The sequence below is a fragment of the Stenotrophomonas sp. Steno-Z4 genome (assembly GCF_056393145.1).
The window spans coordinates 395,729-453,399 of sequence record NZ_JBWJPC010000001.1 but is presented as its reverse complement, the minus strand read 5'-3'; the positions used below and the strand labels follow the sequence as shown (position 1 = coordinate 453,399).

Below are 57,671 nucleotides of genomic sequence, written 5' to 3'. Positions count from 1 at the left end.
CGCCTGGACGGGGGCCGTTACGGCAACCTGGTCAAGCAGATGGCCCGTGTGTCGGCGTTGCCGGTGGTGCTGGCCGAATCCGACCAGCCGGTGCTGGCCGGCAATGCCTACATCCTGCCCGATGACGTGGGCGTGGCCGTGCACAACCGCGGCCTGCATTTCACCGCTGACGCCAAGGGCATCCAGGTGGCCGCGTTGCCGCCGGCGCACAGCGCCGTGGTGATGCTCAGCGGCAGTGACGTGGCGCTGCTGGACGACGTGCTGTCGCTGGCCGTGGCCGGCGGCTGGGTCGCGGGCCAGACCGGTGAAGGCTGTTACGACCCGATCGCCGCCAACGCGGTGGTTGCCGCCGGCATGGCCGCCGGTGATCCGCCGCAGCTGGCCGCCGCCATCGCCGAACGCTGGGGCGTGAGCGAGTAATCGCCACGCCGTATCACTTTCAGGAAGCAGACGCATGAGCTACGCCAGCAACGACGAAATCCGTGGGGTACTGATCCAGGCCGGGAGCGAGCGCGTGCTGCTGCCCAATGCGACGGTGGCCGAAATGATGTCCAAGGTGCCGGTCACCCCGGTGGACAACGCGCCCGCGTGGCTGATCGGCGAAATCCGCTGGCAGGGCTGGGACGTGCCGCTGATGTCGTTCGCGCGCCTGTCCGGCCAGGGCGAGGACGCGGTGGTGAGCAACAACAAGGTAGTGGTGCTCAAAGCGCTGGGTGGCAACCCCAATCGCCCCTACCTTGCGCTGCTGACCCATACCTTCCCGCAGCTGATCGCGGTGCCGCGCGACGGCCTGCTGGCCGACGCCTCCGAAGAAACCCTGCCGCAGGGCGTGCACATGCGCGTGCTGCTGGGCGAACAGAGCGCGTTGTTGCCTGATCTTGACGCGCTGGAAGCGGCCCTGGATGAGGCCCTTCCGGTGAATTGACCGGGGATTCGACACCCCGGAGATGCGGTAGGTCACGACCGTTGGTCGTGACGACGCGTCAGCCCAGATCCCCCAACCGCGCCTGCAAGGCCGCGATCGCGGCCAACCCGGCGGTTTCGGTGCGCAGGATCCGCGGCCCCAGCTGCAATCCCTGGAACCCGGCCGCCGCCAGCGCCTGCCGATCGCGCGGCGACCAGCCGCCCTCCGGCCCGATCGCAATCACCACGCCACCGGGCGCGGCCTCCAGCGTGGACAAGCGGTGCTCGCCCAGCGGGTCCAGCGTCAGCTTGAGCGCTTCGGCAGGCATTCCCTTGGCCGCCTCCTGCACGCCCAGCGGCGCGGCTACCTCCGGCACCCGGGCGCGCCCGGACTGCCCGCAGGCCGACACCACCACGCTGCGCCAGTGCGCCAGGCGCTTTTCCGCCCGCGCCGCGTCCAGCTTGACTTCGGTGCGCTCGGCATTGACCGGCACGATCGCCTGCACCCCCAGTTCGGTGGCCTTCTGCAGGATCAGGTCCATCTTCTCGCCGCGCGCGATGCCCTGCAGCAGGGTGATCGACAGCGTGGACTCGTTGTCCAGCGCCTGCGCGGCCTCGATCCGCACGCGGGCGTCGCGCTTGCCCGATTCCACCAGCGTGGCGCTGTAGTCGTGGCCATCGCCATTGAACAGCACGCAGCCTTCGCCCTCGCGCAGACGCATCACGCGGACAAGATGATTGGCCACCTCTTCGGGCAGCGACAGGGTCTGGCCCACGGCCAGCGGAGCATCCACATAAGAACGGGTCACACGCATGCAACAGCTTCCTCGATCGCGGCCAGGGTGGTCTGGGCCAGCAGGTCCAGGTGTTCGTCCTCCACGCAGTAGGGAGGCATCCAGTACAGCACGTTGCCCAGCGGGCGCAGCACCACGCCGCGCCGCAACGCGGCGTTGTAGGCATGCAGTCCCACCCGCGCCCCGGCGGGGAAGGGCGTGCGCTTGTCGCCGTTGCGGGTCAGCTCGAACGCGACCACCATGCCGGCCTGGCGCACATCGGCCACATGGGCGTGGTCGGTGAAGGGCGCGGCCAGGGTGCGCATGACCTCGGCGGTGCTGCGGTTGCGCGCGATCACATCCTCGCTGGCGAAGATGTCCAGCGTGGCCAGCGCGGCGGCGCAGGCCAGCGGGTTGCCCGTGTAGCTGTGCGAATGCAGGAAGGCACGCTCGCGGCTGTCGTCCAGGAACGCGTCGTACAGTGCCTGGGTAGCCAGCACCGCCGCCAGCGGCAGGAAGCCGCCGGTCAGGCCCTTGGACAGGCACAGCAGGTCGGGCATCACCCCGGCCTGTTCGCAGGCGAACAGGGTGCCGGTACGGCCAAAGCCGGTGGCGATCTCATCGGCGATCAGGAACGCGCCATTGGCATCGCACAGTTCGCGCGCCCGCTTCAGATAGACCGGGTCGTGCATGCGCATGCCGCCAGCACACTGCAGGCGCGGCTCCAGGATCACCGCGCAGATCTCGCCCGGGTGCTGGTCGAACAGGTCGGCGAGGCGATCAGCCGCCTCATGGGCGCGCTCAGCGGCGCTCTGCCCCGGTTCGGCCAGGTAGGCGTCCGGCGAGGGCGCGAACAGTGCCTCGGTCAGCAGTGGCGCGTACACGCGGCGGTACAGCGGAATATCCCCGACCGACAGCGCGCCCAGGGTTTCACCGTGGTAGCCGTTCTCCAGCGCCACGAAGCGGGTGCGGTGCTCCTCGCCGCGGTTGCGGAAGTAATGGAACGCCATCTTCAATGCGACCTCGACCCCGGCCGAGCCGTTGTCGGCGTAGAACACCTTGGACAACGGCGCGCGCCCGGCCTGGCGCGGTGCGATCGCCAGCAACCGTTCGGCCAGTTCCACCGCCGGTTCGTGGCTGAAGCCGGCCAGCATCACCTGCTCCAGCTGGGTGGCCTGGCGGGCGATGGCCGCGCCGATGCGCGGCTCGGCATGGCCGAACAGGTTGGTCCACCAGCTGCTCACCGCATCCAGGTAGCGGTGGCCGTCGTGATCGACCAGCCACGGGCCTTCACCGCGCGCAATCGGCACCAGCGGCAAGGTGTCCGGGTGCTCACGCATCTGCGTGCACGGGTGCCACAGCACGGCCAGGTCGCGTTGCCGCCACCGGTCGGCCAACGTAAGGGGGGCTGGGTCTGCTAGCATTTCGAGCTCATGGCCACGTTTTCACCTGCCTGCATTCTATCGATCTCAAAGAGCCAGTTCGCATGACCCGTCCGCTGCCCACCATCCACCAGATCACGGACGAGGAAAGCGGCCCGTTCCAGCGGCAGCACCTGGACCTGGAGTTCTCCAACGGCGAACGCCGCCGCTTCGAGCGCCTGGTCAGCCGTGGCCACGGCGCGGTGGTGGTGGTGCCGATGCTGGATGACCAGACCGTGCTGCTGGTGCGTGAATACGCGGCCGGCGTGCACCGCTACGAACTGGGGCTGGTGAAGGGCCGCATCGATGCCGGCGAAACCCCCGAACAGGCCGCCGACCGCGAGCTGAAGGAAGAAGCCGGTTACGGCGCGCGCCGCCTGGACGTGCTGCGCGCCATGACCCTGGCCCCGACCTACATGAGCCACCTGTCGCACCTGGTGGTGGCCCGTGACCTCTACCCCGAACGGCTGGTTGGCGATGAGCCCGAAGAGCTGGAAGTGGTGCCGTGGAAAATCGCCGAGCTCGACCGGCTGATGCTGCGCGAGGACTTTTCAGAAGGGCGTTCGCTGGCGGCGTTGTTCATTGCCCGCCAGTGGCTGGAACGCGGGGAATGATCAAACTCACCACCGATCTGCGCGAAACGGTCATTGCCATTGCCCAGGACGCCGCCGCCGCCATCATGGCGGTGTATGCCACGCCGTTCGACGTGGAGATCAAGTCCGACCGCAGCCCGGTCACCGCCGCCGACCTGGCCGCCAACCAGGTGATCCTGCGCGGGCTGGGCCAGCTGACCCCGGACCTGCCGATCCTGTCCGAGGAATCGGCGCAGGTGCCGTGGGAGGTGCGCCGGCATTGGGGCGCCTACTGGCTGGTGGACCCGCTCGATGGCACCCGTGAGTTCGTCAAGCGCAACGACGAATTCAGCGTCAACATTGCCCTGATCTACCAGGGCGCGCCGGCGTTCGGCGTGGTGCTGGCGCCGGTCAGCGGGGTGGCCTGGCACGCCATGCGCGGCGAGTTGGCCTATCGCCGTGACGGCATGCATGACTCGGTGCTGCGCACCCGCACCCCGGCGCTGCCGCCGCTGCAGGTGGCCGCCAGCCGATCGCACCGCAGCCCGGAAACCCAGGCACTGCTGGATCGCATGGGGGAGATCGAGGTCGTCGCACAGGGCTCGTCGCTGAAATTCTGCCGGCTGGCGGAAGGCACACTGGACGTGTACCCGCGTCTGGGGCCAACCGCCGAATGGGATACCGCCGCCGGCCAGTGCGTGCTGCATGCCGCAGGCGGCGCGGTGCTGTCGGCCGCCACCGGCAAACCATTCCGCTACAACCGCCGCGAAACGCTGTTGAACGGCGATTTCATCGCGCTGGGCGACACCCGCCTGCCGTGGCGTACCTGGATTCCCGCCTGACCGGAGCACCGATGTCCGCACCCGCCGAACTGGAACGCCTGCTGGGCATCATGGCGCGCCTTCGCGATCCGCTGCAGGGTTGCCCGTGGGACCTGCAGCAGGATTTCGCGAGTATTGCCCCGTACACCATCGAAGAAGCCTACGAGGTCGCCGACGCGATCGACCGTGGCGACCTGGACGACCTCTGCGACGAACTGGGCGACCTGCTGCTGCAGGTGGTGTTCCATGCGCAGATGGCCAGCGAGCAGGGCGCGTTCGGCTTTGCCGATGTCGCCCGCGCGATCAGCGACAAGATGCAGCGCCGCCACCCGCACGTGTTCGCGCAGGTGCAGGTCGATGGGGCTGAAGACGTCAACAGCAACTGGGAAGCGATCAAGCGCGCCGAGCGCGCCGCCAAGGGCGACGCCGACACGTCCGCGCTGGCCGGCATCTCGCGCGGGCTGCCCGAGTGGCAGCGGGCGGTGAAGCTGCAGTCGCGTGCGGCGCGGGTGGGCTTCGATTGGCCCGGCCCGGCGCCGGTGCTGGACAAGGTGCGTGAGGAACTGGACGAGGTAGCGGCGGAATTCGCGCGCGGTCCGGTACAGGACAACCAGGCGCGGCTGGAGGAGGAGCTGGGCGACCTGCTGTTCGTCTGCGCCAACCTGGCGCGGCACGCCAAGGTCGACGTCGGTGCCGCGCTGCGCCACGCCAACCACAAGTTCGAACGGCGCTTCCGCGCCATGGAAGCGCAGGCGGCGGCCGCAGGCGCATCGATGACCGGGTTGGACCTGGAGGCGCAGGAGCGCCTGTGGGAACAGGCCAAGGCCGCCGAAGCCAAGCCGTGAAAACGTTGCTGCTGTTCGTGCTGACCGCCGTTGCCGAGATTGTCGGCTGCTACCTGCCGTGGTTGTGGCTGCGCCGCGATGGCAGCGCCTGGCTGCTGTTGCCGGCCGCCGCCAGCCTGGCCCTGTTCGCCTGGCTGCTGACCCTGCACCCGGCTGCCAGCGGGCGTGTCTACGCTGCGTACGGCGGGGTATACATCGGCACCGCGCTGGCGTGGCTGTGGGTGGTGGATGGCATCCGTCCCGGCCGCTGGGACCTGCTGGGCGTGGCCCTGTGCCTGGCCGGCATGGCGGTGATCATGTTCGCACCGCGCGCGGGCTAGGCGGGACCGACCGTGGCGCACCGCCGCAGGCGTTGACGGAGCGGTTCTGGGATAATGACGACCTGCATTTTCATCCCCCGGATTGTGGTCATGACCCAGAAGACGCTACTCAACGATACCCACCGCGCGCTCGGCGCCAAGATGGTCGATTTCGGCGGTTGGGACATGCCCATCCACTATGGTTCGCAGCTGGACGAGCACCACCTGGTCCGCGCCGATGCGGGCATGTTCGATGTGAGCCACATGACCGTGGTCGACCTGCGCGGCGCGCAGGTGCGCCCGTTCCTGCGCCGCCTGCTGGCCAACTCGGTGGACAAGCTGAAGGTGCCGGGCAAGGCGCTGTACTCGTGCATGCTCAATGCGCAGGGCGGGGTGATCGACGACCTGATCGTCTATTACCTGGCCGACGACTTCTTCCGCATGGTGGTCAACGCCTCCACCCGTGAGAAGGACCTGGCCTGGATCCGCGAGCAGGCCGCCGCCTTCGATGTGCAGGTGACCGAGCGCGAAGACCTGGCGATCATCGCCGTGCAGGGTCCGACCGCACGCGAGCGCGTCACCGGCCTGGTGGCCGAGGCCGACCGCGCCGCGCTGCAGAAGCTGGGTCGCTTCGCCGCCGTGGACGTCACCGCTGCCAGCGGCGCACCGCTGTTCGTTGCCCGCACCGGTTACACCGGTGAGGATGGCTTCGAAATCCTGGTGGCCCAGGACCAGGTCATCGCCTTCTGGAATGCACTGGCGGCCGCCGGCGTGCGCCCGGCCGGCCTCGGCGCGCGTGACACGCTGCGCCTGGAAGCGGGCATGAACCTGTATGGCCAGGACATGGACGAAGCGATCAGCCCGCTGGAAGCGGCGCTGGCCTGGACGGTGGCGCTGGACGAAGGCCGCGACTTCATCGGCCGCGACGTGCTGGAGGCGCAGAAGGCTGCCGGCGACGCGCGCCAGATGATCGGCCTGGTGATGGACGAGAAGGGCGTGCTGCGCCATGGCCAGGCGGTGACCACCGCCGGCGGCACCGGCGAGATCCTGTCGGGCACGTTCTCGCCGACGCTGGGCAAGGGCATCGCCTTCGCCCGCGTGCCGGGTGGCGAGCTCGGCCAGGTGCACGTGGACATCCGCGGCCGGCAGGTGCCGGTGCGCGTGGTGAAGTTCCCGTTCGTGCGCGAAGGCCAGGCGCAGCCCGGCGTGCTGGGCGAAAGCTGAGCACCGGTTGTTTTACACTACCCCCGTTTTTTGACCCCCCTGAAATTCTTCGGAGCAGTCCCATGAGCGAGATCCCCGGCGACCTCAAATTCCTCAAGTCCCACGAATGGGCGCGCGTTGAAGGCAACGGCCGCGTCACCATCGGCATTTCCGACCACGCCCAAGGCCTGCTTGGCGACCTGGTCTACGTCGAGCTGCCCGAAGTTGGCGCCGAAGCAAAATCGGGCGAGGCGATCGCGGTGGTCGAGTCGGTCAAGGCGGCTTCCGACGTGTACAGCCCGGTCTCCGGCACGGTGGTCGAGGTCAATTCGGCGCTGGCCGACAAGCCGGAAACCATCAACGAAGACGCCTACGGCGACGGCTGGCTCTGCGTGATCGAGCTGTCCAACAAGGAGGAGGTCAACGACCTGCTGGACCCGGACGACTACGCCGAACTGCTCGAGGAAGAGGACAACTGATCCTCGCCTGCCTGGAAAGACGGCCGCCCTGTGCGGCCGTTTTTTTTTGCCTGCGCGCGGCATCGTCCGGTTGCCGACGTCCAACGCGTTATCCGTGCGTGATGGATGGCGACGCCGTCGATGGTCGCATCGACGTGCATCCACCCCCATCGCGCGGGTCATGGATGCACGCAACCGGCACGAACCTGGCGTCCACCACCGCCCAAAAGTTTGCGCAGTTCTGCAAATCCGGACGCAAAAAGCGTTCGCGGATGTGAAAAGTTTTTGCCCCTGTTTTGTTCCCGTGCGGGAAGCCGTTGCGATGCCGTCAGCGCAATCGCCGGTTGCGGGCTGCAGCGCGGGTGCATCTGCAGTGCAGTTTGCGAAAGTGCTTCTTTTAAGTGTTTTTCTTTCTACGCATCGCCGTTCGGATGGATGCGTGCACGCAAACAACGACCGTCGAAGGGGTGTCGCCGAGCGCTTGCGGAGGGTCCAGGCGAGGTGCGCCGGAGGGCATCCATGTGAAATTTTTTCGCGGGGGTTGTTGACAGTGAAAAAAAGCGTGATTAGGTTTCGCCCAGCAGACCTTGCCTGCCAAACGAGTGAGCCGAATCGACATCCAGTCGCGAAGCACAACCAGAACATCCGCCGCGCGTCCCAAGACGGTGGAGTCGGCTTCGCTACCTCCGGTGAAATGCAAGGGCACCCCGCATTCGATACCTGCCTGGCATCCTGTGGCAGGTATCTCCGTATCCGTCACGACGCGCTGGACGCGACGGCGGTCCCCGCACGGCAGTAACGGCGGGTTTGCTTTACCTGGGCGTTTCAACTCCATAGATCACTGACGAGGAGCCAATCCCATGGCAACCAAGAAAGCTGCGAAGAAAAAGCCGGCCGCCAAGAAGGCCGTGAAGAAGGTCGCCAAGAAGGCGGCTGCCAAGAAGGCCGTGAAGAAGGTAGCCAAGAAGGCGGCTGCCAAGAAGACGGTAAAGAAGGCAGCCAAGAAGGCGACTGCCCGCAAGGCAGTGAAGAAGACGGCAAAGAAGGCGGTCCGCAAGGTCGCCAAGAAGGCCGCCGCCAAGAAGACCGCAAAGAAGGCAGTGAAGAAGACTGCCAAGAAGGCCGTCCGCAAGGTAGCCAAGAAAGCGGCCGCCAAGAAGACCGCCAAGAAGGCCGTCCGCAAGGTAGCCAAGAAGGCGGCTGCCAAGAAGACTGCCAAGAAGGCCGTCCGCAAGGTCGCCAAGAAAGCCACTGCCAAGAAGGCCACCGGGCGCAAGCCGGCCGCCAAGAAGGCATCGGCCAAGAAGGCAGTGAAGAAGGTCGCCAAGCGCAAGCCGGCGGTCCGCAAGAAGAAGGCTGCACCGGTCGCCCTGCCGGCAACCCCGGCACCGCTGATCTGATCCATTCCCGATAGCCGTACCTGAAACCCCCTTCCCGGCAGCCCAGCGGGAGGGGGTTTTTTTTGCTGCGCAAAAAAAATCCCCTCCCGCGAGGGATCGACGAACGTTGATCCCGACGGTAGCGCCGACTGTCAGTCGGCCCAGGCGGTATCGGGAGCCGGCCAGCGGCCGGCCCTACAAAAAAAGAGGCGACCCAAAGGCCGCCTCTCTTCGCCACGATGAACCTGCCGGGCAGTTACCTCGGCGACGCCACCGCCCGATCCGACGACACGCCCTTGCGCTTGGCCGGCGTGCTGTCTTCGGTCATCAGGTTGTCGCTGCCGAAGTCGGTGTCCACGTCCAGCCAGCGCTGCGCGGGCAGGCCCATGGCCGCGTCGAGCACGGTCGGCAGCAGGCCGCTGGGCAGGCTGCTTTCGCCGTTCCACATGATGGCGATGCCCAGGTCGCGTTCGGGTACCAGCGCCACCAGGCCGCGATACCCCTGCACGGCACCGGCATGGAAGATCACTTCATGCCCGGCGTAATCGAAGTTGCGCCAGCCCAGCGCGTAGCCGGCCGAGTGCAGGCGCTCGCGACGCCAGCCCGAGCGCATCTCGCCCGGGGTGTTGATCAGGGTCGAGTGCAGCGTGGCCAGCAGCGGCGCCGGCAGCACGTCGGGGCGGTGCCCGGTGTGGGCCAGCAGCCACTGCGCCATGTCGCTGGCACTGGCGTTGACGCCTGCAGCGGGAGCGAGGCGGTAGTAGGTCGGCTTCGGGCTCAGCGACACCCAGCCGTTGCGGCTGCGCACGTGCGGGCGCGCCCAGCGCGAGCTGGCCTGGATGCCGGCCAGGCCCAGGCTGGCATCGTCCATGCCCAGCGGCTTGAACAGGCGGCGTTCCACCGATTGCTCGTAGAAGCTGCCCGAGGCGGCGTACACCACGTCGCCGATCAGGCTGAAGGCCACGTTCTGGTACGCGTAGCAGTCGCCCGGCTGGCACTTGAGCGAGGTCGAGGCCAGCTTGTGGGTGAGCGTGTAGTACTCGGCGTTTGCTTCCACGTCGCGGTCGTAGGCGTTGTACGGCAGGCCGACACGGTGGCTGAGCAGATCGGCCACGGTCAGGCGCTCGGTCGCCTCGGGCGTGCTGAGCTGGAAGCCGGGCACGTAGTCGGTGACCTTGCTGTCCCAGCGCAGCGTGCCGTCGTTGACCAGCAGGCCGGCCATGGTGCCGGCGAACGCCTTGGACAGCGATGCAAGCCGGAACACGGTGTGCGCATCGACCATCTGCGGGTTGTTGACGTCGGTGACGCCATAGCCGCGCGCGCTGAGCACGCGGCCGCCCTGCACGATGGCCACGGCCATGCCCGGTACGCGCTCGCCATAGGTGAGCTGCTGGGCCATCGATTCAATGTTGGCCACGTTGAACCCGGCGGCCGGCGGCAGCACCTTCGGATTGGTCGTGGTGGCCCGGTACGCCGCAGGCTGGGTGTGCGGAATGGCGGAGGCGGCGCTGTTCTCGATGTTGACGGGGAACGCGGCCGGTGTCGCACTGGGTGTCTGTGCGGTGGACGACATGGCGATGGGCATGAGCATGCCCAGCAACCCGGTTGCCGCCGAACGGATCGGTCGGCGCCTGCTGTTCTCTTTCATCGTTTGGGGCCCGTGCGCAACTGCTGGCACCGATTCTAGCGCTGCTTTTCGTGATTGCACAAACGAAGCGAAGATGAATGCGTATCGCATTGAAAAGGCCCGGTTTTTGCATCGAATGGGAGGGTCGTCGTCGACGCCCTGTTCAGGTGGCCGGGACCGGGGCCCCCAGCCAGCGCGCGGCGCGTTCGGCGATCATCATCGTGGGGGCGTTGGTGTTGCCGCTGACCAGGCTGGGCATGACCGAGGCGTCCACCACGCGCAGGCCCTGCACGCCCCGCACGCGTAGCTGCGGGTCGACCACGGCGTCGGCATGCTGGCCCATCGCGCAGGTACCCACCGGGTGATAGATGGTCTCGGCCTTGGCGCGGATGAAGGCTTCCAGGGCGGCATCGTCCAGGTCGTCGCGGGCCGGGAATATCGGCGCACCGCGCCAGCGGTCAAACGCCGGCTGGGCCAGGATCTGCTGCGACATGCGCACGCAGGCCTTCATCATGGCCAGGTCGTGCCCCTCCGGATCACCCAGGTAGTTGGCCTCGATCCGCGGCGCGGAGGCGGGGTCGGCATCGCGCAGCAGGATCCGCCCCCGGCTGCGCGGGTGCAGCGCGCAGGCATGCAGGGTGTAACCGTCGCCCGGCAGGCGGTGGCGCCCATGGTCGTCCAGCATGGCCGGCACGAAGTGGAACTGCACGTCTGCACCGTCGCCCGGCGCCAGCGGCGAGCGGGCGAAGCCGCCGGCCTCGGCGATGTTGCTGGTGCCGGCGCCACGACGTCCGCGCAGGAAGTAGTCGAAGGCGATGCGCGCCTGGTTGCTGCGGTCGTAGCTGACGCCCGGCCGGGTGTGCACCAGCGTGCAGATGTCCAGGTGGTCCTGCAGGTTGCCGCCCACCCCGGGCAGGTCGACCCGGGTACTGATGCCGTGCGCGCGCAGCTGCCGGTGCGGGCCGATGCCGGAGAGCATCAGCAGGTGCGGGGAGTGGATCGCGCCGGCGCTGAGGACCACCTCGGCGGCCGCATGCGCATGACGGTGCGCACCCCGGTGGCGGAAGTACACGCCGTTGGCGGTGTCGCCCTGGAAGCTCAGGGCGCGGGCACGGGCACCGGTGAGCACGGTGAGGTTGCGCCGGCCGCGCGCGGGGCGCAGGTAGGCGGTGGCGCTGGAGCAGCGCACGCCGTCGCGCTGGGTGACCTGGTACAGGCCAACGCCGAGCTGGTGCGCACCGTTGAAGTCGTCGTTGCGTGCGTGCCCGGCCTGCACGGCGGCCTCCAGGAACGCATCGGAGAGCGGGTTGTGGTGGCGCAGGTCGGACACCGACAGTAGGCCGGCATCGCCGTGCCAAGGCCCGGCGCCGCGGCTGTTGGCCTCGCCGTGCAGGAACCAGGGCAGCACGTGCGACCAGTCCCAACCGGTGGCGCCGGCGGCGGCCCAGCCGTCGTAGTCGGCCGCCACGCCACGCACGTAGCACATGGCGTTGATGGCGCTGGAGCCACCCAGCACCTTGCCGCGCGGCCACCACAGCCGCCGGCCATCGAGTGCCGGCTCCGGTTCGGTGTAGAGGCTCCAGTTGATGCGGCGGTTGTTGACCAGCCGCGCCAATCCGGCCGGCATGTGGATGAACGGGTTGCGGTCGCGTGGGCCGGCTTCAAGCAGCAGCACGCGACAGTGCGGGTCGGCGCTGAGCCGGTTGGCCAGCACGCAGCCGGCCGAGCCGGCGCCGACGATGATGTAGTCGTACATATCCGTTCCCCAACGGTGATGGTACGAGCATAAGCCAGTCGCCCCCTAGCGATGTTGCGGTGCATCGTTTACCGTGCGCGCTTTGCTGCCCGGAATCGCCACGATGCTGCCGCTGCCACGCCGCCTGTGCGGGACCTGCGCGCCATGAATGCCCCGGACCCGAGCGCGCCCGCGCAGCCCGGCCTGCGCGCGGCGCTGCGCCAGTCGCCGCCGCTGTTCTGGGCCTGCGTCTATTTCTTCTGCCTGCTCAGCGGCTATTACGTGCTGCGCCCGGTGCGCGAGGCGATGGCGGCATCGGCCGACCTGCAGACGGTGTTCCCGCCGGCGCTGATCGCGTGGTTCGATGGCCATGGCATCGCGCTGCAGGACTTCGTGCTGCAGGTACTGTTCACCTGCGTGTTCGTGATCATGGTGGTGCTGCAGCCGCTGTACGGGGCGCTGGTGAGCCGCTACCCGCGCCGGGTGTTCCTGCCGGCGGTGTACGGCTTCTTCATCGTGACGCTGCTGGGCTTCTACCTGCTGTTCGACAGCGGGGTGCCGGGGCGGGGCATGTTGTTCTTCTTCTGGACGACGGTGTTCAACCTGTTCGCGGTGGCGGTGTTCTGGAGCTTCATGGCCGATGTGTTCTCGAACGTGCAGGCGCGGGCGTTCTACGGCTACATCGGGGCGGCCGGCACGATCGGCGCGTTCCTGGGCCCGACGCTGACCTCGACGCTGGTGCAGCGGGTGGGTATCGCGAACCTGATGCTGGTCTCGGCCGGCTTCCTCAGCGTGTGCCTGTTCTGCATCTGGCGGCTGCGCTTGTGGGCGGTGGCACGCGAGCAGGAGCTGCAGCTGGCCTCGGGCGAGGCGCCGATGGGCGGCGGGGTGCTGGACGGCCTGAAACTGATCGCGCGCGAGCCGCTGCTGCGCTGGCTGGCAGTGATGGTGGTCTTCGGGGTGGGCATCGGCACGCTGCTGTACAACGAGCAGGCCTCGATCGTGCGCCGGCTGTACACGGACCCGGCGGCGAGCACGGCGTTCTATTCGCGGGTGGACCTGGCGATCAACGCGCTGACGCTGATCCTGCAGCTGGGGCTGACGCGCTGGCTGCTGTCGCGCTTCGGCATCGCGCCGGCGCTGCTGATCCCGGGGTTTGCGATCATCATCGGCTTCTCGGTTCTGGCCGCCTCGCCGCTGCCGATACTGGTGGCGGTGGTGCAGGTGATGACGCGGGCCAGCGAGTTCTCGCTGGCCAAGCCGGCCCGCGAGACGATCTTCACCCGGGTGGACCGGCAGTGGCGCTACAAGGCGGGCGCGGCCATCGACACGGTGGTGTACCGCGGTGGCGACCTGACCTTCGCATGGGTGCACAAGGGGCTGTCGCTGTTCGGCTCGCATGCGGTGTTCGCCGGCGGGCTGGTGGTGGCGGGCATCATGACGGCGGCGGCGTTCGGGCTGCTGCGCGAAGAAAAGAAGCTGCCGGTCGAGCGGCCGGAGTAAGCTGTTTCCAATTCGTTCGAGGTTTGCGCATGTACTGGACCGCACTGATCCTGACCCTGGTGGTCGCGCTGTTGCACGTGTACTTCCTGGTCCTGGAAATGTTCCTTTGGACGCGCCCGCTGGGCCTGAAGACGTTCCGCAACACGCCGGAGAAGGCGGAGCTCACCCGCGTCTTGGCGGCCAACCAGGGCCTCTACAACGGCTTCCTGGCCGCAGGCCTGTTCTGGGGCCTGTTCGACCACCTGCCGATGCTGGTGAACTTCATGCTGGGCTGCGTGATCGTAGCCGGGTGCTATGGCGCCTACAGCGTCAACAAGCGGATCTTTTTCATCCAGGCCCTGCCTGCGATTCTGGCGGTGATTGCCTGGCAGTTTGTGCCGGCCTGACTCGCCCTGCGGTAGGTACCGACCGTTGGTCGGTGCGATGTTCGCGGAGAGCCAACAGCCGAGGCCTGCGAACGTGCTCGCGCTGGGCCGGCGGGTGTGGGTTTGCGGGACACGCCGCAAGTACGTCCACGTAGGCTCGTTCGCGCCATCCATGGCGCTCTACGGTCCCGCAAACCCACCCCCGCCGACCCTCGACAGTGGATTGGTGGCCAAGGAAGATCAACGGCCGCGCAGATCATTCTTCATGCGTTACCGGGCGTTGGTGCGTTCCGTGCATTTGTTCGGGAACCTGACCTGCCAGCGGCACCATGTAGAGCCACGCCCTGCGTGGCTGATTTTTGCTTCCGCACGCGACCCACTGTCGGGGGCGGCCGGCGGGTTGCCCCCGGAGGGACGCTAGAAAACATGGATGTTTTCTAGCAGCCTACAAGGACGTACTTGCGGCGTGTCCCGGAGCGGGGCTGCCCGACGGCCGCCCCAGCTCGTAAGAACTGAAACGCTGCTCTTCGCGAGATACAGAATCAACTGCGCTTGACCGGCGACACCCACATATCGATCCGCGCTTCGAACACCATCGTTCCGGCGGTATCACGCACCTGCACGTTCACCGGCAGCGCACAGCCCGCTTCGGCACTGACAATCGCCTGCGCAGGCGTGGCGACTGCATGCTGCGTACCGGTCGCCTTGGCCAGGTACTTCACCTCCATGCCCTTGGGGATCCAGCGCATGCCCTTGGGCAGCGAGGCATCCACCATCAGCCCGGCGGTGAGCTCGGCCAGGTTACACAGCGCGATGGCGTGGACGGTGCCGATGTGGTTGGTCACCCGGCGCCGATGCGCGATGTGGCCTTCGCAGCGGCCCGGTTCGAGCACGGTGATGCGCGGGGCGATGCTGGCGAAGTAGGGGGCCTTGAAGCAGATCGCGCGCGAGAACAGCCATTGGCCCGCCGGCCAGCGCTGCATGCGGCGGTAGAGGGTCAAGAGGGGGGCGGACATCAGCGGGTCTCCCGGAAAGCGGCTGCGAGGAAGGCAATGAAAAACGGCGGACCGAAGTCCGCCGTTCTGGGGTGTGTCGAGGCTGGCGTTATGCCGCTTCCTGCGACTGCGCGTCCTTGCGTTCGCGGTCGTAGTAGCTGGCCGAACGCAGTTCGTGCGGCTCGAAGTCGTCCACCGTGATGGTGTCCATGGTCAGCGTGCGCAGCTCTTCCAGCAGCGTGCGCTCGTCCTGGGTGATCACCCCTTCGGACACCGCTTCGTCGAGCTGTGCGTTGAAGTCCAGTGCTTCGATGCCCTTGGTCTTGAGCGCCTTGATGAACTTGCGCTCCACCGGCTCGGCCATGATCGCCTTGGACAGGTAGCTGTTGATGCGGCCGCCCGGGTTGTTCTCGCACGGGGTCAGGAACACGCCACTGGCGAGGCGGTCGCGCGCTTCGTTCGGCGCCATCAGCAGCGCCGCCACGCGGTGGCCCAGACGGTCGCCCGGGGCTTCGGCACGGCGGCCGAACGGGAAGATCAGCAGCCACATCAGCCAGCCGATCGGGCGGATCGGGAAGTTGCGCAGCGCGGCGGAGAGCGATTCCTCGATCTTGTGCACGCTGTCATGGAACGCCCAGGCGAGCAGCGGCTGGTCAGCCACCGGCGCGCCTTCGTCGTGGTAGCGTTTGAGCATGGCGCTGGTCATGTACACGTGGCTCAGCACGTCGCCCAGGCGACCCGACAGCGATTCCTTGAACTTCAGCTTGCCGCCGAGGGTCATCATCGAGATGTCGGCCATCAGCGCCAGGTTGGCCGAATAGCGGTCCAGCTTGCGGAAGTAGCGGCGGGTGTAGGCATCGCCCGGGGCGGCGCCGAAACGCGCGCCGGTCAGGCCCAGCCAGAACGAACGCACCGCGTTGGAGATGCCGAAGCGGATGTGCCCGAACAGGCTGCGGTCGAAGGACTGCAGGCCGGCCTTGGTGTCCGGATCCTGCGCCGCCTTCATTTCCTGCAGCACCCACGGGTGGCAGAGGATCGCACCCTGGCCGAAGATCAGCAGGCTGCGGGTCATGATGTTGGCGCCTTCCACCGTGATCGCGATCGGCGCGGCCTGCCAGCTGCGGCCGGCGAAGTTGCGCGGGCCCAGGATGATGCCCTTGCCGCCGATCACGTCCATCACGTCCGAGATCACTTCACGGCTCATGGTGGTGCAGTGGTACTTGGCGATGGCCGACGGCACCGACGGCACGTCGCCGCGATCCACCGCCGCAGCGGTGGCCTGGCACAGCGCGCTGATCGCATAGGCCTTGCCACCGATCCGGGCCAGCGCCTCTTCCACGCCTTCGAAGCGGCCGACCGACAGGCCGAACTGCTTGCGGATGCGCGCATAGGCACCGGTGACCACCGCACCGGCCTTGGCACCGCCACTGGCGGTGGAGGGCAGGGTGATCGAGCGGCCCACGGCCAGGCACTCGTTGAGCATGTTCCAGCCCTTGCCGGCCTTCTCGGCACCGCCGATCAGCTGGGTGAGCGGAATAAAGACGTCCTTGCCGCGGATCGGACCGTTCTGGAAGGTCGAGTTCAACGGGAAGTGGCGACGGCCGATCTCGACGCCGGCGGTGTCGCGCGGCAGCAGGCCCAGGGTGATGCCGATGTCGCGGGTCGGGCCGATCAGGCCGTCCGGGTCGTACATGCGGAACGCCATGCCGATCAGCGTCGCGACCGGGGCCAGGGTGATGTAGCGCTTGTCGAAGGTGAGCTTGACGCCGAGCACCTGCTCGCCGTTCCACTCGCCCTTGCAGACGATGCCGTAATCGGGAATCGAGGTTGCATCCGAACCGGCGAACGGACCGGTCAGGCCGAAGCACGGTACTTCGCGGCCATCGGCCAGGCGCGGCAGGTACTGGTCCTTCTGTTCCTGGGTGCCGTAGTGCACCAGCAGTTCGCCCGGGCCCAGTGAGTTGGGCACGCCGACGGTGGAGCTGACCACGCTCGACACCGACGCCAGCTTCTGGATCACCTTGTGGTGGGCCAGCGCGCTGAAGCCCAGGCCGCCGTACTCCTTCGGGATGATCATGCCGAAGAACTTGTTCTTCTTGATGAACGCCCACAGCTCCGGCGGCAGGTCGGCGTAGACGTGGGTGATCTCCCAGTCGTTGACCATCGCGCACAGTTCTTCCACCGGGCCGTCCAGGAAGGCCTGTTCTTCAGCGGTGAGCTGCGGCTTGGGGTAGTTGAGCAGCTTGTTCCAGTCCGGGTCGCCGGTGAACAGCTCACCTTCGAAACCGACCGAACCGGTTTCCAGCGCGATGCGCTCGGTCTGCGACAGCGGCGGCAGCACCTTGCGGAACACCTTCATCATCGGCGCGGTCAGCAGCGGCTTGCGGATGAACGGCAGCAGCAGCGGCACGGCGATGACGGCGACGATCGCCGCAGCCACGATCGTGGCGGTCTGGTTGACATAGGGGACGAACCAGCAGGCCGCCAGCAGCACCAGGCTGACGAGCGTCCAGGTGATCAGCCGCATCCGGTGGTAGGCGACGATGGCGCCTGCCAGCAGGATGGCAAGGAAGGGAACGACAATGCTCATGAGCGTGCTCCGGTGACGTGCTCGGTTGTGGCGGACTGTGCCACGGCGGAGGCCGAGGGCAACACGTCCAGATAGTCCAACACAGTAGCGGTAAAGGCGTTGTTGTCGTCGCCGGCGACCATATGCGTGGCCTCCGGCAGCTGCACGTGGCGCGCGTGCGGCACCAACGCCAGGAATTCGGCCACCGTTTGCGGGGTGACCAACGTGCTGCGCCCGCCGCTGACCAGCAGCACCGGACACTTCACCTGGCGCGCTGCGTCTGCAAGCGCGTCCTGATGCTGTTCGCTGTCGCGCGCCAGTTCGGCGACCAGCCGCGGGTCCCAATGCCAGCGCCAGCGCCCGTGGCCATCCTCGCGCAGCAGGGCGCGCAGCGACTCTTCCGACTTGCGCGGGCGGTGCGGCAGGTAGGCCGAGATCACATCGGCCGCCTGTTCCAGTGAAGCGAATCCTTCCGGATGCGCGGTCATGAACATCAGGATTTTCTCGACCCCGGCGGTGTCCCAGCGCGGGGTGATGTCCACCAGCACCATCGCCGAGAACAGGCCCGGCCAGCGCGCTTCGGCGAGCAGGCCGAACAGCCCGCCCATCGACGCGGCGACCAGAATCGGCGGCTGCGGTTGTTCGCCGGCCAGCACGATCAGGTCGTCGGCAAACTGTTCGCCGTGATAGGCGAGGGTGGCCGGGTTCCAGTCCGAGTCGCCATGGCCGCGTGCATCGTAGGCGAGCGTCTGATAGCCGGCGGCGGCCAGCGACTGCGCGGTGGCAGTCCAGGCGTGCCGGGTCTGGCCGAAACCATGGGCGAACAGCACGGTGCCGCGGCGCCCTGGGGCCGAGCGGGTTGCCGCCAGCACGGCGTCGTGTGCGGCGGTGAGGCGCTCGTCGGTGGGGACGGATGGGCGGGAGGCGGGAGTTACCATACTTGCTAGTATGGACCTGGCTTCTGGCATGTCAATACTCTCTAGTATGGTTGGTATTCCCAAGCAGCCACGCAGGGCGTGGCACTACCCGGTGCGGCCCGACAGCGCAGGGGTTTCCGGCCGCGGTTTCGGGCAATTCCACACAAACCGACCCCGGCGTATGGTTAAATCAGCGCATGAATGAACCTGAAGCTTCCGCCGGCGAGCCCCGAGCCGGCCGCAACAGCCGCCTGAGCGCGGAAGACTGGGCGCAGGCCGCCTTGGATCTCATCGCTGAACAGGGTGTCGGCGCGGTCGCGGTGGAGCCGCTGGCCAGGCGCCTGGGAGTGACCAAGGGCAGCTTCTATTGGCATTTCCCTTCGCGCGATGCGCTGCTGCAGGCCGCCTTGGAGCGCTGGGAGCTGTTCGAACAGGAGCAGGTGTTCGGCAGCCTGGAAGATGTGCCGGATCCGCGTGCGCGCCTGCGCCAGCTGTTCCAGGTGGTGGCGCACGAAGTGCAGCCGCACATCATCTACAGCGAACTGCTCAAGGCACTGGACCATCCGATGGTGCGGCCGGTGATCGACCGCGTGTCGCACCGTCGCCTGGAGTACCTGGTGGCTTCGTTCCGCCAGGCCGGATTGAGCCGTACCGATGCGCAGCATCGTGCGCGTCTGGCGTACGCGGCGTACGTGGGCTTCCTGCAGTTGTCGCTGCAGCTGCAGCAGCCCAAGCCCGCGCGCGAGGATTTCGAAGCGTATGTGGAGCATGTGATCGAGACGCTGATCCCGATCGGTTGAGCGCACTGCGCAGGTAAGGAAAAGGCCGCGGTATGCGGCCTTCTTCATGCCTGGAAAATGACGCCGGAGGCAACGCCGGCACAAAAAACAACGGCCCCTTTCGGGGCCGTTGCTGCATCAGGTACCGATCAGTGGATCGATCAGAACTTCTGCTTGTACTGCATGTAGTAGTAGCGGCCCGGCAGGTCGTACTGCGGGTCGAACATGTTGTACGACACCGAGTAGGACACCGGCGGCTGCTTGTCCCACACGTTGTTCAGACCCAGCATGACGGTGCCGTTCCACGGGGTGTTGTAGCGGAACTGGACGTCGTGGTAGGTGGTCGCACCGATGTGGTTCTTCTGGCCGTCCGGATCCGAGCAGTAACCGCGGGTAGCGGCGCCCAGCAGGCAGTCTTCGGTCATGCCGGACTTGTAGCGCAGGCCGTAGTTGACGCCGAAGTCGCTGAAGGACCAGTCGACGTACAGGTTGGAACGGATGCGCCAGTACGGATCCTGGTTCAGGTAGTCACCCTGGCGGCCGTCGACTGCGGAGTCGGCGGTGGCCTTGGTTTCCCACTTGCTCAGGTAGGTGCTGTCCCAGCTGACCGTGAACTGGCCGAACGAGGTTTCCGGCAGACGGTACGCCACGCCCAGGTCCCAGCCTTCCACGTTGTACGAGGACAGGTTGAGCAGCGGCATGTCGACGTTGACGATCGCGTAGTTCTCGTCGGCTGCGCCGTAGTTCGGGTCACGCGTGATCAGCGGGCAGTACTGGGCCTGCTCCTGCGGCGTACCGCCGTAGCAGCGGCTCATGATGTCGTCGATCGACGGACGGGTGATCGAGTCTTCGATTTCGATCTGCCACCAGTCCAGCGTGACGTTCAGGCCGGTCACGAAGCTCGGGCTCCACACCAGGCCCAGCGTCTTGCTGGTCGAGGTTTCCGGCTTCAGGTTCGGGTTGGACTGCCAGGTGAACGGTTCGACAGTCTGCAGCGGACCCGGCTCGCCGTCGGTGTTCGGCTGGACCAGGCCAGCCGGCACGCCCTGGGCCTGGCACTGGGCCAGCACGCCACCGGTCGGGTTGTTGGCCGCGGCGCAGGGATCAGCGTAGGTTTCGAACGAATCGGTGTCGCCGCGGTACAGATCGTTGATGCTCGGCGCGCGGAAGCCTTCCGAGTAGTTACCGCGGATCATCAGGTCGTCGATCGGCTTCCAGCGGAACCCGAACTTGTTGTTGGTGGTGTTGCCGAAGTTGCTGTACTTCGAGTAGCGGGTCGCCACGCTGAAGTCGAGCAGCTGGGCACCTGGCAGGTCAGCCAGCACCGGGATCGACAGTTCGAGGTAGAACTCGTCCAGGTCGTAGCCACCCTTGGTCGGGCTGGCGCCGTTACCGGTGCTCAGGCCGGCCGCAATGAAGGCATCCGGATCGAACTGGCCGGTTTCCTTGCGGTACTCGTAACCGGCTGCGAAGGCCAGGTCACCGGCCGGCAGCGGAACGATCGTGCCGGAGATGTTGGCGTAGTAGCCCTTGGAAACCTGCGACGCCGAGTCATGCGCGGTGAACGAGGTGTAGTCCAGCGCAGCCTGCGAGATCGAGCCTTCCGGACCCAGCGGGTTGATCGGCGAGCAGCCCGGGATGATCGCGCCACCAGCGCCGAAGCAGACGGCCTGGCCGGTCACCGGGTCGATACCCGACGGGCCGTAGGCCGCGTCCAGGTTCTGCACGTTGAACAGGCCGTAGGTCAGGTCGTTCTGGTCGGTCTTGTCGTAACGGTAGCCGACATCCCAGTCGAAGGTGCGGTCAGCCACTTCGAAGAAGCCTTCGAAGCCACCGTAGAAGTGCCAGTTCTTGACGTTCTGGTTGAACGAACGGCCGCCGGTTTCATTGAAACGACGGTTCACGCCGGTCAGGTCAACGCCGTACGGGTTGTACATGCTGGCGGCGTCGAGGGTCAGGCCAGTCACTGGCATTGCGGCCAGCAGCTGCTCGGACTTACGCTCGTTGTACATCGCTTCCGTACGGAAGGTGATGTTGTCGGTCACGTTGTACGAGCCCGAGGCGAACAGCGAGGTGCGCTCGTTCGGGGTCAGCAGGTAGTTGTCCGGGGCGGTGTTGTAGCCGTGCACGTTGGACACGAACGGGGTCTGCACGCCGTTGATGTCGACGTAGCGACGGCCGTTGAACAGGTACGAACCCGGGATGCCGGTGCCGCTCTGGCCGCTGAAGAACGGGGGGCCACCGGCGGAGATCTTGCGATCACCGGCCATGACTTCGCGTTCGTTGACGTAGGCGGCGCCGATCATCACCGACGCGCGGTCGGTGGTGGTGCCCAGCACGAAGTCGGCGGCTTCACGCTCGCCGTCGCCCGCGCTGTACTGGCCCTTGTAGAAGTTCGCTTCTGCGCCGTCGAAGTCCCTCTTGGTGACGATGTTCACCACGCCGGCGATGGCGTCGGAACCGTAGATCGTCGAGGCGCCGTCCTTCAGCACGTCGATGCGCTCGACCATGGCCACCGGAATGGTGTTCAGGTCGACGCTGCCGTCCAGGCCGGTGGTCCAGCGGCGGCCGTTGACCAGCACCAGGGTACGCTGGCTGCCCAGGTTGCGCAGGCTGATGCCCGACGAACCATCGCCACCGTTGTTGAAGGTGCGGTTCAGTGCGGCGCCGTTGGCGGCGACGCGCTGCAGGATGTCGGCGACCGAGGTCACGCCCTGCTTGTCGATGTCCGCGCGGGTCAGGCTCAGCACCGGCTGCGAGGTCTCGATGTCGGTGCTCTTGATGCGCGAACCGGTGACCGAGATGCGGTCCAGGTTGGTCGTATTGGCAGCTTCCTGCGCCTGCGCGGTGGCGGTGCCGGCCGCGACGACCAGTGCAACGACCACTGCATCACGCAGCTTGTTGGACTTAAAGTTCATTGCTCTCTCTCTCCAAGGGAATCTTGGGTATTCACTGGGGTGTTTGCCTCAGGCGGTGCCAATAGAGAGCACCAAAGACCACAAGGCTGACTCGATAGTAACTGCCGCTTCGAAAGAATTAAAGTAGCGTTAATGAAGTCTGTGATCTGTGTGAAATTCGGCAAAGTGCTTGTGGATCAAGGCCCTTGAGAGGGTTGTAAGCGTCAAATGACTCATTTGTTAACAAATTGTTAGCAAAATAGTTGCAGTTGTTTTGTCACGCTCTGTATCAGGTTGGCGTGTTCAGTGACCTCAACCGGGGCGCTGGAACGACAAAGGCGCGCCAATGGCGCGCCTTTTCTGGTCTTCCCGGGTTATCGAAACCTGGACTCAGAGGTCCTGCTCGTACCGCACGTAGGGCACGGTGCCCTCATCGGTGCTCTCGTTGCGTGGGGCGAACGGGTTCTTGCCGCGGGTGATCACGTTTTCGGCACCCACGGTGAGCTGGCCGCTCCACGGGGTACGCCAGGTCAGGCCCACGCCCAGGCCTTCCCACTTGCCGGGCTGGCCGGGCACGTCGACCACGCGGCCGATGATGTTGCCGCTGAAGTTGCCGTAGCCGGCACCCAGGGTAAGGCTCTTGCTGTCCCAGCGGTCCACCAAAGCCGGGGACACGTCGGACAACGGCACCAGGCGTGCCTTGGCGTAGGTGCCGCCAATGGAGACGAAGCCTTCGCGGCCGATGTTCTTCTGGCCGAACACGGTCAGGTCGTTCTGCTCGGCGCGCAGCGCCGGCGATTTGTTCGGGCCGGCCAGCCAGGCGGGCAGGGTGTCCTTGCCAGTGCCGGCGGTGATGCCGACGCGACCGCCCGGGCGGTTGAACGCGGCGGTGCCGGTGACGCGGCGGCTCAGCGCGTTGTCGTCCTCGTCACCCAGGCTGGCCAGCATGCAGTGGCTGGCCAGCCCGCTGATGCTGGTGCCGCGGCTGCTGTTGCAGAGCAGGCCAAGCGAATCGCCCGAGGACAGCCCGAAAGCGGCATCCAGCGAACTGCGCCCGAAGTGCCAGCGGGCGCCGGCAGCCTGTTCCCCGGTGGGTTCCAGGTAAAGCAGGGCTTCGACCTTGCCGCTGCCCTTGTTCCAGACCGGAATCACCGTGCTGTCCTGGCGGGCCTTGGACTGCGCATAGGCGCCCGGGATCGCGGCGAGGGCGATCATCAGGGCCAGCGGTAGACGCAGAAGGGCGCGCATGGGAATTCTCAGACAGCGGTAATGAGCACAAGTTCCCGCCGAAGCGGGACACTGATCCTAGGGCGTTTATGAATTCTTAACAAGTCTTGGTTCTCCCCAGAACAAAACTCGCGCGGCGATTACTGAAGCCGTTCAGGTGCCGGTGAGGAAACAACGGCGTCGCGGAACAGTATGTCGAATTCCGTCAACGGAAAGTGATACTCCCGTCCGCAGAATTCGCAACGGATGTCCACGGACCCCGTGGGTTCGGCGGCCGCCCGGGCTTCCACTTCGCCCAGCGACTGCAGCATGCCCTCCACCCGTTCGCGCGAGCAGGAGCACGCAAAGCGGAGCGGGCGCTCGCCCAGCAGCTCGGGGGCCTGTTCATGGAACAACCGGTGCAGCAGCTCATTGCCGGCCACGTCCAGCAGTTCCTGCTTGCCCAGCGTCTCGAACAGCGCACTGGCCCGGGACCAGCCGTCGGTATCGCCCTCGTCGCCGGGCAGCTTCTGCAGCAGCAGGCCGGCGGCCCGGTCGCCATCGGCGGCCAGCAGCAGGCGCGTGGGAAGCTGTTCGGACTGGCGGAAGTAGTCTTCGAAGGCCTCGTCCAGTCCGGATGCGCCCAGGCCGACCAGGCTCTGGTAGCGCTGTGGCTCGCGCGGGTCCAGCCCGGGGTTTTCAATGGTGATGGCCAGCAGCGCGTCCTCGCCCAGTGCGGTCAGGTCGCGCGGGGCATCGCCTTCGCCGGACAGCTGGACGATGCCGCGCAGGGTGCCGGCGGCGGTGCATTCGGCAAACAGCGTGCGCATGGCGGTGTTGCTGCGCAGCTGGATCGACAGCCGGCCGTCCACCTTGGTGTGGCCGGTGAACAGCGCCGAGGCCACGGTGGCTTCACCCAGCAGCTCGGCCGCGGCCGGCGGGTAGGTGCCGTGGGAGAGGATCTGCTGCCAGCTGGCGTCAAGGTGCACGTGCACGCCGCGCACGCCGGCATCGGGAAGCAGGAAACGGGTGAGGGAATCGGTCTGGGCGGTCATCGGGTCGGTGGCTGCGCTTAAGTAATGAGGGCGTGTTGCCGGATAATGCGCCGACAACCGTGCAAGCAGAGGATGCACCACTAATGGGGGCAGAGCGCAGCAACCACAAGGCCGAACCGGGCCTGGAACCGACCCGCCGGCGCCGCTGGCGCTGGAAACACCTGCTGTGGCTTCCGGTGCTGTTCGTGGCCGGCAGCGTGCTGCAGGTGGCCGTGCTGCGCTTCATCGACCCGCCGCTGTCGACGGTGATGCTGTGGCGCTATGGCGAGGCGCTGGGCCAGGGCGACTGGAGCTACCGGCTGCATTACCAGTGGCGCGACCTGGACCAGATGGCCCCGAGCCTGCCCATTTCGCTGGTAGCGGCAGAAGACCAGCGCTTTCCCGAACACAATGGCTTCGACCTGCAGGCCATTGAAAAGGCGCGCGACCACAATGCCCGCGGCGGGCGCCTGCGCGGCGCCAGCACCATCAGCCAGCAGGTCGCCAAGAACCTGTTCCTGTGGCAGGGCCGCAGCTGGATCCGCAAGGGGCTGGAGGCCTGGTACACGCTGCTGATCGAAACACTGTGGCCGAAGTCGCGGATCCTGGAGATGTACGCCAACATCGCCGAGTTCGGTGATGGCATCTACGGTGCGCAGGCGGCATCCAGGCAGTTCTGGAACAAGGATGCGGCGCGGCTGTCGCCGGCCGAAAGCGCAAAGCTGGCGGCCGTGTTGCCGGCTCCGCGCCGGTACAACGCCGCACGCCCCGGCCCGTACGTGCAGCGACGCGCCGCCTGGATCCAACGACAGGCGCGGCAGCTCGGCGGCGGCGCCTACCTGAAGGATGAGTGAGCCATGACAACTGAACGCCTTACCCTGGTCATCGCGGCCCACAACGAAGCGCTGGCGCTGCCCCTGCTGCAGCCGCGCCTGCGCGCGGTCCTGGATGGACTGGAGGGCGTCGAGGGGCGGATCGTGTACGTCGACGATGGCAGCACCGATGCCACCTGGCAGGTGATGCAGGAACTGGCCTCAGCCGACAGCTGTGTGGGCGTGCTGCGCCTGTCGCGCAACTTCGGCAAGGAGGCGGCATTGACGGCCGGACTGGATTTCGTGGACACCGGCGCGGTGATGATCCTCGATGCCGATGGCCAGGACCCGCCCGAGCTCATTCCGGAGTTCGTGGCGCTGTGGCGGCAGGGCTATGACAACGTGTACGGCACCCGCCAGGTGCGCGACGGCGAAAGCTGGCTCAAGCGCAGTACGGCGGCGGCGTTCTACCGGGTGATCGGGCGGCTGTCGAGGATCCCGATTCCAGCCGATACCGGCGATTTCCGCCTGCTGTCACCGCGCGCGCTGCAGGCGCTGGGTCAGCTGCGTGAACGCCACCGGTTCATGAAAGGATTGTTCGGCTGGGTCGGCTTCCGCCGCGTTGCGTTGCCGTATCACCGGCATGCGCGGATGGTGGGCGACAGCAAGTTCGGGTTGTGGAAGCTGTGGAACTTCGCACTGGAAGGCATCACCAGCTTTTCCACGGTACCGCTGCGGGCGGCGACCTACCTGGGAATGGCCACGGCAGGCGTGGCATTCCTGTTCGGCGGATGGGTGGTGCTGAAGGCAGCGCTGTACGGCGACCGGGTAGCCGGCTACCCCACGATGATGGCGGTGATCCTGTTCCTGGGCGGGGTGCAGCTGATCGCGCTGGGCCTGATCGGGGAGTACCTGGGCCGGCTGTACGAGGAATCCAAGCAGCGGCCGTTGTACGTGGTTGACACCTGGCATGCGCCGTTCGTGGCAGACTCGGGCGTGCATCCCATCGGTGGAGAGCAGCGAGATGACCACGGTACGACAGCTGTTGGAAGGCAAGTCCCCTGAGGTGTTCGCGGTAGGCCCGGAATCGGCGGTGATCGACGCGATCCGGTTGATGGCCGACAAGGGCATCGGCGCGGTTCTGGTGATGGACGGCCGCAGCCTGGTCGGCATCCTGTCCGAACGCGATTACGCACGCAAGATCGTGCTGCATGACCGCTCTTCGAGGTCGACGAAGGTCAGCGACATCATGACCGCCAAGGTGGTGACGGTGGCGCCGTCCGAGCAGGTGGAGCACTGCCTGCAACTGGTCACCGACTACCGCATCCGCCACCTGCCGGTGGTGGACAGCGGCGGCGTGATCGGCGTGATCTCCATCGGCGACCTGGTGAAATCGGTGATCGACGAACAGGCCCAGAAGCTGGACCAGCTGCAGCAGTACATCGTCGCGGGCTGAGCTGGCTGCGGGTATTTTCAATCGAAGAGCAGCGCTTTTATTTTCCCGAGCAGGGCGGCCGACGGGCAGCCCTCTACGGGACACGCCGTGAACCCCTCCATGGGGGCTTGGCAAAAACATCCATGTTTTTGACAGTCCCTACGAGGGCTGCCCGCCGGCCGCCCCCGATGGTTGGTCGTGCGCGGAAACGAGGAGCAGCCACGCAGGGCGTGGCTCTTTACTTCGCGTACCGGCCGCCGCAATTCGAATCCTCACCTGGCCCGGTTTCAATCGTGGCCAGCAGCGCGGCAGGCGGGGCAATGCTGCCGAGCGTAAGCGCGATGGCACCACGCAGCCCGAGCGCCTTGAAGTCCGGCCGGAACGACGGATCCTTGAACGTGCCGCCGATGCGCAGCGGCGAACGCAGTGCCAGGATGCTGATGTCCTTCGGACGGGGGCGCAGCAGCAGGTCGAGCTTTTCCTGCTTCAGGTCTACCGTGCCTTCTCCAAGGATCAGCGTATCGGTGGTATCAAACGCCAGCTGCTGCGAGGTCATCAGGCCCTGCTTCACGCCGAAATCGCCCCACGCGCAGCGCAGCGGAATCTGCTTGTCGCCGGTGAACAGGAACTTCAGCGATTCGGCCACGTCCAGGCCGGCCAGTTCCATGATCAGGTTGCCGACATGGCCGCGGCCGATGCCCACCGCAACAGCGCCATCGGAGCTTCCCAGCATGGATGCGATCGAGTTGCCGTTGCCGCTGAGGTTGATCTCACCACTGATGCCACCGGAGGCCTGCTCGGCCAGTTTCGCGTCGGGGAACAGCCCGCCCAGCTGCACCTTGCGGATGCTGGCCTTGAGCTGGGTGGCAATGGTCGGCTTGCGTGCATCCATGCGGATGGTGCTGCGGATGTCGCCGCCGGCGACGCCGAAGTTGAGCGGCTCCAGGCGCAGCAGGCCGTCGTCCAGCTTCAGGTGCGCATCCATGTCGTCCAGCGGCAGCGCGGGGGAGTTGATGCGCTGCGCCTTCCAGTGCACATCGGCATCCATCGCGCGGAGCTTGCTGAGGTCGTAGGGCGTATCCGGAAGCACGCGCGCCTTCACTGCGAGTGCGGCCGCCTTGGCCTTCTGTTCGGCATTGGCCGATTCGCCGGCGCCGGTCTTGGGCGGGGCGCCGACGAAGCCGGCAAGGTCATCGAAGTCCAGGCGCTTGGAAACAAGCTCGGCCTTGAGGAAGGGGCGGTCGCCACTGACGTCGATCTGCGCGGTACCGCCCAGGTCGCTGTCGCCGGCGACACCGGTAAAGTTCTCGTACCGCCAGACATCGTTGTTGCGCTTGAGGCGGCCTTTCAGGCGATACGGCGGGGTGGAGGGGATGGCCAGGCCGATCAGTGGATACAGGTCTTCCATGTCCTGGCCGCTGAGCGCGAAATCAAGATCGAAGGTGCGCAGGGCGAACGGGTTGGTCAGGGTGCCGCTGGCAATGGCGTGGGTACTGCCGGCACGCCCATCCAGATGGATGCGGAACGGATGCTCGCTGTTGGTCAGTTCCAACGGCGATTCGGTGTTGCCCGCCAGGGTGAACGGATTGCCCTGCCAGCGGCCTTTGCCGCTGACCAGCAGCGGCGGTGCGCTGTCGGCATTGCGTGGTTTGCCGCTGGTGATGGCGACCAGGATGTCGGTCTTTCCAGCGGCATCAAGGAACTTCAAGCGGCCATCGTCGACCAGCAGGCGTTGCAGCACGGGCGGCTCGCCATCGCTGGGGCCAAGAAAATCCCAGTTGCCGGGCTGGTCCTTGCCGGGCGCGGTTTCCAGCAGCAGGTCGGGGCGGGTGATGCGGATTTCCGGAATGCGGATATCGCCACGCAGCAGGGGCCAGGCGCGCAGGTCGATCTCGGCGCGGTCGGCGCTGGCCATCCGTGGGGTCTTGGACCATTCGGCATTGGCGAAGGTCAGGCCATCGGCGCGCACGGTAAGGGTGCGCCCGAGATCGACATCCAGATTGCCGCCAATATGGAATTCCCGGCCGGTCTTGGCCTGCACGGCGCGCTCGACGGGGCCTTTGAACCAGTTCCAGTCCCACAGCGCGATCACCAGCAGGATCAGCGCGAAAAGGAAAACCAGCACCGCCAGCCAGCGCTGCCCGCGCTTGCCCGGTCGGCGAAAACGCCAGCGTGAGCGGGAGGATGGCGCAACAGGCGTAGGAGCGGGAACGGTATTCACCCGCCCATCCTTGCCCGTTCATCGTGCAGGCAACGCGAAGCATTGGTAAGGATCGCGTCAGTGTGGCGCCAAAAGCAAAGCCAGAGCCACAGCCAAGGCCAAAGCGCGTGCTGTTCACTTTTCCGAGCTGGGGCGGGCGGAGGTATGCCATTGCGGGACACGCCGTAAACCCATCCATGGGGGCTCGTTCGCGCCATCCATGGCGCTCTACGGTCCCGCAATGGCATACCCCCGCCCGCCCCCTCAGCATTGCGTCGGCGGACAATGGAGCGGATTTCTGCTCTTGATCTTCGTTGGTGGCCGACCAACTGTCGAAGGGGCGGTGTGGGTGGGTTGACGGGACCGTAGAGCGCCATGGATGGCGCGAACGAGCCTACAAGGACGTACTTGCGGCGTGTCCCGGCGACCCACCCACACCGACCCTAAACAGCAAGCAAACGGCAACCTGCTGTTGTTGTTGCTGTTGCGGTTGCCGTTGCTTCAAAGAATCTGCGCAGTAACCGCAACGAAGTGACAGACACTTCCGCCGATCACGAACAGGTGCCAGATCGCGTGGGAGTAGGGGATGGATTCGCGGTGGTAGAAGTAGGTGCCCAGCGTGTAGGACAGGCCACCGGCAAACAGCCAGCCCAGGGTCCAGCCGTCGATGTGGGACCACATCGGCTTGATCGCCACCAGCACCATCCAGCCCATCGCGATGTAGATGATCGTGGAGAGCAGCTTGAAGCGGCCGGTGAAGAACAGCTTGAAGATCACCCCCGCCAGTGCCAGCGCCCAGATCGCGGTGAACATGCCCCAGCCCCACGGGCCGCGAAGGCCGATCAGGGTGAATGGGGTGTAGGTGCCGGCGATCAGCAGGTAGATCGCGCAGTGGTCGAATACTTTCAGTCGGCCCTTGGCGATCGGGTGCTGGATGGCGTGGTAGAGCGTGGAGGCCGTGTAAAGCAGCAGCAGTGCCACGCCGAACACGATGGCGCTGGCCAGCTGCCAGGCGTCGCCGTAGATGGCGGCCAGGGTGATCAATACCGCGCTGCCGGCAAGCGCGGCGACCGCGCCCAGCCCGTGGGTCAGGGCGCTGGCGATTTCTTCACGTACGGAAGCAACAGAGGTCATGGCGATGATCGTCGCGCGGGGAGGGGGAGCCCGCTCCCCCCTATCATCGCCGGTTTCGCCAGGTCAGGCGACCGACATGCTGTGCGCCGCTTCGCGGGTTGCCGCGAAGCGCACGTCCGGCGCGCGTTCCTGCGCCAGCTGCAGGTTGACCCGGGTCGGCGCCAGGTAGACCAGCTGGCCCGCCGCGTCGATGCTGAGGTTGCCCGCATTCTTCTCGCGGAACTCTTCCAGCTTCTTCGCATCGTTGCAGGTCACCCAGCGTGCCGTGGTCACGCTCACCGGCTCGAAGGTCGCTTCCACGCCGTACTCGTCCTTCAGCCGGTAGGCGGCCACGTCGAACTGCAGCACGCCCACCGCGCCCAGGATCAGGTCGTTGCTCATCAGCGGGCGGAAGAACTGGGTGGCCCCTTCTTCGGACAGCTGCGCAAGGCCCTTCTGCAGCTGCTTGAGCTTGAGCGGATCGCGCAGGCGCGCGCGACGGAACAGTTCCGGCGCGAAGTTCGGGATGCCGGTGAAGCTCACCGCTTCGCCTTCGGTGAACGTGTCGCCGATGGAAATGGTGCCGTGGTTGTGGATGCCGATGACATCGCCCGGCCATGCTTCAGCGGCGATTTCGCGGTCGCTGGCCATGAAGGTCAGCGCGTTGGCCAGCTTCATTTCCTTGCCGGTGCGCACGTGGAAGGTCTTCATTCCCGCTACGAAGCGCCCCGAACAGACCCGCATGAACGCCACGCGGTCACGGTGCTGCGGGTCCATGTTGGCCTGGATCTTGAACACGAAGCCGGTCAGCTTGTTTTCCTGTGGGGCGATCACCCGACCAGTGGTGGCGCGTGCCTGCGGCGACGGCGCGTGCTCGACGAAGAAGTCCAGCAGCGGCTGCACGCCGAAGTTGTTCACGCCCGAACCGAAGAACACCGGCGTCTGCCTGCCGGCCAGGTAGGCGTCAAGATCGAACGCGTGGCTGGCGCCCTGCACCAGTTCCAGCTCGTCGCGCAGCTCGGCCAGCATGCCCGCGCCGATCTTTTCGGCCAGGCCCGGTGAATCGATCGACGGGAAAATGGTCGAATCCTGCCGGGTGAAGTTGCGGCCCTGTTCGTACAGGTGCACTTCGCCGCTGATCAGGTGGACCACGCCCTTCAGGCGCTGGCCCATGCCGATCGGCCAGGTCACCGGCGCGCACTGGATACCCAGCACGCTTTCCACCTCGTCCAGCAGGTCGATCGGCTCCTTGCCCTCGCGGTCGAGCTTGTTGATGAAGGTCATGATCGGGGTGTCGCGCAGGCGGCACACCTCCATCAGCTTGATCGTGCGCTCTTCCACGCCCTTGGCCACGTCGATCACCATCAGCGCCGAGTCCACCGCGGTAAGCACGCGATAGGTATCCTCGCCGAAGTCGGCGTGGCCGGGGGTGTCGAGCAGGTTGACGATCTTGCCTTCGTACGGGAACTGCATCACCGATGAAGTGACCGAGATGCCGCGCTCCTTTTCCAGCGCCATCCAGTCCGAGGTGGCATGGCGCGCGGCCTTGCGGCCCTTGACCGAGCCGGCCATCTGGATCGCACCGCCGAACAGCAGCAGCTTCTCGGTCAGCGTGGTCTTGCCGGCGTCAGGGTGGGAAATGATGGCGAAGGTGCGGCGGCGCGCAGCTTCGGTAGCGACTTCGGACATGGCGTGACGCGCCCGCCCGGGGCGCTTCTCATTGAGATAAGCCCGCCAGTATACCGGGCCGCCCCGCCCGGCGGGTCAGTGGCTGGCCGCGTCGCCGCCGTCACCCTCTTCACGCGCGAAGTGCAGCTCGCCCTGGGGGGCCACGATGCGTACCGGAATCGAGCGCAGCTGCATGCCGGCATTGGCCTGGACCACGAAATGCAGGTGTGGGGCGGTGCTGTAGCCGGTGTTGCCGGAAACACCGATGCGCTGGCCGGCCTCGACCCGCTGGCCGCTGCGCACCAGTACCCCGTTTTCGCGCAGGTGGGCGTACACGGCCATGCTGCCGTCTTCATGCAGGACCCGGATGAAGTTGGCGCGGTCGCGGTCGCGCGCGGGATCCTGCCCGTTGCCGCTGAAGTTGCCCTGCACCTGCATCACCTTGCCCGCGCGGGCAGCAAGCACGGGGGTGCCTTCGGGCAGCGCGAAGTCCACCGCGTCGCGGTTTTCAGCATCGTTGTGGCTGAAACGCCCCTGCGGCGCCTGGCTGACCTGGAACCGGCGCGCATCGAAGGGCAGCTGGTAGGCCACGTCCTGCGGCCGCGCCGCCGGGTCGCCGGGAACCGCGTCCAGCAGCAGGTTCAGGCGTTCGGTATCCGGTGGCAGCTGCAGCCGCGCCACCACCACGCTGGCCGAGCCGGGCAGCACGGTTTGCAGGGGCAGCCCCGGCAGCAGCGCGGCACCCGCGTCCTGGCGCAGGGCGATCTGCACCGGACCGGTGAGGTGGTTGTCGACCCGCGCCTGCCAGTACGCGGCACCCCCTTCGAGCTTCACCGAGGCCAGCGTGCCGCTCCGCGCCCCCTGCGGCGCCTGGTCGGCCGGGCGCACCAATCCCCAGCCGCCGCGCCAGTCCGCTCCACCGTTGGATTCAGCGGCCGGTGCCAGCAACGGGCACGCCAGCAGGGTGAGCAGCAGGATCCGGCGCATCAGCGAGCTTCCAGTGAGGGTGCGCGGACTCTACGCAACCGCGTTCGTTCAGGAAAGAGGGGCGGCTGCGGGCTGATGAGAAAAAACTATATCGCTTCATCCAGATGGAAGGATTGACATGCCCGGAATGTGCTGGCATCGTGGCTCCACCATCGAGACCGGCAGAGGGACAGGCCCTTTGAAGCCGGGGCAGCCCGCAGGCGCGAAAGCGACCTGCGTAGGTGCCAAATCCTGCGGGGACCGTGGTGTCTTCCGAAAGATGGTTCGAACCGTGCACCGTGCGTGCGCTTCGAACGCGAGCTCCGCGAAAGCTCGATGGCCGTTTTCCTCTTCGGGATATCGCCATGAGCTTCGCCACCGCCGCCGTTGCTTCCGACTCCTTCGCCCCCTTGAGCGTTCCGGTTGATGCCGGGCGCAGCGCCGTTCGTGGCGAGATCGCCGCGATTCTGTCGATGCGCCACGGGGGAGCACGCCCGGTGCGGCTGCGCTACGAACTGGTGGGCCGTGAAAAGGCGCCCGTGGTGGTGCTGGCCGGTGGCATTTCCGCACATCGGCATGTGGCCGCCAATGCCGAGTTCCCCGAGAAGGGCTGGGCGGAGGGCCTGGTAGCACCCGGTCGCGCACTGGATCCGGCCTCGCGCCGCATCCTGGCCTTCGATTTCATCGGTGCCGACGGCGCACTGGACCTGCCGATCGACACCGCCGACCAGGCCGATGCGCTCGCCCTGCTGCTCGATCACCTCGGCATTACCCAGCTGCAGTGCTTCGTGGGCTACTCCTACGGTGCGCTGGTGGGCCAGCAGTTCGCAGTGCGCCACCCGCAGCGGTTGGCCAAGCTGGTCGCGGTCAGCGGCGCGCATCGCCCGCATCCCTATGCCGCCGCCTGGCGCGCGCTGCAGCGCCGCGCGGTTGCGCTGGGCCAGCTGCAGTGCGGCGAAAGCCACGGCCTGGCGCTGGCCCGGCAGTTCGCCATGCTCAGCTACCGCACCCCGGAAGAATTTGGCGAGCGCTTCGATGCACCGCCGGAAGTGGTCAACGGGCGTGTCCGCGTGGCGGCCGAAGATTACCTGGATGCCGCCGGCGCGCAGTACGTCGCGCGCACCCCGGTGGAGGCCTACCTGCGCCTGTCCGAATCGATCGACCTGCACCGCATCGATCCCGCCGAGATCAGCGTACCCACCGTGGTGGTGGCCGTAGAAGGCGACCGCCTGGTGCCGCTGGCCGACCTGGTCGGCCTGGTTGAAGGGCTGGGCCCGCGCGGCAGCCTGCGCGTGCTGCGCTCGCCCTATGGCCATGACGCCTTCCTCAAAGAAACCGATCGCATCGACGCGATCCTCGCCACCGCATTCCGTACCCCGGGAGAAAACGCATGAGCCAGTCCGCCGGTTCCGAGCCGACCTGTAGCCGAGTCACCGCCGCCGTGCGCGCCGGTATCGATCGCGATACCGCGCACGGGGCGGTGACCCCGCCGATCGTGCTGTCGTCGAACTTCAGCTTCGATGGCTTCGGCAACAAGCGCCAGTACGACTACACCCGCAGCGGCAACCCCACCCGTGACCTGCTCGGCGAGGCGCTGGCCGAACTCGAAGGCGGTGCTGGCGGGGTGATCACTTCCACCGGCATGGGCGCGATCAACCTGGTGCTCAATGCGCTGCTGGAACCGGGCGATATCCTGGTGGTGCCACACGACGCATACGGCGGCAGCTGGCGCCTGTTCAACGCGCTGGCCAAGAAGGGCCACTTCCAGCTGGTCACCGCGGACCTGACCGACCCGCGTTCGCTGGCCGACGCGCTGGCGCAGTCGCCCACGCTGGTGTTGATCGAGACCCCGTCCAACCCGCTGCTGCGCATCACCGACCTGCGCTTCGTCATCGATGCCGCGCACCGCGCCGGTGCGAAGGTGGTGGTCGACAACACCTTCCTGTCACCGGCGCTGCAGCAGCCGATCGCCTTCGGCGCCGATGTGGTGCTGCATTCGACCACCAAGTACATCAACGGCCACAGCGATGTGGTCGGTGGCGCCGTGGTGGCGCGCGATCCGGCGTTGCACGAGCAGCTGGTGTGGTGGGCCAACGCGCTGGGCCTGACCGGTTCGCCGTTCGATGCCTTCCTGACCCTGCGCGGCCTGCGGACGCTCGGTGCGCGGCTGCGCGTGCACCAGGAAAACACCGCCGACATCGTGAAGCTGCTGGCCGCCAGCGACGCGGTGGCCAACGTCTACTATCCCGGCCTGGAATCTCATCCCGGCCACGCGATTGCCGCGCGCCAGCAGAGCGGGTTCGGCGCGATGCTGTCGTTTGAACTGGCCTCGTGCCCGGGCGATGACCCGCACGCGGCGGTGCGCGCCTTCGTCGATGGCCTGCGCTGCTTCACCCTGGCCGAATCGCTGGGTGGGGTGGAGAGCCTGGTCGCGCACCCGGCCACCATGACCCACGCGGCGATGACCGCAGAGGCCCGCGCCCATGCGGGAATCAGTGAAGGCCTGCTGCGCCTGTCGGTGGGTATCGAAGCGGCTGAAGATCTGGTCGCGGACCTGCAGGCCGGCCTGGAGCGGGCCCAGGCGGTGATCGACCGCCAGGCGCAGCTGGCTCAGCGCAGGCTGGTGGACGCATGAGCGCGGTACTGCCTTTTGCGCGACCGGCGCCACGTCGCTTGGCGTTGCTGGGTACGGGCACCGTTGGAACCGCGTTCGTGCAGCGCTATCAGGCGCTCGAAGCACGAGGCGTCGAGTTGCCCCAGTTCTCGTGGCTGGCCAACTCGCGCACGGCACGCGCCTGCGAACAGCAGCCGGCGCAGGCCCTGGAGCGCGCCAACGATGCCGCGCGCACGGCGCCCGCGCTGCAACCCTGGGCCGAAGCCGAAGGTCTGCAACGCGGCGACGTGGTGGTGGACGCCACCGCCAGCGACGATGTGGCCAACTGGCATGAGCAGTGGCTGGCGCGCGGCGTGCACGTGGTGACCGCCAACAAGCTGGGGCAGGGTGCACAGCTGGCGCGTGCACAGGCCATCGTCGGCAGCGGGCTGGACGGTGGTGCGCGTTACGGCGACAGCGCCACGGTTGGCGCAGGGCTGCCGCTGTTGAGCAGCCTGCGCGGGCTGGTGGCCGGCGGCGACCGCATCCACCGGGTGGAAGGCGTGCTGTCGGGGTCGTTGGCGTGGCTGTTCCACCACTACGACGGTCAGCGCCCCTTCTCGGCGTGGGTGCGCGAGGCGGCGGGCGCCGGATACACCGAGCCGGACCCGCGCGTGGACCTGTCCGGTGAGGACGTGCGCCGCAAACTCCTGATCCTTGCCCGCGCCAGCGGCATCGCGCTGCGCGCCGAACAGGTGGCCGTGAACTCGCTGGTGCCCGATGCACTGGCGGCGCTGCCGACCACCGCGGCGATCGAACAGCTGGCCTTGCTGGACGCGCCGCTGCAGCGGCACTGGGAGCAGGCACGCGCGCAGGGCGGCTGCCTGCGCTTCATCGGCGGCTTCGACCACGACGGCGCCTCGGTCGGGCTGCGGATCGTGCCGCTGGACCATCCGCTGGCCGGCGGTGCGCAGACCGACAACCGCGTGGCGATCCACAGCGACCGCTACAACGTGCAGCCGTTGTTGATCCAGGGGCCGGGCGCGGGGGCCGGGATCACCGCCGCCGCCTTGTTGGACGACGTGTTGTCGATCACTCGCCCTTCAACGCCTTCAACAACGCCGCGTTGAACCGCGACGGGTCCTGCACCTGCGGCGAATGTCCCAGGTCGTCGAAGCTCACCAGCGTCGCGCCGGGGATCGCGGCGGCGGCAGCCTTGCCCAGGGCAGGGTAGTCGCCCAGCGCAGCTTTCAATGCCGGCGGGGCCAGGTCACGCCCGATCGCGGTGCGGTCCTTCTGGCCGATGAACAGCGTGGTCGGCACGCGGATGTTGGCCAGCTCATGCACGACCGGCTGGTTGAACACCATGTCCGAGGTCAGCGCCTGGCTCCAGGCCACGGCCTGCTTGCCGGGGCCGGCATACATCCCGGCCTGCATGCGTGCCCAGTGTTCGAACTCCGGCGTCCACTGGCCGCTGTAGTAGACCTCAAGCTGGTACTTCTTGATGCTGTCGAAACTGGTGTTCAGTTCGTTGGCATACCACGCATCCACGCTGCGCCAGGGCACGCCCTTGGCCTTCCAGTCTTCCAGCCCGATCGGATTGACCAGCGCCAGCTGGCGCAGCTGCTGCGGATACATCAGCGCGAACCGCGCGGCCAGCATGCCGCCCATCGAATGGCCGACCAGGTCGACTTTGGTGGTGTCCAGTTTGAGATGCGCCAACAGCGCCTGCGTGTTGGCGGCCAGCTGGCCGAAGGAGTACTGGTAGCGCAGTGGCTTGCTCGATTTGCAGAAGCCGATCTGGTCCGGCGCAATCACCCGGTAGCCGGCGCTGCTCAACGCGGTGATGGCATCACGCCAGGTGCCCGCGCAGAAATTCTTGCCGTGCAACAGCACCACCGTGCCTACCTGGCGGCCGGCAGGCGCCACGTCCAGGTAGGCCATTTCCAGCGGCTGGCGCTGCGAATCGAAGCTGAAGGTCTTGACCGGCCAACCGTAGTCGAAGGCCTGCAGGCGCGCGTCGTAGGTGTCGGCGGCGAACGAGGTCAGGGGCAGGCAGGCAAGCAGGGCGGCGGCCAGGATGCGCATGGCGGTCTCCAGTGGGGGAACCCCGAGGATAACCGCCCGCGCGTCTCCGATCAGCACTCGATGACGTTGACCGCGAGCCCGCCGCGGCTGGTTTCCTTGTATTTGTCCTGCATGTCGCGGCCGGTATCGCGCATGGTCTTGATCACCTTGTCCAGCGACACCTTGTGCTTGCCGTCGCCGCGCATGGCCATGCGCGAGGCGTTGATCGCCTTCACCGCGCCCATCGCATTGCGCTCGATGCAGGGAATCTGCACCAGCCCGCCGATCGGGTCGCAGGTCAGGCCCAGGTTGTGTTCCATGCCGATTTCGGCGGCGTTCTCGATCTGGCTGGGATTGCCGCCCAGCGCGGCGACCAGGCCGCCGGCGGCCATCGAGCAGGCCACGCCCACTTCGCCCTGGCAGCCGACTTCGGCACCGGAAATCGAGGCGTTTTCCTTGTACAGGATGCCGATCGCGGCCGAGGTGAGCAGGAAATCGAACACGCGCTGTTCGTTGGCGCCGGGGCAGAAGCGGTCGAAGTAATGCAGCACCGCTGGCAGCACGCCGGCCGCACCATTGGTCGGCGCGGTGACAACGCGGCCACCGGCCGCGTTCTCTTCGTTGACCGCCAGTGCGTACAGGTTGACCCAGTCCAGCGTGGTGAGCGGGTCGCGCATGGCCGCTTCCGGCTTGGATGAAAGCTCGCGGTACAGCGCCGGGGCGCGGCGCGACACATGCAGGCCACCGGGAAGCGTGCCTTCCTGGCGGATGCCCCGGGCGCAGCATTGCTGCATCGCGTCCCAGATCTCGCGCAGCTGGTCGCGGATCTCGTCTTCGCTGCGCCAGCACTTCTCGTTCTCGAACATCAGCTGGGCAATGCTCAGCCCACTACGTGCGGTCTGCGCCAGCAGCTCGTCGCCGCTCTTGAACGGGAAGGGCAGCGGGGTTTCATCGGGCACGATGCGGTCATCGGCCGCGTCGTCCTGGTTGACCACGAAGCCACCGCCCACCGAGTAGTAATCGCGCGTGGCGATCACCTGGTCCTGCGCGTCGTACGCGGTGAAGCGCATGCCATTGGTGTGGTAGGGCAGCTTCTGGCGCTTGTTCAGGCCCAGGTCGCGCTTCTCGTCGAAGGCGATCTCATGGGTGCCCATCAACCGGATGCGCCTGCTGCTGCGGATCCGCTCGAGCGTGCCGGGAATGATGTCCGGATCGATCTGGTTCGGTCGCTGGCCTTCCAGGCCCAGCAGCACGGCCTTGTCAGTGCCATGGCCGCGGCCGGTCAACGCCAGCGAGCCATACACGTCGGCGCGGATGCGCACCACGTCCTGCAGGCAGCCCGGGTCCAGCAGCCAGCGGTGCACGAAGCGTTCGGCGGCCTTCATCGGTCCTACGGTGTGCGAGGAGCTCGGGCCAATGCCGATCTTGAAAACGTCGAACGTGCTGACAGCCATGATTGCCAAACTGCGGGTATCGGATGGAGCACTATTCTATGCTGTCCGGGCCCGCCACCCTGGCTGCAACGCAACATATCGACCTTATGTTCATCCTGTACCAGCGCGACGACTGCCACCTCTGCGACCTGGCCCTCGCGGTCCTGGCCCAGGCCCGGGTCCCCGGGCTGGACAGTGTCTTCATCGATGATGACGCGGCCCTGGAGGCCCGCTATGGCAGCCGGGTGCCGGTGCTGTGCGATGGGCAGGGGCGTGAACTGGAATGGCCCTTCGATGCGTCCACCCTGTCGGCGTGGATGAGCGGGCACCGGTAGCGGCGGCCGTTGGCCGGCGCCATGGGAGGGGTTACTTCGCCTGCAGCTTGACCACGGTGCTGATCGCGGTGTCGTCCGGGATGTTCCTGGTGTCTTTCCAGTCGTCACCGCCGCCCACGCCGAAGTCCAGGCGCTTGACCGTGGCCTTGCCGGTCAGCACCGGGTTGGGACCGGGCTTCCATTCGAAAGTGAAGGTAACCGGCTTGCTCACCCCGCGCAGTTCCAGCGTGCCATTGGCCACGTACTTGTCACCGCTCCTGGTGAAGCCTTTGGCGGTGTATCGGGCTGTGGCGAACTTGGCCACATTGAAGAATTCCGCACCCTGCAGCGTCGAATCGCGGTCGCTGTTGCCCGACGTTGCGCCGGCCAGTGGAATGGTCACGTCCAGCGTGCCGGCGGCGGGGTCGACCGGATCGAAGCTGACCTTGGTCGAGAAGCCGGGGAAGCTTCCAGTGAACACTTCACCGTCATATTTGGTGGCAAAAACCAACGTGGAGCCGTTGTTGGCGGCCTGCACGTAGTCGGCGGCCAGCACCGGGGCGGTGGCCATCAGGCCGGCCAGCGCGGCAGCCACGGCGGCGGGGGAGGTGAGCTTGATGTTCATCGTCAGTCCTTCTGGGGGGAGGCGAGCCAGCCCTGCGGCAGCATGCGCGCAAGCGTGGCATCGCGTTGGAAAAGGTGGTGGTACAAGGCAGCGCCGGCATGGGCGACCACCACGGCGATCAGCACCCAGAAGCCCCACTCATGGATGGCATGGGAAATATCGCGCGCGCCCGGGTTGGGCGCGACCAGCTTCGGCACGTCGACCAGCCCGAACCAGCGGAACGGCCGCAGGCCACTGGCCGAATCGTAGACCCAGCCCGACAACGGCAGCGCGAACATCAGCACGTACAGCAACCAGTGGGTGGCCGAGGCGATGCGTTCCTGCCAGGTCGGGGTGCCGGGTACCGGTTCGGGCGCGCCGGCATACAGGCGCCAGCCCAGGCGCAGCGCCACCAGGGCCAGCACGGTGATGCCCAGCGATTTGTGCGCGGTGTAGACCCAGAAATACTTCGGGGTGCGTGGCAGTTCGCCCATGGTCAGGCCGACGATGCCGAGCAGGAGGATGAGCAGGGCGATCAGCCAGTGCAGTCCCTGGCTGACACTGCCCCAGCGGTCACGGGTGTTTCGGGTCGTCATGGCGAGCGCTTCCGGGCTGGCGAAGTAGAGGGAGTGTCGGAGTCGTCGATCGGTTCCGGAGTTGCCGGCGGGTCGACGGACGGTATGTCCTGCGGATCGGTGGCACTGCGGTCGCGAATGGCTTCGGCTTCGATGCGCAGCTGGACCTGGTCGCCGATCATCGACGGCCACGCATCCACCCCGAACGCGCTTCGGCTCAGGGTGGCGGTGGCTGAAAACCCGGCAGTACGGCGGAATGGCGGCATCGGGTGGCGCTTGACGGCGTTGAGCGTGACATCAAGCGCGACCTCGTGGCTGACCCCGCGCAGGGTCAGCTCACCGATCACCCGCGCATGGGTGGCATCGACCGGTTCGATGCGGGTGGATACGAACCGGGCCTCGGGATGGCGCTCGGCATTGAGCAGGTTGCGCGCCAGCGCGGCCTTGTTCCATTTGTCATCGCCAAGATCCAGGCGTTGCAGCGGCACGCTGACCGTGAGCGTGGCGCTGCTCCAGTCGTCGGGATCGAAGGCAAGCACGCCTTCGCTGCCCGAGACGGTGCCCAGTGCCTGCGAGAAACCGGCGTGCTCCACCGCGAACAGCACCCGTGTATGCACCGGGTCGAGGCGGTAGGTATCGGGCGCGGCGCTCGCCGCCCAGGGGGCGGTACACAACAGCAGGGCAAGGGTCAGGCGCTTGGTCACGGCCGGCTCCGTTCAGGGCTGGGCCGATCATACGCGCTGCTCCGTGATGCCTGGCAGCACCATGGCTGCAACAGATCGTGGTGCGCCCCGCAGCGCGCGACCGGGGCGTTGTGCAGCGCACTGTGTGACAATCCCGGGCAACAGGGAGAACTCGATGGCGTTGAGCGCGCGCGGTTGGCGGGCAGGCATCGTGCTGCTGGCACTGGCGTTGTATGCGGTGCCGTCGGCGTTGTGGGCCGCAGGGACATCGGCAGAGACACCGCGCATGCGCCGCCTCGGCGCCGCCGAAGGCATGCCCTCGCGCATGGTGCTTGCCCTGGCGCAGGACCGTCAGGGCTACATCTGGGCCGCCACCGATGATGGTCTGGCCCGCATCGACGGCGTTGGCCTGCGGGTCTGGCGCAATGAACCCGACGATCCCGGCTCGCTGCCGGGCAACGAGATCGAGACGCTGCTGGTCGACCCGCTGGATCGGGTCTGGGTGGGCAGCAACGGCGTTGGCCTGAGCATGCTCGGGCCTGGCCGCGAACGCTTCGAGCGGTTCCCAGACATCGACCAGCATTGCGAGGGGCAGTTCTGGTCGCTGGCGTATGCGGGCAAGGCCTTGTGGATCGGCACCAACCGCCATGGCATCTGCCGGCGGGAAGAGGACGGGACGCTGGTCCGCTACCAGGCCAACGCGGCCGATCCGGCAGCGCTTCCCGACGACACCATCTACAGCCTGCTGTCCGATCCTGCAGGCCATGTCTGGGTGGGTACCGGCAGCGGCGTGGCGCGCTGGGACGGCCGCGGCTTCACCCGGATCGCCCCGGCGGTGCTGGGCGGCAAAAGCGTGTTCCGGTTGACCCGCGACCCCGATGGCACGGTGTGGGCCGGTACCGAGGGCGGGCTGTTCCGGATCAGTCCCGACGGCGACGCGCGCCCGGCACCGTGGAAGGTGGGCGCCGATGTGCGTGCCGCCTCGGTCCTGCATGATCGCAATGGCGGCTACTGGCTGGGCACGGCCGACGGCCTGTATCGCGGCGATGATGCCCAGCTGCGCCTGCTGGCCGGCGATGGCGGCAGCGGATTCCTGACCGAACGCAGCGGCGTGCTGGACATGCTGCAGGACCACGAGGGGGGACTGTGGGTGGCCATGCTGACCCAGGGTCTGGCCTACCTCCCTCCGGACTGGAAGCGTTTCTCCACCTGGTACCAGCTCGATGGAAAACCCCTGGACAGTGCGTACCTGCTCGGGGCCGCTGCGGCAGGCAACGACTATTACGTCGCCGGGGCGCATGGGGTGTACCGGTTGGATGCGGGCGGAAGCCTGCACCAGATAGCCACTGAGAAGCAGATCGGCGTGGGAGCGGTCAGGTCGGTGTTGCCGCGCGCCGATGGTGCGCTCTGGCTCGGTCGGGCCGGAAGGCTGGGGCTGTTCCAGCCAAAGACCGGACAGCTGCGCGAGTGGAAGATCGGAGGCGGCGCTGATGTGCGCCAACGCATTGAGCTGATCCGCGAAGCGCCCAACGGTGATCTGTGGATGTCGATCACCAACTACGGCGTGCAGCGCCGCGACGCGCAGGGCAAGCTGCTCGACGACATCCGCATCGGTGACGGCCGCGGCCTGGTCGATGTGCCGGTGGAGCAGATGCTGTTCGATCCGCGCGGCGGGCTGTGGATCATGGGCGACATGGGCGAAACGGGCGAGATGGGGCTGCTGCGGTGGCAGAAGGACCGCTTTGAACGCGTGCCCGGCATTGCGCCCGGCAACCTCTTCGACATGGCCTGGGTCAGTGCCGATGAGGTCTGGACGGCGCGCAGTGGCGCACTGGAGCGCTACCGGTGGGACGGGCTCAGCATGACGCTGCGGGAACGGGTCGGGGCCGCGCAGGGAATGCCGCCGGTGTCGATGGGGGGTATCGCGCTTGGCCGTAACGGGCAGGTGTGGGCCACCACCACGCGTGGGCTGGTGTGCTGGCATTCCCGCGAACGTCGGCTGCGGCTGTACGGCGAGAAGGACGGGCTGCCGGATCGGGAATTCAGCGGACGCCCACCCGTGGCCGGTGCCGACGGCCGGGTGCTGGCCGTCACCGCGACCGGGTTGGTGGGTTTCGACCCGGATGCAGCAGACACGCCGCTGCCGCCTTCGCAGCTGGTCATCGACAACATCCAGGTACGCCGCGACGATGCCGAAGGCCAGCAGTCGCTGCCGGTCAACGCGCCGCTGGTGCTGGGCCCGGGCGATCGCGATCTGATCATCTCGGCGCGCCTGCTGTCCTATGCCAGCCCGATGGGCAACCGCTACCGCTACCGCGTGTCCGGCTATGACCAGAACTGGGTGATGCAGAACGCAGATGGCGAACGCCTGCTGTCGCGGTTGCCGCCAGGCCAGTACGCCATCGACGTGCAGGCCGCTCCCCCGCATGGGGAATGGACCCCGTCACGCACGATCACCGTGCAGGTACAGCCACCGTGGTGGCGCAGCAGCTGGGCCGTGCTGGGCTACGTGGTGCTGTGGCTGCTGCTGGTGGCCGCCGTGGCGGCGTTTGCCCGCGCCCGTCTGCGCCGCCGCCAGCAATGGCATCTGACCGTGCACAAGCAGCAGATCGCCGAACAGGCGTCGCAGGCCAAGAGCCGGTTCCTTGCCACGCTCGGCCATGAGGTGCGTACCCCCATGACCGGTGTGCTGGGCATGAGCGAACTGCTGCTGGCCACGCCACTGGACGAGCTGCAGCGCGGCTACGCCTCGTCCATCCAGCACGCCGGTACCCATCTGCTGCGGCTGGTCAATGACGCGCTGGATCTGGCCCGGATCGAAGCGGGGCGGCTGGAACTGGACATCCGGCCGTTTGACCTGATGTCGATGCTGGCCCAGGTCGAAACGCTCATGGAACCGATGGCACATCATCGCGGGCTGGCCTTCGAGCGCAGCTTCAACCTGCCCGGCCCGGTGCAGGTCAGTGGCGACGAGATGCGCGTGCGCCAGATCCTGATGAACCTGCTGGGCAATGCGATCAAGTTCACCGAACACGGCCATGTCGGTCTGGGCATCGAGCTGGTGCCGGGCGGGAGCGGTATCGAGCTGGAGGTCACCGACACCGGGCCAGGCATCAACCAGGACCAGCAGCAGCGCCTGTTCCACCGTTTCGAACAGGCGGACGGCCCGCGCACGGCGTCCCGCTATGGGGGCAGTGGCCTGGGCCTGGCGATCTGCCAGGAACTGGCCGTGGCGATGGGCGGACGCATCGCCATCGACTCCGCGCCTGGACAGGGTGCCCGCTTCACCGTGCACCTGCCGTTGCCGTGGACCGTGCGCCAGCGGCCCGCTGCGGATGCGCCGCTGCATGGCGCGCCGATTGCCCTGCCACCGTTGCGGATCCTGCTGGTGGAAGACGATGCCACCGTAGCCGACGTCATTGCCGGGCTTCTGCAGGCCCGCGGACACACGGTGGTGCATGCCCTGCACGGGTTGGCGGCGTTGTCGGAAGTGGCTGCCGGACGTTTCGACATCGGCCTGCTTGACCTGGACCTGCCCGCGCTGGATGGCATCGCCATCGCCGGGCAGCTGCGCGCCATGGGCTACGCGCTGCCGCTGATCGCGGTGACGGCGCGCTCGGATGCCTATGCCGAACAGCAGGTCCTCGCGGCCGGGTTCGATGGCTTCCTGCGCAAGCCGGTGACCGGCGACCTGCTGGTGGCCGCGATCGCGCAGGCGTGTGCCACCCGCCGCAGCCCGCCCGGGATGGTGACCTCTCCATAGGCTGCGTATCAGAAATCGGCAAATTCAATTCAAAAATTGATTCACTGCTTTGTGACGTTTTTACGGGAACGCGGATGCGCGCTGGCCGTGATCGCCCTACCGTGGCCGCAATGAGAACGATGATGGTGCGGTAGACGGTGACGCCTCCGCGAGAGGCCCTGCGCGGGCAGCCCGTAGCCTTGCTCCTGGCCCTGCTGCTGATGTGGCCGGCAGCAGGCCACGCGGGTGTCGTACATGTGCCATCGCCGCGCCTGCTCGGCATGGCCGACGGCCTGCACGACCCCAACGTTCGCGAAATCGCTGAAGACGCTTCCGGCTACCTGTGGCTGGCGGGCAGCGACGGCCTGATGCGCTTCGACGGCCAGCGGTACCGGCTGTGGCGCCTCGAGGATGGCTTGCCGGATGTCGACCTGCGCACGCTCCACGTGGATGCCCTCGACCGGCTCTGGGTGGGAACGGCCAGTGCGGGGCTGGTCATGATGGGCGCTGATCGTGGTGGGTTCCAGCGGCTGCCCGCATCGGCCCCGTCAGCGCTGCGCCAGGGGCTGCTGCGCCAGGTGCACAGCAGCGGCGACGGCCGGATCTGGGCCATTGGAAGCGACCATCGGCTCTATCGGCGGGCACCACGCGACCCGCAGTGGGCGTTGCAGCCGCTGCCGCAGGAGGGGGGCCCGGTCATGGCACTCGCGCGCGACAGCGCAGGTGCGTTGTGGGTGGCCCAGGCCGCATCGCTTTGGCGATGGGATGGCACACGGCTGGCCCGGATGGCGTTGCCGGCCGGATCCGCAGCGCCGATCCGTTCGCTCTGGGCCGATCCACGCGGGGGAATTGAAGTCACCTCGGCGCATGGCACCTGGGCAACGGATAGCGCAGCAGGTGCCTACATTCGGCCGCTCCGCGCACGCAGCGTGCTGCGCAGTGCGGACGGCGTGCTCTGGCAGCAACAGGGCGCGGCGCTGCTGCGGCAGGAAGCCGGCGCCAGCCTGCCGTGGACGCTGCAACCCGCGCCAGGCGCCGCGCCGGGGCCGGTGGTGATCCGCCAGGCGCTGGAAGACCGCAACGGTGACCTGTGGTGGGTAAGTGAGCAGCACGGCGTATGGTGGTTGTCGGCCCGCTGGCGGCAGTTCACGGCCTTGCCCGCCACCGCCGACAGCGGGTCGGGAAACGGCAGTCACTACGCACTGGGCCTGGCCGCATCGGGAACGCACCACGCGTGGGTTGCGGGCAGTCGCGGGCACCTGCAGCGCCTTGACCTGCGTACCGGACGCGGCCGTGACGTGCTCCGGTTCCCACATGCCGGCGTCAGCGCGCTCCCGGTGGGCGTGGCCGAAGATGCCCAGGGACGGGTCTGGGTCGCCAGTGCCGACCGGTTGCTGCGCCATGACCCGCAGCGGCGCAGCCAACGCGACTGGGGGCTCGGATTGGGCCCGGACCAAGGGCCCATCCACCTGCAGATATGCGCGAACGGCGATGTCTGGCTCGCGCACCCTGGAGCGATCCAACGGTGGTCGACGGACGGCAAGCGGCTGCACAGTGCGGCACCGCAGCAGGTGGGGCTTAGGCAGGACGTTCTGCTACGGCAGCTGTTGTGCACGCGTGATGGCGAGGTATGGGCCACCGATCCGCAAGGCGTGATGCGCTGGTCTGTTGCACGCGAGCGCTTCGAGCCGGTCCCGGGCGATGGCGACGGGCCCGTGTCGGCCATCGCCGAAGCCGACGATGGCACGCTGTGGGTCAGCCGCCTGGGCTCCCTGGAGCAGTACCGTCTGGCGCAGGGACGGTTGCATCGAGAACGTCGCGTTGGCGCCGCCGAGGGCTACCCGCAACTGCGTGCCAACGCGCTGGTGGTGGGCGCCGATGGCGTGGCGTGGGCCGGGGCCGCGCGCGGCGTGCTGCGGGTGGATCCGCACGCGGGTGAGGTGGGGGTGCTGGACACCGCACAGGGCCTTCCCGTGCAGGAGGTGCTTCCGCAGCGGCTGCTTCGGTTGGGCTCGGGCGCGTTGGTGGCAGGCGTGCGCGAAGGCGGACTGCTGGCGTTCGACCCGCGCGCGCTTCGCGCCCCGGCGACGGTGCCGGTCCTGGTGCTCGATGCAATGAGCCGTCGTCGGCATGGACGGGTGATCCAGGTGCCGATCGCCGCACCGCCGGTGATCCTGGGCACCGGGGACCGCCATGTGCGGGTCGCGGTGAACCTGCTCGGTCGTGGCGATCCTGATCGCATCCAGTACCACTTCCGCCTGCTGGGACACGACCCGGGATGGGTCGACACCGGCCCCGTGGCGCAGCGCCTTTTCACCCGCCTGCCGGCCGGTGAGCACTCCCTGCTGGTGAAGGCGCGGCACGCCGGGGGGCCGTGGTCGGCGGTGCGTCAGCTGCCGTTGCGCGTGGTGCCCCGGTGGTGGGAAACAACAACCGGTCGTGTCGCCTTGGCTGCCGCGATCTGCGCAGCGCTGATGGGGGGAGCGCGGCTGCACTACCGCCGGCAGCGGCGACGCACGCAGCGGCGCCAGGCGCGTGCGCACCGCCTGCGGGCGGAGCAGGATTCGATGCAGCGCACCCGCTTCCTGGCCGAACTGGGCCGCCAGGTGCGTGCGCCGTTGACGCCGGTACTCGGCTGGAGCGAGCTGCTGCTGCAGTCGCCGTTGTCGCGCGTGCAGCGCGAGCAGGTCGGCAGCCTGCAGCAGGCGGGGCACCACCTGCTGCAGTTGATGGACGATGCGCTGGACCTGGCCGGTATCGAATCAGGCCGCCTGCGGCTGCACCCAGCGCCCTTCGTGCTGGTGGAGGTCATGCGTGAGCTGCATGCGCTGCTGCTGCCGGTGGCGCGGCGCAAGGCATTGCTGCTGCATTGGACCAGCACGTTGCCGGCGGGCGCCTGCTTCCACGGCGACGTGCAGCGCCTGCGCCAGATTCTGCTGAACCTGCTGGGCAACGCCCTCAAGTTCACCGCGCATGGGCAGGTCAGCCTGAGCGCACGCACCGGGCCGGAGGATCGCGGGCTGGTGCTGTGTGTGTCCGACACCGGCCCGGGGATGAGCCCGGCGCAGGTGCGGGGGCTGTTCCAGCGCTTCAGCCAGGTCGAAACGGCAGACACCGCCGCCCACCTTGGCGGCAGCGGGCTGGGACTGGCCATCAGCCGGGACCTGGCACATGCCATGGGCGGGCGCCTGGACGTCGACAGCCAGCGCGGGCGTGGCACCCAGTTCGAGTTGACACTGCCGTGGCCGGCGCTTGCACCCGCCGCGGCGCCCGCCGCGCCGCGCCGCACCGCGTGCGCTGCCGTGCCATCGCGCGCCTTGCGTGTGATGGTGCTGCTGCCGGCGACCGAACCGGACGCTGTCGAGGTGGTGTGTGCGCTGCTGCGTTCCCAGGGCCACCGGGTGGTGGCGGTCGAGAATGCAGACGCGTGGGTACGCGACGTCGATCCCGGGCCCTGGGATCTCATCGCGGCTGATCCGGACATGCTGGTGGCGGGCGGGCGGCTGAGTGCACGCCTGCCCTGGTTGTGGCCGGGGGTGCGGCGCGTGGCGCTCACGCCACGCGCCGATGCCTGCGCCGAGCGCGATGCACGCGCGGGCGGGTTCGATGGTTTCCTGCGCCTGCCGGTGACCGGGGCGCGGTTGGCTGCCGCCGTGGCGGGCGCATGATCGGCCCCTTGCAGGGCCTGCTGCTGGCGCTGCTGCTGCTTGCGTCATCGGTACGCGCGGCGCCCCCCATGGCGCTGCGCTTCACCACCGCCGACGGGTTGCCGTCCAACGCGGTGCACCAGGTGGTGGAAGACCGCGACGGCTACCTGTGGTTCGCCACCGATGATGGCCTGGCCCGCTTCGATGGCCAGCGCTTCCGGATCTGGCGGATGGAGCAGGGGCTGGCCGACAACCAGTTGCTGTCGATGGCGGCGGATGCGCAGGACCGGTTGTGGATCGGGACGGGGCAGGGCCACCTCATGCGCATGTCGGCCGACCGCAGCCACATCGAGCGCTTCGACAGCGCGCGTTTTCCGGCCCTGGCAGGCGTGGCGATCGGTGTCGTGCTGCCAACGCCGGAGGGCGTGGTGTGGTTCGGTACGCGCGACGCGGGTCTATTCCGGCTGGACACGGGCCACCGGCTGCGTCAATTCCTGCCCACCCTGAACGCGGACGGCCTGCCGGACCGTCGCGTCGACCACCTGGCGTTGGCGGCGGACGGCACGCTCTGGGTGGGAACACCGCGCGGCCTGGCCCGCTGGAGGAACGGTCGCTTCCTGCCGCCGCCCACGATGCTGGCCACTGCGCCGGTCAGCGCGCTGCTGGTGGATGCCGGGCAGCGGCTGTGGGTAGCCGGCGCGGCAGGCCCGTGGCGCGCCTCGGACGAGGGTCGGCTGGAACCGGTGGATGCACCGGCGGGAACGCGCGCGCTGGGCGCGTCGCGCAGCGGCGGACCGTGGCTGGGCGAGGACGCCCGGGTGTGGAAGAGCGGAGGCGGTCAGCTGCCCGGGGTGGGCATCGCACCGTTGGGCAGCGCCGATGTGCCCCGGTTCCGCACGGCCCTGGAAGATCGCCACGGCAGCCTCTGGTTGCTGGGGCGACATATGGGGGTGTGGCGGCTGCCCCCGCACTGGCAGCACTTCATGTCGCTTGATGCGGCGCCGCAGGAAATGCCGGCGGTCAGCGGGGTGCAGCTGGATCCTGACGCGGCGCCGCTGGCGTTGGCCTGCGCTGATGGCAGCCGCTGGCGTCTGGACGGCAAGGGGATCCAGCTGCAGCCGCCTGGTGGCATCGGCACCCGGCAGTGGCGCTGGGGTGCGGCCGACCAGGCGCCTCCGCCCGGTCCGTTGGCCCTGCATTGCGATACAGGCAACGGCATCTGGTGGGGAGGTCGTCATGGCCTGACGCGGTGGGCGGACGGCCGCTTCCATCCCGTTGTCGGTGTCGACGGCGAGGTCAGCGCGCTGCACCTGGCCGAGGACGGCGCCTTGTGGGTGGCCAGTGCGGGTACGGTGCGGCGCTATCTCATCCAGGACGGCGTGGCCCGGCCCGGCGTGCAGATTGATGCACGCCAGGGACTGCCGTCGCTGCGGTTGGCGTCGCTGGCCAGCGACGCACAGGGCGCGTTGTGGGCCAGCAGCGCGCGTGGCCTGCTGCGTCTTCGCCCCCGCGAGGGCCAGGTGCGGCTGTACACGCGAAGCGAAGGGGTACCCGATGCCGTGTTCAATGCACAGCTGCAGGCCGATGGATCGACCATGCTGGCCGTGGATGCACACGGCCGCAGGGTGCGGTTCGACCCGGTGGGCCTGGCCGCGTGCAGGGGGGAGCCGGCGCTGGTGGTGGAGCGTGTGCAACTGCACCGCGGTGGCCTGCTGCAGGTGCTGTCTTCCAAGGCGGTGCTCCACCTGCAGCCGGACGATCGGGATATCCAGGTCAGCGTCCGCTTGCTCGGCGCTGGGATGCACGCGCGCCAGCAGTACCGGTTCCGGCTGTGCGGCCTGGACCGGGAATGGATCCGGGTGGGCCGCAGCGGGACCCGCGGCTTCCCGCGACTGCCACCCGGCGAGCACCGACTGGAGTTCCAGGCACGTTTGCCCGACGGCAGCTGGTCGTCAACCCGGTCATTGCTGCTGCAGGTGGAGCGCAGCGGCTGGCACCACCCGGCGCTGGTGGGCGCCCGGATATCGGCGGGCGCGCTGCTGCTCGGCGGCGGGGCATGGGCGGCGGTACGCCGTGTCGCGCGCGGGCGGCGGGCGCAGGTCTCCGCACAGGGCCTGTCGCTGGCGCTGCGCTCGGCGCAGGCCAAATCGCACTACCTGGCCAACCTCGGCCATGAGGTGCGCACACCGCTCACGGGTATCCTGGGCATGGCCGAACTGTTGCTGTCATCGCCCCTGCATGCGGCCCAGCGGCAGCCGTTGGAACGGATCCTGCGGAGCGGACACGCGCTGCTGGAGCGGGTCAACCACGCATTGGACGAGGCCCGCCTGGAGGCCGGAAGTACCCCCCTGCAGGCGGCCGACTTCGAGGTGGGCGCCGTCCACCGGCAGTGGTTGGCGCGCCAGCTGCTGCCATCCTGCCGGCGTGGCACCGCGCTGGCCTTGTGCCTGCAGGTGGCGGGCGACGCACGCGCGCACGGCGATGCGCTGCGACTGGGGCAACTGCTCGATGCGGTCACGCGCGTGCTGGGGCGGCACACCGGCGCGGGGCACGTGGTGCTGGAGGTCGCCTGGCGACCCGGGCGCGAGGGGCTGCTGTGGCGGTTCACCGCCGGCGGGCGCGCTGCGTTCCCGCCGGGCCGCGGCGCCGGGAGCGCCGCGCCGACGCCGTCGCTCGCGTCCCTGCGCCTGGCGTTGGCCACTGCCGAACGCCTGGCCGGCGCTCTCGGCGGCACCCTGCGCGTGCATGCGACGGCCGGCAGGCAATGGCACGTGCAGGTGGGGATACCCATGCCGGCGGTGTCGCCGCTGCACCGTGGCCGGGTGCTGCTGGTGGACGAGGACGCCGCCGCTGCCCTTGCAGTCAGTGCACTGCTGACCGCGCAGGGCTGGGAGCCGGTGCATGCGGCGCACGCGCTGGCAGGGTTGACCGAACTGGCGGCGTGCCGGTTCGACCTGGTGCTGGTGGACCTGGACCTGTCCGGCATCGATGGGTTGACCCTGATCGGCCTTCTGCCCGGGCGGAACGTGTCCGCTCCGGTGCTGGCGATGAGCCGGCAACCCTCCGCCGGCTTGGCCGGGCGGGTGCGGGCTGCCGGTGGCGCGGGGCTCCTGCCCAAGCCGGTCACGGCCGCGTCGCTGCGCCGGGCACTGCAGCAGGCGGGCGTGGCCTGATGGTTCGTTCCCATCCGGCGAACCGTTTACCATCCACCCCGTGACTTGGGCTTTCTGCGACAAGTCCGGCCCCATCTGCACGTCATCGGTTGATCCCGACCCGCTCCAGGAGATTGCTTGGTGTTGCCTACGCGTTGGCTGCTCCTGTTCGGGATGCTGTACATGTGGCCGTGGCTGGTGGCAGCGCAGCCGGTTCCGCCAACGCCGCGCCAGCTGACCGTGTTCGATGGTCTGCCGTCCAATACCGTCAACCGCATGGCCGAAGACGGGTACGGCTACCTGTGGTTGGCCACCAACGATGGCCTGGCCCGGTTCGACGGCCGCAATTACCGGGTCTGGCGCGCCGAGGATGGTCTTCGCGACAACATGGTGTGGAGCGTGCACGTGGATGCGCGCAACCAGTTGTGGATCGGTACCGAGAATGCCGGGCTGGCGATGATGTCGGCCGACCGCCGCGAACTTCGCTTCTTCGACCGTGCCAGCAACCCGGTGATCGGCAGCAATACGATCTGGAGCCTGGCCTCCACCGGTGACGGGGCGCTGTGGTTCGGCACCTACGAAGGCGGCCTGCACCGGCTCGACCGCAATGGCGTGATCACCCGCTTCATGCCGGAACCCGGCAACCGGCGCAGCCTGCCGGCCGCGTCGGTCACGCATATGGCTACCACCCGTGACGGCAGCCTGTGGGTCGGTACCAAGGCGGGACTGGCGCGCTGGACCGGGCGCGACTTCGAGCGGGTGCCCGCGTCGAAGCTGCCCACGCCCCTGGTCAACGGGCTGACCGCCGAGCTGGATGGCAGCCTGTGGATCAGTACCAATGCCGGTACGGTGGTTCGCCGGGCAGACGGCAGCTTCGCCCCGGCGCCCTGGAAGGTGGATGCCGGCGACCAGGTACTGGGCATGATGCTGCGCGACGAGCAGGGCGGCTATTGGCTCGACACCCGGTCGGGTCTCGGGCGTGCCTACCAGGGCCGCTTCCAGCAGGTGCCCCTGTACAGCGCGGTGGCCCGTGGCCAGGTGCGGCCCAACTGGACCGGCGCGTACGAAGACCGCGAAGGCGGAATCTGGCTGGCCAGTACCAACAGTGGCCTGTGGCATCTGCTGCCGCGCTGGTGGCAGTTCTCGGTGCTGTCGCGGCTGGAGGATGACCCGGCCTCGCTTCGCAACGGCTACGTGCTGGGCATGGCCGCATCGGCCAATGGCGGTGTGTGGGCCGTGGGCACCCATGGCGCACTGGACCGCTTCGATCCGGTCACTGGCAAGGTGGACCAGCACCGGACCTGGGTGGATGGTCCCCAGTGGCTGTTGTCGGTGCTGGAAGACCCGCGTGGCCATGTCTGGATCGGATCGCACGAAGCGCTCCTGCGCTACGACCCGGGTACCGGCTCCCTGCAACGCTGGAGCAGCGATGCCGGTGCCGATGCCGCCATGGAAGGCGACGTGGATGCGCTGGCGCTCTGCGACGGTGGCGGGGTCTGGAGCGCTGCGTCCGGCGGGCTGCAGCAGCGCGCCCTGGACGGCGGCGTGCGGCAGCGGATCGCGGCCGGCACGGGCGGGTTTGCGCCCGGACAGCTGGTCCTGGATCTCATGTGCGGTCCGCAGGACCACCTCTGGGTGGCCACCAACCAGGGCCTGCTGCAGTGGGTGCCGGCGCGTGCGCGTTTCGAGGCGGTGCCCGGCGCGGCAGCTGTCGCCAGTCATGCCCTGGCGTCGGCCGACGACGGCTCCATGTGGGTATCGGAAGAAGGCCGCCTGATCCGCTACCGCTGGAACGGGAAGCGGCTCGAGCGCGAGGCCCAGGTCGGGCCGGAAGAAGGCTTCCCGCAGCTGTCGGCGACGGGATTGGTGGTGGACGCCCAGGACATCGTGTGGGCCGCCAGCTCGCGTGGCCTGATCCGCGTCGATCCCAACCAGGGCAGCGTGCGCCAGTACGGCGTGCGCGATGGGCTGCCCAGCCAGGAGTTCCGCCGCGGCACGCTGGTGCGCACGGCCAGCAACCACATCGTCGGCGGCACGCCGGCCGGGGTGGTGCTGTTCGATCCGGACCAGGTGCGCCCGGCGACCCGGCGCGCACCGCTGGTGATTGAACGTGTCGAGGTGCGCCGTGGCGAGCGGGTGCTGGACCTGACCCACCTGGCGCCGCTGGAAATCGCCGACGCCGACCGCGACCTTCGCATCGTGGCGCGGCTGCTGTCCTTCGCCGACTCATCGTCCAACAGCTATCGCTATCGCCTGGCCGGCTACGATCCGGATTGGGTGGAAGTGGGGCCGGGCGGCGAACGTGTGTTCTCGCGACTGCCGCCCGGGCGCTATCGACTGGAGGTGCAGGCGCGCTCGGCCGACCTGGTCTGGTCGCGGGTGCAGGTACTGGAGTTCCGCGTGATGCCGCCCTGGTGGCGCAGCGTATCGGGGCTGCTGGTGATGGCCTCGATCGCCTTGCTGCTCATGAGCCTGTTCGCCTGGTTGTACCGGCGCCGCGTGCAACGCCGCCACGCTTACCAGCTGGCCCTGCACAAGCAGGAACTGGCCGAACAGGCATCGGCCGCCAAGACGCGCTTCCTGGCCAACCTGGGACATGAAGTGCGCACGCCGATGACCGGTGTGCTGGGCATGAGCGAGCTGCTGCTGGGCTCGCCGTTGAACCCGCAGCAGCGCAGCTACACCGAATCGATCCGGCATGCCGGCGAGCACCTGCTGCACCTGGTGAACGACGCGCTGGACCTGGCGCGGATCGAATCGGGGCGGCTGCAGTTGCAGGCGCAGCCGTTCGCGCTGCAGGGTGTCATTGATGATGCATGCACCCTGATGGCTGCGCTGGCCGAGCAGAAGGGGCTGCGCTTCGTCGTCGACAACGAACTGGCCGCTGGCCTGTGCAGCGTGGGTGATGCGGTGCGGGTCCGGCAGATCCTGCTCAACCTGCTGGGCAACGCGGTGAAGTTCACCAGCAACGGCGAAGTGCGGTTGAAGGTGCGCGCGCTGGCGCCGTCGCGCGGGCTTTACTTCGAAGTTTCCGACACCGGGCCCGGCATCAGCAGCGACCAGCAGCAGCGTCTGTTCCGGCGCTTCGAGCAGGCCGATGGTGCGCGCACCGCTGCGCAATACGGTGGCAGCGGCCTGGGCCTGGCGATCTGCCGCGAGCTGGCGCTGGCCATGCAGGGCCAGATCGGGGTGGAAAGCCAGCTGGGCGTGGGCACGCGCTTCAGCGTGACCCTGCCGCTGCCGCTGCAGAAGGCCGACGCCACGGTCGGGAGTGCCGGCGTTGCCGAGGGGCACCCCCTGCCGCCACTGCGCCTGCTGCTGGTCGAGGACGACGACACCGTGGCCAGCGTGATCATCGGCCTGCTGAGCGCGCGCGGGCACGAGGTGGTGCACGCCGCGCACGCGTTGGCAGCGCTGCGCGAAGTGAGCGACGCGTCCTTCGACGTGGTGCTGCTGGATCTTGACCTGCCCGGCCTGGGCGGCATGGAACTGGCCGGGCACCTGCGCAACCAGGGTTATGCGATGCCGTTGCTGGCGGTGACGGCGCGGACCGACCCGGGCATCGAACAGCGGGTGCGCGAGGCGGGCTTCCAGGGCTTCCTGCGCAAGCCGGTGACCGGTGACCTGCTGGAGCAGGCGATCGCGCGGGTGGTGGTGGAGGGGCGTGGGTAACAGCAATGGCCGGTGTTGCCGGCCACAAAATGTCATCGGACCAACGGTCCGCTGCGACCGGGGTCGCCTATTCGGCGACCTCTTCCACATCCCGGGGAGAGGGGCGGGCGTCGGGCAGCTGCCAGAAGATGACGGTGGAGGTGAGCGTGATCGCGCCCACGCACACGAACGTGGCGTGCAGTGCAGCGGTGGCGCCATGCAGGGTGTCCAGGTGCTCGAACGCGGCCAGCAGGCTGCCCGCGGCCGCGGCGCCGAAGCCGGTGGCCAGCATCATCACCATCGACAGCAGGCTGTTGCCCGAGCTGGCGAAATCACGGTCCAGGTCACGCAGGGTCACGGTGTTCATCACGGTGAACTGCAGCGAATTGACCGCGCCGAACACCGCCAGCTGCACCACGCGCAGCCACATCGGCTGGCCGGGCACCATGAAGATGAAACTGGCCATGGCCAACCCGACCAGCACGGTGTTGACCATCAACACCCGGCGATAGCCGAAACGTTCCACCAGTTTGACCGCGTAGCGCTTGGACAGCATGCCGGCGGCCGCTACGGGAATCATCAACAGCCCGGCGTTCATCGGGCTCATGCCCATGCCCACCTGCAGCAGCAGGGGGATCAGCAACGGCATGGCGCTGCTGCCGATCCGCGAGAACAGGTTGCCGAGGATGCCGATGCGGTAACTGGGCACGTGGAACAACGCCAGCGAAAACAGCGGCGCGGTGGAGTTGGCCGCGTGCAGCCAGTAGCCCACCAGCGCAGCCAGCCCGGCCACGGTCATCAACATCACCAGCGCGTGCGGGGTGGCCATGCCGGAGATGCCATCCAGCGCCAGTGACAGCACCACCATGCCGAACGCCAGCATCAGGTAGCCAGCGATATCGAAGCGGGTACGGTGCTCGGCGTAGTGGTCGGGCATGATCTTCAGCGCGGCCGCGTAGCCGATCACGCCGATGGGCAGGTTGATCAGGAACACCCAGTGCCAGGACGCCACTTCCACCAGCCAGCCGCCCAAAGTGGGGCCGATCAGGGGCCCCACCAACGCAGGGATGGCGATGAAACTCATGGCGCGCAGGAACTGTTCGCGGGATACCGAGCGCATCACCGCCAGGCGCCCGACCGGCAGCAGCATCGCGCCGCCCACGCCCTGCAGCACGCGGGCGGCAACCAGCTGGTGCAGGGTTTGCGCCAACGCGCAGGCGAGCGAACCGAGCGTGAACAGGATGATCGCCGTCAGGAACGTGCGGCGGGTACCGAAGCGGTCGGCGATCCAGCCGGAGGCGGGAATGAAGGTCGCCACCGCCAGCGCGTAACTGAACACCACCGACTGCATCTGCAGCGGGCTTTCACCCAGGCTGCGGGCCATGGCGGGCAGGGCGGTGTTGACGATGGTCGAATCCAGCATCTGCATGAAGATCGCCAGCGACACCAGCCACAACAGGGGCCGGAACGAGGCGTAGCTGGGGGTCGTCATCGTGTGCACCTTCATCAACGAGGTGCACATGATCGCACGGGGGGTGTGTATGCCGGGCCGTCAGCGCGCGCTCAACCGGTGCACCGCCTCGACAAGTACCTGCACGTGTTCGGGATTCATGTCCGGCGACATGCCATGGCCGAGGTTGAACACGTGGCCCTCGCGCGAGCCGCCGTTGCCGCGCGCGTAGCTGTCCAGCACCTGCCCGGCGGCACGTTCGATCGCCTCCGGGTTGCCGTACAACGTGGCCGGATCCAGATTGCCCTGCAGCGCCACGCGGCCGCCGGTGCGCGCTGCCGCGTCGGCCAGGTCCAGGGTCCAGTCCACGCCCAGCGCATCGGCGCCGGTGTCGGCCAGGTCGGCCAGGTGCAGGCCGGTACCCTTGCCGAACAGGATCAACGGGGTGCGCTGGTCGCCGTCGCCGCGCTCCAGTTCACGCGCGATGCGGGTCAGGTAGCGCAGTGAGAACTCGCGGTACATGGACGGGCTGAGCACGCCGCCCCAGGTATCGAACACCTGCAGCACCTGCGCGCCGGCCGCGCGCTGGGCAGCCAGGTACGCAACCACCGCATCGGTCACCACCGACAGCAGCTGGTGCAGTGCGGCCGGCTCGTTCAGGGCCATGGCCTTGATGCGTGCGAAATCCTTGCTGCCGCCGCCTTCGACCATGTAGCAGGCCAGCGTCCACGGGCTGCCGGAGAAACCGATCAGCGGCACGCGGCCGTCCAGCTCACGGCGGATCACGCGCACCGCATCCATCACGTAGCGCAGCTCGGTTTCCATGTCCGGCACCGCCAGCCTGGCGATGGCGGCAGTATCGCGGACCGGGTGGCGGAACTTCGGGCCCTCGCCTTCGACGAAGTACAGCTCCAGGCCCATCGCATCGGGAATGGTCAGGATGTCCGAGAACAGGATCGCCGCGTCCAGGTCGAACCGGCGCAGCGGCTGCAGGGTGACTTCGCACGCGATTTCCGGGTTCTTGGCCATGGCCAGGAAGCTGCCAGCCTTGGCGCGGGTGGCGCGGTATTCGGGCAGGTAGCGGCCAGCCTGGCGCATCAGCCAGACGGGGGTGCAATCCACCGGTTCGCGGCGCAGGGCGCGCAGCAGGCGATCGTGGCGGGAGGGGCTGGTCACGGGTTGCTTCCTTGGAATCGGGTGGCGCAGGGCCAGGGGGAGGCGGGCCGCTCAGCGCGGCGGCACACCGCTGGTATAGGTGATCTGGT

Annotated in this window: 45 protein-coding genes and 1 riboswitch (2 of these 46 running past the window's edge); of the genes, 23 read left to right on the top strand and 22 right to left on the bottom strand. The window is 67.8% G+C overall.

What is annotated here, in order from left to right; translation table 11 throughout:
- On the top strand, positions 1-420 hold the 3' portion of the coding sequence (locus AC06E7_RS02060; RefSeq protein WP_478062745.1) for a chemotaxis protein CheB. It extends 903 nt beyond the left edge of the window; the window shows 420 of its 1,323 coding nt (coding positions 904-1,323); its start codon lies beyond the left edge, outside the window; its stop codon occupies positions 418-420.
- Positions 421-454: 34 nt separating this feature from the next.
- Positions 455-925: a chemotaxis protein CheW gene (locus AC06E7_RS02055; RefSeq protein ID WP_184126773.1), complete on the top strand. Its 471-nt coding sequence runs from the start codon at positions 455-457 to the stop codon at positions 923-925.
- A gap of 58 nt (positions 926-983) precedes the next feature.
- Here AC06E7_RS02055 and AC06E7_RS02050 read toward each other — a convergent pair whose 3' ends face one another.
- Positions 984-1,718 (bottom strand): 16S rRNA (uracil(1498)-N(3))-methyltransferase, encoded by a 735-nt coding sequence (locus AC06E7_RS02050; RefSeq protein WP_306987701.1) that lies wholly within the window; start codon positions 1,716-1,718, stop codon positions 984-986.
- Positions 1,709-3,100, bottom strand: a complete 1,392-nt coding sequence (bioA, locus tag AC06E7_RS02045; protein ID WP_478062743.1) for an adenosylmethionine--8-amino-7-oxononanoate transaminase — start codon at positions 3,098-3,100, stop codon at positions 1,709-1,711. The genes AC06E7_RS02050 and bioA overlap by 10 nt, the downstream gene beginning before the upstream one ends.
- Positions 3,101-3,162: 62 nt before the next feature.
- On the opposite strand from bioA, the gene nudE reads away from it, so the two are divergent.
- The 7 genes from nudE (at position 3,163) to AC06E7_RS02010 (ending at position 8,695) form a co-directional block, all read left to right on the top strand.
- A complete protein-coding gene (gene nudE / locus AC06E7_RS02040; protein ID WP_068853712.1) occupies positions 3,163-3,711 on the top strand; it encodes an ADP compounds hydrolase NudE in 549 nt (182 codons plus the stop codon).
- The gene (gene cysQ, locus AC06E7_RS02035) at positions 3,708-4,511 is read left to right on the top strand and encodes a 3'(2'),5'-bisphosphate nucleotidase CysQ (RefSeq protein ID WP_184126776.1); all 804 of its coding nucleotides are present in this window, start codon (positions 3,708-3,710) and stop codon (positions 4,509-4,511) included. Before nudE ends, cysQ begins: the two co-directional genes overlap by 4 nt.
- A gap of 11 nt (positions 4,512-4,522) precedes the next feature.
- Complete coding sequence (mazG, locus tag AC06E7_RS02030; RefSeq protein WP_478062740.1) at positions 4,523-5,335, top strand: nucleoside triphosphate pyrophosphohydrolase; 813 nt, start codon at positions 4,523-4,525, stop codon at positions 5,333-5,335.
- On the top strand, positions 5,332-5,655 hold the full coding sequence (locus AC06E7_RS02025) for a YnfA family protein (RefSeq protein WP_068853710.1): 324 nt from the start codon (positions 5,332-5,334) through the stop codon (positions 5,653-5,655). Before mazG ends, AC06E7_RS02025 begins: the two co-directional genes overlap by 4 nt.
- 90 nt (positions 5,656-5,745) lie before the next feature.
- Complete coding sequence (gene gcvT, locus AC06E7_RS02020; RefSeq protein WP_068853709.1) at positions 5,746-6,858, top strand: glycine cleavage system aminomethyltransferase GcvT; 1,113 nt, start codon at positions 5,746-5,748, stop codon at positions 6,856-6,858.
- A gap of 62 nt (positions 6,859-6,920) precedes the next feature.
- Positions 6,921-7,316, top strand: a complete 396-nt coding sequence (gcvH, locus tag AC06E7_RS02015; RefSeq protein WP_068853708.1) for a glycine cleavage system protein GcvH — start codon at positions 6,921-6,923, stop codon at positions 7,314-7,316.
- Positions 7,317-8,155: 839 nt separating this feature from the next.
- The gene (locus AC06E7_RS02010) at positions 8,156-8,695 is read left to right on the top strand and encodes a hypothetical protein (RefSeq protein WP_478062739.1); all 540 of its coding nucleotides are present in this window, start codon (positions 8,156-8,158) and stop codon (positions 8,693-8,695) included.
- A 235-nt stretch (positions 8,696-8,930) separates the two neighbouring features.
- On the opposite strand, the gene AC06E7_RS02005 is transcribed toward AC06E7_RS02010, so the two are convergent.
- Positions 8,931-10,322 carry a serine hydrolase domain-containing protein gene (locus tag AC06E7_RS02005; RefSeq protein ID WP_095364335.1) on the bottom strand — a complete coding sequence of 464 codons (1,392 nt, stop codon included), beginning with the start codon at positions 10,320-10,322 and terminating at the stop codon, positions 8,931-8,933.
- Positions 10,323-10,464: 142 nt separating this feature from the next.
- On the bottom strand, positions 10,465-12,057 hold the full coding sequence (locus AC06E7_RS02000) for a GMC family oxidoreductase (RefSeq protein WP_478062737.1): 1,593 nt from the start codon (positions 12,055-12,057) through the stop codon (positions 10,465-10,467).
- A 144-nt stretch (positions 12,058-12,201) separates the two neighbouring features.
- On the opposite strand from AC06E7_RS02000, the gene AC06E7_RS01995 reads away from it, so the two are divergent.
- Both AC06E7_RS01995 and AC06E7_RS01990 read left to right on the top strand, forming a co-directional pair.
- A complete protein-coding gene (locus AC06E7_RS01995; protein WP_217537415.1) occupies positions 12,202-13,539 on the top strand; it encodes an NTP/NDP exchange transporter in 1,338 nt (445 codons plus the stop codon).
- A gap of 29 nt (positions 13,540-13,568) precedes the next feature.
- Positions 13,569-13,925, top strand: a complete 357-nt coding sequence (locus tag AC06E7_RS01990; RefSeq protein WP_210130873.1) for a DUF1304 domain-containing protein — start codon at positions 13,569-13,571, stop codon at positions 13,923-13,925.
- A gap of 521 nt (positions 13,926-14,446) precedes the next feature.
- On the opposite strand, the gene AC06E7_RS01985 is transcribed toward AC06E7_RS01990, so the two are convergent.
- The 3 genes from AC06E7_RS01985 to AC06E7_RS01975 form a co-directional block, all read right to left on the bottom strand.
- Complete coding sequence (locus AC06E7_RS01985) at positions 14,447-14,920, bottom strand: hotdog fold domain-containing protein (RefSeq protein WP_478062735.1); 474 nt, start codon at positions 14,918-14,920, stop codon at positions 14,447-14,449.
- A gap of 88 nt (positions 14,921-15,008) precedes the next feature.
- Complete coding sequence (locus AC06E7_RS01980) at positions 15,009-17,489, bottom strand: acyl-CoA dehydrogenase (protein ID WP_095364331.1); 2,481 nt, start codon at positions 17,487-17,489, stop codon at positions 15,009-15,011.
- A complete protein-coding gene (locus AC06E7_RS01975; protein ID WP_184126783.1) occupies positions 17,486-18,406 on the bottom strand; it encodes an alpha/beta fold hydrolase in 921 nt (306 codons plus the stop codon). Before AC06E7_RS01975 ends, AC06E7_RS01980 begins: the two co-directional genes overlap by 4 nt.
- A gap of 176 nt (positions 18,407-18,582) precedes the next feature.
- On the opposite strand from AC06E7_RS01975, the gene AC06E7_RS01970 reads away from it, so the two are divergent.
- The gene (locus AC06E7_RS01970; protein ID WP_068853700.1) at positions 18,583-19,185 is read left to right on the top strand and encodes a TetR/AcrR family transcriptional regulator; all 603 of its coding nucleotides are present in this window, start codon (positions 18,583-18,585) and stop codon (positions 19,183-19,185) included.
- Positions 19,186-19,325: 140 nt separating this feature from the next.
- Here AC06E7_RS01970 and AC06E7_RS01965 read toward each other — a convergent pair whose 3' ends face one another.
- From AC06E7_RS01965 to hslO, 3 genes are all read right to left on the bottom strand, one after another.
- Positions 19,326-22,082, bottom strand: a complete 2,757-nt coding sequence (locus AC06E7_RS01965; RefSeq protein ID WP_478062732.1) for a TonB-dependent receptor — start codon at positions 22,080-22,082, stop codon at positions 19,326-19,328.
- Positions 22,083-22,451: 369 nt separating this feature from the next.
- Positions 22,452-23,276: an XOO1806 family protein gene (locus AC06E7_RS01960; protein WP_179197306.1), complete on the bottom strand. Its 825-nt coding sequence runs from the start codon at positions 23,274-23,276 to the stop codon at positions 22,452-22,454.
- Between the two features lie 152 nt (positions 23,277-23,428).
- Entirely contained in the window at positions 23,429-24,322 is an 894-nt protein-coding gene (hslO, locus tag AC06E7_RS01955; RefSeq protein ID WP_307106545.1) for an Hsp33 family molecular chaperone HslO, read from the bottom strand.
- 83 nt (positions 24,323-24,405) lie between these two features.
- On the opposite strand from hslO, the gene mtgA reads away from it, so the two are divergent.
- The 3 genes from mtgA to AC06E7_RS01940 are packed head-to-tail and all read left to right on the top strand — an operon-like array spanning position 24,406 to position 26,569.
- Entirely contained in the window at positions 24,406-25,155 is a 750-nt protein-coding gene (mtgA, locus tag AC06E7_RS01950) for a monofunctional biosynthetic peptidoglycan transglycosylase (protein WP_093532827.1), read from the top strand.
- Between the two features lie 3 nt (positions 25,156-25,158).
- Positions 25,159-26,178, top strand: a complete 1,020-nt coding sequence (locus tag AC06E7_RS01945; protein WP_478062730.1) for a glycosyltransferase family 2 protein — start codon at positions 25,159-25,161, stop codon at positions 26,176-26,178.
- The gene (locus tag AC06E7_RS01940) at positions 26,138-26,569 is read left to right on the top strand and encodes a CBS domain-containing protein (protein WP_095364327.1); all 432 of its coding nucleotides are present in this window, start codon (positions 26,138-26,140) and stop codon (positions 26,567-26,569) included. The genes AC06E7_RS01945 and AC06E7_RS01940 overlap by 41 nt, the downstream gene beginning before the upstream one ends.
- Before the next feature lie 217 nt (positions 26,570-26,786).
- Here the strand turns inward: AC06E7_RS01940 and AC06E7_RS01935 are convergent, their stop codons facing one another.
- The 4 genes from AC06E7_RS01935 to AC06E7_RS01920 all read right to left on the bottom strand — a co-directional run bounded on the left by AC06E7_RS01935 (position 26,787) and on the right by AC06E7_RS01920 (position 32,516).
- Complete coding sequence (locus tag AC06E7_RS01935) at positions 26,787-28,769, bottom strand: AsmA family protein (protein ID WP_478062728.1); 1,983 nt, start codon at positions 28,767-28,769, stop codon at positions 26,787-26,789.
- A 480-nt stretch (positions 28,770-29,249) separates the two neighbouring features.
- Complete coding sequence (gene trhA / locus AC06E7_RS01930) at positions 29,250-29,882, bottom strand: PAQR family membrane homeostasis protein TrhA (protein ID WP_245356625.1); 633 nt, start codon at positions 29,880-29,882, stop codon at positions 29,250-29,252.
- A gap of 63 nt (positions 29,883-29,945) precedes the next feature.
- Positions 29,946-31,550: a peptide chain release factor 3 gene (locus AC06E7_RS01925; RefSeq protein ID WP_093532832.1), complete on the bottom strand. Its 1,605-nt coding sequence runs from the start codon at positions 31,548-31,550 to the stop codon at positions 29,946-29,948.
- Positions 31,551-31,625: 75 nt separating this feature from the next.
- Complete coding sequence (locus AC06E7_RS01920) at positions 31,626-32,516, bottom strand: M23 family metallopeptidase (protein WP_478062726.1); 891 nt, start codon at positions 32,514-32,516, stop codon at positions 31,626-31,628.
- 146 nt (positions 32,517-32,662) lie between these two features.
- A riboswitch (SAM riboswitch) is annotated at positions 32,663-32,782 on the top strand.
- Positions 32,783-32,860: 78 nt separating this feature from the next.
- Here AC06E7_RS01920 and metX point away from each other — a divergent pair.
- From metX to AC06E7_RS01905, 3 genes are read left to right on the top strand one after another with little or no spacing between them, the layout of a single operon-like run.
- Positions 32,861-33,889: a homoserine O-succinyltransferase MetX gene (metX, locus tag AC06E7_RS01915; protein WP_478062725.1), complete on the top strand. Its 1,029-nt coding sequence runs from the start codon at positions 32,861-32,863 to the stop codon at positions 33,887-33,889.
- Complete coding sequence (locus AC06E7_RS01910; protein WP_306987726.1) at positions 33,886-35,130, top strand: O-succinylhomoserine (thiol)-lyase; 1,245 nt, start codon at positions 33,886-33,888, stop codon at positions 35,128-35,130. Before metX ends, AC06E7_RS01910 begins: the two co-directional genes overlap by 4 nt.
- On the top strand, positions 35,127-36,218 hold the full coding sequence (locus AC06E7_RS01905; RefSeq protein ID WP_478062723.1) for a homoserine dehydrogenase family protein: 1,092 nt from the start codon (positions 35,127-35,129) through the stop codon (positions 36,216-36,218). Before AC06E7_RS01910 ends, AC06E7_RS01905 begins: the two co-directional genes overlap by 4 nt.
- On the opposite strand, the gene AC06E7_RS01900 is transcribed toward AC06E7_RS01905, so the two are convergent.
- Together AC06E7_RS01900 and AC06E7_RS01895 are read right to left on the bottom strand one after the other, a co-directional pair.
- Complete coding sequence (locus AC06E7_RS01900; RefSeq protein ID WP_478062722.1) at positions 36,181-37,176, bottom strand: alpha/beta fold hydrolase; 996 nt, start codon at positions 37,174-37,176, stop codon at positions 36,181-36,183. The genes AC06E7_RS01905 and AC06E7_RS01900 overlap by 38 nt on opposite strands.
- 50 nt (positions 37,177-37,226) lie before the next feature.
- Positions 37,227-38,609, bottom strand: coding sequence for an L-serine ammonia-lyase (locus AC06E7_RS01895; RefSeq protein ID WP_478062721.1), 1,383 nt, complete (start codon positions 38,607-38,609; stop codon positions 37,227-37,229).
- Between the two features lie 86 nt (positions 38,610-38,695).
- Between AC06E7_RS01895 and AC06E7_RS01890 the strand changes: the two genes are divergently transcribed.
- Positions 38,696-38,923, top strand: coding sequence for a glutaredoxin family protein (locus AC06E7_RS01890; protein ID WP_478063612.1), 228 nt, complete (start codon positions 38,696-38,698; stop codon positions 38,921-38,923).
- A gap of 31 nt (positions 38,924-38,954) precedes the next feature.
- Here AC06E7_RS01890 and AC06E7_RS01885 read toward each other — a convergent pair whose 3' ends face one another.
- Genes AC06E7_RS01885 through AC06E7_RS01875 form a run of 3 tightly spaced genes read right to left on the bottom strand, consistent with a single transcriptional unit; the run spans position 38,955 to position 40,785 of the window.
- Positions 38,955-39,527 carry a YceI family protein gene (locus tag AC06E7_RS01885; protein ID WP_320457517.1) on the bottom strand — a complete coding sequence of 191 codons (573 nt, stop codon included), beginning with the start codon at positions 39,525-39,527 and terminating at the stop codon, positions 38,955-38,957.
- Positions 39,528-39,529: 2 nt separating this feature from the next.
- On the bottom strand, positions 39,530-40,102 hold the full coding sequence (locus tag AC06E7_RS01880) for a cytochrome b (protein ID WP_068853683.1): 573 nt from the start codon (positions 40,100-40,102) through the stop codon (positions 39,530-39,532).
- Positions 40,099-40,785: a YceI family protein gene (locus AC06E7_RS01875; RefSeq protein ID WP_478062719.1), complete on the bottom strand. Its 687-nt coding sequence runs from the start codon at positions 40,783-40,785 to the stop codon at positions 40,099-40,101. The genes AC06E7_RS01880 and AC06E7_RS01875 overlap by 4 nt, the downstream gene beginning before the upstream one ends.
- 154 nt (positions 40,786-40,939) lie before the next feature.
- Here AC06E7_RS01875 and AC06E7_RS01870 point away from each other — a divergent pair, with 154 nt between their 5' ends.
- The 4 genes from AC06E7_RS01870 (at position 40,940) to AC06E7_RS01855 (ending at position 54,977) form a co-directional block, all read left to right on the top strand.
- Positions 40,940-44,527 (top strand): hybrid sensor histidine kinase/response regulator, encoded by a 3,588-nt coding sequence (locus AC06E7_RS01870; RefSeq protein WP_478062717.1) that lies wholly within the window; start codon positions 40,940-40,942, stop codon positions 44,525-44,527.
- A 179-nt stretch (positions 44,528-44,706) separates the two neighbouring features.
- Positions 44,707-48,174 (top strand): hybrid sensor histidine kinase/response regulator, encoded by a 3,468-nt coding sequence (locus AC06E7_RS01865; protein ID WP_478062715.1) that lies wholly within the window; start codon positions 44,707-44,709, stop codon positions 48,172-48,174.
- Entirely contained in the window at positions 48,171-51,326 is a 3,156-nt protein-coding gene (locus tag AC06E7_RS01860) for a hybrid sensor histidine kinase/response regulator (protein ID WP_478062713.1), read from the top strand. Before AC06E7_RS01865 ends, AC06E7_RS01860 begins: the two co-directional genes overlap by 4 nt.
- A 153-nt stretch (positions 51,327-51,479) precedes the next feature.
- On the top strand, positions 51,480-54,977 hold the full coding sequence (locus AC06E7_RS01855; protein ID WP_478063610.1) for a hybrid sensor histidine kinase/response regulator: 3,498 nt from the start codon (positions 51,480-51,482) through the stop codon (positions 54,975-54,977).
- A 67-nt stretch (positions 54,978-55,044) separates the two neighbouring features.
- Here the strand turns inward: AC06E7_RS01855 and mdtD are convergent, their stop codons facing one another.
- The 3 genes in view from mdtD to AC06E7_RS01840 are tightly spaced (at most 60 nt apart) and all read right to left on the bottom strand, a layout consistent with a single transcriptional unit that may run on beyond the window.
- Complete coding sequence (gene mdtD / locus AC06E7_RS01850) at positions 55,045-56,448, bottom strand: multidrug transporter subunit MdtD (RefSeq protein WP_478062712.1); 1,404 nt, start codon at positions 56,446-56,448, stop codon at positions 55,045-55,047.
- A gap of 60 nt (positions 56,449-56,508) precedes the next feature.
- Positions 56,509-57,582: a uroporphyrinogen decarboxylase gene (gene hemE / locus AC06E7_RS01845; RefSeq protein WP_093532843.1), complete on the bottom strand. Its 1,074-nt coding sequence runs from the start codon at positions 57,580-57,582 to the stop codon at positions 56,509-56,511.
- A gap of 51 nt (positions 57,583-57,633) precedes the next feature.
- Positions 57,634-57,671, bottom strand: the end of a protein-coding gene (locus tag AC06E7_RS01840; RefSeq protein WP_478062711.1) for a WGR domain-containing protein. Its footprint extends 214 nt past the window's final position; only the last 38 of its 252 coding nucleotides appear in the window; the start codon falls outside the window, past its right edge — the gene reads right to left on this strand; its stop codon occupies positions 57,634-57,636.

Bases quoted from the DNA above. Each gene is read 5' to 3' on its own strand.
- AC06E7_RS02055 (WP_184126773.1), top strand. From the start codon at position 455: ATGAGCTACGCCAGCAACGACGAAATCCGTGGGGTACTGATCCAGGCC.
- AC06E7_RS02050 (WP_306987701.1), bottom strand. From the start codon at position 1,718: ATGCGTGTGACCCGTTCTTATGTGGATGCTCCGCTGGCCGTGGGCCAG.
- bioA (WP_478062743.1), bottom strand. From the start codon at position 3,100: ATGCTAGCAGACCCAGCCCCCCTTACGTTGGCCGACCGGTGGCGGCAA.
- nudE (WP_068853712.1), top strand. From the start codon at position 3,163: ATGACCCGTCCGCTGCCCACCATCCACCAGATCACGGACGAGGAAAGC.
- cysQ (WP_184126776.1), top strand. From the start codon at position 3,708: ATGATCAAACTCACCACCGATCTGCGCGAAACGGTCATTGCCATTGCC.
- mazG (WP_478062740.1), top strand. From the start codon at position 4,523: ATGTCCGCACCCGCCGAACTGGAACGCCTGCTGGGCATCATGGCGCGC.
- gcvT (WP_068853709.1), top strand. From the start codon at position 5,746: ATGACCCAGAAGACGCTACTCAACGATACCCACCGCGCGCTCGGCGCC.
- gcvH (WP_068853708.1), top strand. From the start codon at position 6,921: ATGAGCGAGATCCCCGGCGACCTCAAATTCCTCAAGTCCCACGAATGG.
- AC06E7_RS02010 (WP_478062739.1), top strand. From the start codon at position 8,156: ATGGCAACCAAGAAAGCTGCGAAGAAAAAGCCGGCCGCCAAGAAGGCC.
- AC06E7_RS02005 (WP_095364335.1), bottom strand. From the start codon at position 10,322: ATGAAAGAGAACAGCAGGCGCCGACCGATCCGTTCGGCGGCAACCGGG.
- AC06E7_RS02000 (WP_478062737.1), bottom strand. From the start codon at position 12,057: ATGTACGACTACATCATCGTCGGCGCCGGCTCGGCCGGCTGCGTGCTG.
- AC06E7_RS01995 (WP_217537415.1), top strand. From the start codon at position 12,202: ATGAATGCCCCGGACCCGAGCGCGCCCGCGCAGCCCGGCCTGCGCGCG.
- AC06E7_RS01990 (WP_210130873.1), top strand. From the start codon at position 13,569: ATGTACTGGACCGCACTGATCCTGACCCTGGTGGTCGCGCTGTTGCAC.
- AC06E7_RS01985 (WP_478062735.1), bottom strand. From the start codon at position 14,920: ATGTCCGCCCCCCTCTTGACCCTCTACCGCCGCATGCAGCGCTGGCCG.
- AC06E7_RS01980 (WP_095364331.1), bottom strand. From the start codon at position 17,489: ATGAGCATTGTCGTTCCCTTCCTTGCCATCCTGCTGGCAGGCGCCATC.
- AC06E7_RS01975 (WP_184126783.1), bottom strand. From the start codon at position 18,406: ATGGTAACTCCCGCCTCCCGCCCATCCGTCCCCACCGACGAGCGCCTC.
- AC06E7_RS01970 (WP_068853700.1), top strand. From the start codon at position 18,583: ATGAATGAACCTGAAGCTTCCGCCGGCGAGCCCCGAGCCGGCCGCAAC.
- AC06E7_RS01965 (WP_478062732.1), bottom strand. From the start codon at position 22,082: ATGAACTTTAAGTCCAACAAGCTGCGTGATGCAGTGGTCGTTGCACTG.
- AC06E7_RS01960 (WP_179197306.1), bottom strand. From the start codon at position 23,276: ATGATCGCCCTCGCCGCGATCCCGGGCGCCTATGCGCAGTCCAAGGCC.
- hslO (WP_307106545.1), bottom strand. From the start codon at position 24,322: ATGACCGCCCAGACCGATTCCCTCACCCGTTTCCTGCTTCCCGATGCC.
- mtgA (WP_093532827.1), top strand. From the start codon at position 24,406: ATGGGGGCAGAGCGCAGCAACCACAAGGCCGAACCGGGCCTGGAACCG.
- AC06E7_RS01945 (WP_478062730.1), top strand. From the start codon at position 25,159: ATGACAACTGAACGCCTTACCCTGGTCATCGCGGCCCACAACGAAGCG.
- AC06E7_RS01940 (WP_095364327.1), top strand. From the start codon at position 26,138: ATGACCACGGTACGACAGCTGTTGGAAGGCAAGTCCCCTGAGGTGTTC.
- trhA (WP_245356625.1), bottom strand. From the start codon at position 29,882: ATGACCTCTGTTGCTTCCGTACGTGAAGAAATCGCCAGCGCCCTGACC.
- AC06E7_RS01925 (WP_093532832.1), bottom strand. From the start codon at position 31,550: ATGTCCGAAGTCGCTACCGAAGCTGCGCGCCGCCGCACCTTCGCCATC.
- AC06E7_RS01920 (WP_478062726.1), bottom strand. From the start codon at position 32,516: ATGCGCCGGATCCTGCTGCTCACCCTGCTGGCGTGCCCGTTGCTGGCA.
- metX (WP_478062725.1), top strand. From the start codon at position 32,861: ATGAGCTTCGCCACCGCCGCCGTTGCTTCCGACTCCTTCGCCCCCTTG.
- AC06E7_RS01910 (WP_306987726.1), top strand. From the start codon at position 33,886: ATGAGCCAGTCCGCCGGTTCCGAGCCGACCTGTAGCCGAGTCACCGCC.
- AC06E7_RS01905 (WP_478062723.1), top strand. From the start codon at position 35,127: ATGAGCGCGGTACTGCCTTTTGCGCGACCGGCGCCACGTCGCTTGGCG.
- AC06E7_RS01900 (WP_478062722.1), bottom strand. From the start codon at position 37,176: ATGCGCATCCTGGCCGCCGCCCTGCTTGCCTGCCTGCCCCTGACCTCG.
- AC06E7_RS01895 (WP_478062721.1), bottom strand. From the start codon at position 38,609: ATGGCTGTCAGCACGTTCGACGTTTTCAAGATCGGCATTGGCCCGAGC.
- AC06E7_RS01890 (WP_478063612.1), top strand. From the start codon at position 38,696: ATGTTCATCCTGTACCAGCGCGACGACTGCCACCTCTGCGACCTGGCC.
- AC06E7_RS01885 (WP_320457517.1), bottom strand. From the start codon at position 39,527: ATGAACATCAAGCTCACCTCCCCCGCCGCCGTGGCTGCCGCGCTGGCC.
- AC06E7_RS01880 (WP_068853683.1), bottom strand. From the start codon at position 40,102: ATGACGACCCGAAACACCCGTGACCGCTGGGGCAGTGTCAGCCAGGGA.
- AC06E7_RS01870 (WP_478062717.1), top strand. From the start codon at position 40,940: ATGGCGTTGAGCGCGCGCGGTTGGCGGGCAGGCATCGTGCTGCTGGCA.
- AC06E7_RS01860 (WP_478062713.1), top strand. From the start codon at position 48,171: ATGATCGGCCCCTTGCAGGGCCTGCTGCTGGCGCTGCTGCTGCTTGCG.
- AC06E7_RS01855 (WP_478063610.1), top strand. From the start codon at position 51,480: ATGCTGTACATGTGGCCGTGGCTGGTGGCAGCGCAGCCGGTTCCGCCA.
- mdtD (WP_478062712.1), bottom strand. From the start codon at position 56,448: ATGACGACCCCCAGCTACGCCTCGTTCCGGCCCCTGTTGTGGCTGGTG.